This window comes from Brasilonema sp. UFV-L1 (assembly GCF_012912105.1).
Classification (GTDB): Bacteria; Cyanobacteriota; Cyanobacteriia; order Cyanobacteriales; family Nostocaceae; genus Brasilonema.
The window spans coordinates 1-50,717 of sequence record NZ_QMEA01000035.1 but is presented as its reverse complement, the minus strand read 5'-3'; the positions used below and the strand labels follow the sequence as shown (position 1 = coordinate 50,717).

Annotated in this window: 40 protein-coding genes and 3 pseudogenes; 28 read left to right on the top strand and 15 right to left on the bottom strand. The window is 43.0% G+C overall.

Translation table 11 applies throughout. From position 1 onward, the window contains the following. The coding region (locus DP117_RS12685) for a glycosyltransferase family 39 protein (RefSeq protein ID WP_169218664.1) at positions 1–1,177 on the bottom strand (1,177 nt) is incomplete at its 3' end. Positions 1,178–1,367: 190 nt separating this feature from the next. Continuing rightward, complete coding sequence (locus tag DP117_RS12680; protein ID WP_169218663.1) at positions 1,368–1,967, bottom strand: hypothetical protein; 600 nt, start codon at positions 1,965–1,967, stop codon at positions 1,368–1,370. Between the two features lie 566 nt (positions 1,968–2,533). Between DP117_RS12680 and DP117_RS12675 the strand changes: the two genes are divergently transcribed. Together DP117_RS12675 and DP117_RS12670 are read left to right on the top strand one after the other, a co-directional pair. Next, entirely contained in the window at positions 2,534–2,866 is a 333-nt protein-coding gene (locus DP117_RS12675) for a DUF565 domain-containing protein (RefSeq protein WP_169218662.1), read from the top strand. 181 nt (positions 2,867–3,047) lie between these two features. Continuing rightward, complete coding sequence (locus DP117_RS12670; protein ID WP_169218661.1) at positions 3,048–3,866, top strand: glycerate kinase; 819 nt, start codon at positions 3,048–3,050, stop codon at positions 3,864–3,866. Positions 3,867–3,875: 9 nt separating this feature from the next. On the opposite strand, the gene DP117_RS12665 is transcribed toward DP117_RS12670, so the two are convergent. After that, the gene (locus DP117_RS12665; protein ID WP_169218660.1) at positions 3,876–4,520 is read right to left on the bottom strand and encodes a hypothetical protein; all 645 of its coding nucleotides are present in this window, start codon (positions 4,518–4,520) and stop codon (positions 3,876–3,878) included. 425 nt (positions 4,521–4,945) lie between these two features. Here DP117_RS12665 and clpB point away from each other — a divergent pair, with 425 nt between their 5' ends. Next, positions 4,946–7,564: an ATP-dependent chaperone ClpB gene (clpB, locus tag DP117_RS12660; RefSeq protein WP_169218659.1), complete on the top strand. Its 2,619-nt coding sequence runs from the start codon at positions 4,946–4,948 to the stop codon at positions 7,562–7,564. A 105-nt stretch (positions 7,565–7,669) separates the two neighbouring features. Here the strand turns inward: clpB and DP117_RS12655 are convergent, their stop codons facing one another. Both DP117_RS12655 and DP117_RS12650 read right to left on the bottom strand, forming a co-directional pair. Then, on the bottom strand, positions 7,670–8,215 hold the full coding sequence (locus DP117_RS12655; RefSeq protein ID WP_169218658.1) for a DUF5818 domain-containing protein: 546 nt from the start codon (positions 8,213–8,215) through the stop codon (positions 7,670–7,672). 201 nt (positions 8,216–8,416) lie between these two features. Next, positions 8,417–8,854, bottom strand: a complete 438-nt coding sequence (locus tag DP117_RS12650; protein ID WP_169218657.1) for a peroxiredoxin — start codon at positions 8,852–8,854, stop codon at positions 8,417–8,419. Between the two features lie 338 nt (positions 8,855–9,192). Here DP117_RS12650 and DP117_RS12645 point away from each other — a divergent pair. The 8 genes and pseudogenes from DP117_RS12645 to DP117_RS12610 form a co-directional block, all read left to right on the top strand. Next, positions 9,193–9,774 (top strand): annotated as a pseudogene (locus DP117_RS12645) (FtsX-like permease family protein); the annotation flags it as partial. Between the two features lie 74 nt (positions 9,775–9,848). Beyond that, a complete protein-coding gene (locus tag DP117_RS12640; RefSeq protein ID WP_169218655.1) occupies positions 9,849–10,253 on the top strand; it encodes an Npun_F0494 family protein in 405 nt (134 codons plus the stop codon). A 96-nt stretch (positions 10,254–10,349) separates the two neighbouring features. Further along, complete coding sequence (locus DP117_RS12635) at positions 10,350–11,036, top strand: IS607 family transposase (protein WP_169218654.1); 687 nt, start codon at positions 10,350–10,352, stop codon at positions 11,034–11,036. Next, complete coding sequence (locus tag DP117_RS12630; RefSeq protein WP_339381219.1) at positions 10,921–12,099, top strand: transposase; 1,179 nt, start codon at positions 10,921–10,923, stop codon at positions 12,097–12,099. The genes DP117_RS12635 and DP117_RS12630 overlap by 116 nt, the downstream gene beginning before the upstream one ends. A gap of 209 nt (positions 12,100–12,308) precedes the next feature. After that, on the top strand, positions 12,309–13,787 hold the full coding sequence (gene cobQ, locus DP117_RS12625; RefSeq protein ID WP_169218653.1) for a cobyric acid synthase CobQ: 1,479 nt from the start codon (positions 12,309–12,311) through the stop codon (positions 13,785–13,787). A gap of 10 nt (positions 13,788–13,797) precedes the next feature. Next, positions 13,798–14,037, top strand: coding sequence for a 2Fe-2S iron-sulfur cluster-binding protein (locus DP117_RS12620; protein WP_169218652.1), 240 nt, complete (start codon positions 13,798–13,800; stop codon positions 14,035–14,037). Positions 14,038–14,254: 217 nt separating this feature from the next. Then, complete coding sequence (locus DP117_RS12615; protein ID WP_169218651.1) at positions 14,255–14,695, top strand: SufE family protein; 441 nt, start codon at positions 14,255–14,257, stop codon at positions 14,693–14,695. 253 nt (positions 14,696–14,948) lie between these two features. Continuing rightward, a complete protein-coding gene (locus tag DP117_RS12610; RefSeq protein ID WP_169218650.1) occupies positions 14,949–15,863 on the top strand; it encodes an alpha/beta hydrolase in 915 nt (304 codons plus the stop codon). 588 nt (positions 15,864–16,451) lie between these two features. Here the strand turns inward: DP117_RS12610 and DP117_RS12605 are convergent. The 3 genes from DP117_RS12605 to DP117_RS12595 all read right to left on the bottom strand — a co-directional run bounded on the left by DP117_RS12605 (position 16,452) and on the right by DP117_RS12595 (position 18,493). Continuing rightward, complete coding sequence (locus tag DP117_RS12605; protein WP_169218649.1) at positions 16,452–17,174, bottom strand: pyridoxamine 5'-phosphate oxidase family protein; 723 nt, start codon at positions 17,172–17,174, stop codon at positions 16,452–16,454. Between the two features lie 348 nt (positions 17,175–17,522). Beyond that, on the bottom strand, positions 17,523–18,014 hold the full coding sequence (locus DP117_RS12600) for a GNAT family N-acetyltransferase (RefSeq protein WP_169218648.1): 492 nt from the start codon (positions 18,012–18,014) through the stop codon (positions 17,523–17,525). Between the two features lie 2 nt (positions 18,015–18,016). Beyond that, positions 18,017–18,493, bottom strand: a complete 477-nt coding sequence (locus DP117_RS12595; RefSeq protein WP_169218647.1) for a GNAT family N-acetyltransferase — start codon at positions 18,491–18,493, stop codon at positions 18,017–18,019. Between the two features lie 108 nt (positions 18,494–18,601). On the opposite strand from DP117_RS12595, the pseudogene DP117_RS12590 reads away from it, so the two are divergent. From DP117_RS12590 to DP117_RS12565, 6 genes and pseudogenes are all read left to right on the top strand, one after another. Next, positions 18,602–20,110, top strand: a pseudogene (locus DP117_RS12590) (PLP-dependent aminotransferase family protein). Positions 20,111–20,201: 91 nt separating this feature from the next. Further along, positions 20,202–21,071, top strand: coding sequence for an oxidoreductase (locus DP117_RS12585; RefSeq protein WP_169218646.1), 870 nt, complete (start codon positions 20,202–20,204; stop codon positions 21,069–21,071). Between the two features lie 59 nt (positions 21,072–21,130). Further along, complete coding sequence (locus DP117_RS12580) at positions 21,131–22,027, top strand: NmrA family NAD(P)-binding protein (RefSeq protein ID WP_169218645.1); 897 nt, start codon at positions 21,131–21,133, stop codon at positions 22,025–22,027. Between the two features lie 34 nt (positions 22,028–22,061). Further along, positions 22,062–22,796 (top strand): SDR family oxidoreductase, encoded by a 735-nt coding sequence (locus DP117_RS12575; RefSeq protein ID WP_169218644.1) that lies wholly within the window; start codon positions 22,062–22,064, stop codon positions 22,794–22,796. Positions 22,797–22,853: 57 nt separating this feature from the next. Next, on the top strand, positions 22,854–23,873 hold the full coding sequence (locus tag DP117_RS12570) for a catalase family protein (RefSeq protein ID WP_169218643.1): 1,020 nt from the start codon (positions 22,854–22,856) through the stop codon (positions 23,871–23,873). 44 nt (positions 23,874–23,917) lie between these two features. Further along, positions 23,918–24,778: an oxidoreductase gene (locus DP117_RS12565; protein ID WP_169218642.1), complete on the top strand. Its 861-nt coding sequence runs from the start codon at positions 23,918–23,920 to the stop codon at positions 24,776–24,778. Between the two features lie 117 nt (positions 24,779–24,895). Here the strand turns inward: DP117_RS12565 and DP117_RS12560 are convergent, their stop codons facing one another. Both DP117_RS12560 and DP117_RS12555 read right to left on the bottom strand, forming a co-directional pair. Then, positions 24,896–26,497, bottom strand: coding sequence for a 2-isopropylmalate synthase (locus DP117_RS12560; protein ID WP_169218641.1), 1,602 nt, complete (start codon positions 26,495–26,497; stop codon positions 24,896–24,898). A gap of 83 nt (positions 26,498–26,580) precedes the next feature. Next, on the bottom strand, positions 26,581–27,111 hold the full coding sequence (locus DP117_RS12555; protein ID WP_169218640.1) for an NYN domain-containing protein: 531 nt from the start codon (positions 27,109–27,111) through the stop codon (positions 26,581–26,583). 1,523 nt (positions 27,112–28,634) lie between these two features. Here DP117_RS12555 and DP117_RS12550 point away from each other — a divergent pair. Together DP117_RS12550 and DP117_RS35385 are read left to right on the top strand one after the other, a co-directional pair. Continuing rightward, on the top strand, positions 28,635–31,103 hold the full coding sequence (locus tag DP117_RS12550; RefSeq protein WP_169218639.1) for a serine/threonine-protein kinase: 2,469 nt from the start codon (positions 28,635–28,637) through the stop codon (positions 31,101–31,103). Further along, positions 31,090–31,302 carry a hypothetical protein gene (locus DP117_RS35385; protein ID WP_211176073.1) on the top strand — a complete coding sequence of 71 codons (213 nt, stop codon included), beginning with the start codon at positions 31,090–31,092 and terminating at the stop codon, positions 31,300–31,302. Before DP117_RS12550 ends, DP117_RS35385 begins: the two co-directional genes overlap by 14 nt. Positions 31,303–31,434: 132 nt before the next feature. Here DP117_RS35385 and DP117_RS12545 read toward each other — a convergent pair whose 3' ends face one another. Continuing rightward, positions 31,435–31,857: a response regulator gene (locus DP117_RS12545; RefSeq protein ID WP_169218638.1), complete on the bottom strand. Its 423-nt coding sequence runs from the start codon at positions 31,855–31,857 to the stop codon at positions 31,435–31,437. Between the two features lie 69 nt (positions 31,858–31,926). Beyond that, on the bottom strand, positions 31,927–32,334 hold the full coding sequence (locus DP117_RS12540; RefSeq protein WP_169218637.1) for a hypothetical protein: 408 nt from the start codon (positions 32,332–32,334) through the stop codon (positions 31,927–31,929). Positions 32,335–32,520: 186 nt separating this feature from the next. On the opposite strand from DP117_RS12540, the gene DP117_RS12535 reads away from it, so the two are divergent. Continuing rightward, positions 32,521–33,222, top strand: coding sequence for a hypothetical protein (locus tag DP117_RS12535; RefSeq protein WP_169218636.1), 702 nt, complete (start codon positions 32,521–32,523; stop codon positions 33,220–33,222). Between the two features lie 210 nt (positions 33,223–33,432). On the opposite strand, the gene DP117_RS12530 is transcribed toward DP117_RS12535, so the two are convergent. Then, entirely contained in the window at positions 33,433–35,157 is a 1,725-nt protein-coding gene (locus DP117_RS12530) for an ABC transporter ATP-binding protein (protein ID WP_169218635.1), read from the bottom strand. A 544-nt stretch (positions 35,158–35,701) separates the two neighbouring features. Here DP117_RS12530 and DP117_RS12525 point away from each other — a divergent pair. The 3 genes from DP117_RS12525 to DP117_RS12515 all read left to right on the top strand — a co-directional run bounded on the left by DP117_RS12525 (position 35,702) and on the right by DP117_RS12515 (position 43,364). Next, positions 35,702–40,876: a PAS domain S-box protein gene (locus DP117_RS12525; protein ID WP_169218634.1), complete on the top strand. Its 5,175-nt coding sequence runs from the start codon at positions 35,702–35,704 to the stop codon at positions 40,874–40,876. Positions 40,877–41,085: 209 nt separating this feature from the next. After that, the gene (locus DP117_RS12520; RefSeq protein WP_211176072.1) at positions 41,086–42,528 is read left to right on the top strand and encodes an MFS transporter; all 1,443 of its coding nucleotides are present in this window, start codon (positions 41,086–41,088) and stop codon (positions 42,526–42,528) included. A 50-nt stretch (positions 42,529–42,578) separates the two neighbouring features. After that, positions 42,579–43,364: an ABC transporter permease gene (locus DP117_RS12515; RefSeq protein ID WP_169218633.1), complete on the top strand. Its 786-nt coding sequence runs from the start codon at positions 42,579–42,581 to the stop codon at positions 43,362–43,364. Between the two features lie 115 nt (positions 43,365–43,479). On the opposite strand, the gene DP117_RS12510 is transcribed toward DP117_RS12515, so the two are convergent. Then, complete coding sequence (locus tag DP117_RS12510) at positions 43,480–44,049, bottom strand: transposase (RefSeq protein ID WP_169218632.1); 570 nt, start codon at positions 44,047–44,049, stop codon at positions 43,480–43,482. A gap of 109 nt (positions 44,050–44,158) precedes the next feature. Next, a complete protein-coding gene (locus DP117_RS12505) occupies positions 44,159–44,791 on the bottom strand; it encodes a hypothetical protein (protein ID WP_169218631.1) in 633 nt (210 codons plus the stop codon). Between the two features lie 538 nt (positions 44,792–45,329). Here DP117_RS12505 and DP117_RS12500 point away from each other — a divergent pair. The 5 genes and pseudogenes from DP117_RS12500 to DP117_RS12480 all read left to right on the top strand — a co-directional run. Further along, complete coding sequence (locus DP117_RS12500) at positions 45,330–46,304, top strand: hypothetical protein (RefSeq protein WP_169218630.1); 975 nt, start codon at positions 45,330–45,332, stop codon at positions 46,302–46,304. Further along, the gene (locus tag DP117_RS12495; protein WP_169218629.1) at positions 46,289–47,227 is read left to right on the top strand and encodes a MoxR family ATPase; all 939 of its coding nucleotides are present in this window, start codon (positions 46,289–46,291) and stop codon (positions 47,225–47,227) included. The genes DP117_RS12500 and DP117_RS12495 overlap by 16 nt, the downstream gene beginning before the upstream one ends. 85 nt (positions 47,228–47,312) lie before the next feature. After that, entirely contained in the window at positions 47,313–48,674 is a 1,362-nt protein-coding gene (locus tag DP117_RS12490) for a hypothetical protein (RefSeq protein WP_169218628.1), read from the top strand. Positions 48,675–48,921: 247 nt separating this feature from the next. Beyond that, positions 48,922–50,046: a peptidoglycan-binding domain-containing protein gene (locus tag DP117_RS12485; RefSeq protein WP_169218627.1), complete on the top strand. Its 1,125-nt coding sequence runs from the start codon at positions 48,922–48,924 to the stop codon at positions 50,044–50,046. Between the two features lie 334 nt (positions 50,047–50,380). Further along, positions 50,381–50,635, top strand: a pseudogene (locus DP117_RS12480) (hypothetical protein); the annotation flags it as partial. Positions 50,636–50,717: the final 82 nt, after the last annotated feature.

The following is a 50,717-nucleotide window of genomic DNA, read 5'->3' as shown; positions in this document are numbered from 1 at the left end:
CTACAGCCCCCAACCCCAGAGGGGACCCCTTGCCCCCTACTCTCCTTAGTCTCGCTCCCTTGAGCAAGTCACCCCATAACAAAGCTACCAAAATAGCTGCTGCTGGCATTAAGGGCAATACGTAGCTAGGAAGTTTAGTGACAGCAATCGTGAAGAAGCCAAAAACACCAACAAACCAGACAAAGGCAAATAACCCAAGTTGACTAGAGCGTTCTTGCGATCGCCAGTAGTTTCGCTGCCAAAATTTCAGCTTTGCCATTGCCAAAGGCAAGTATACTGAGTATGGTGCAAAACCTAGTAACACAACTAAAAAATAAAAATACCAAGGTGCTGAGTGACGATTGACAACACTTGTAAAACGTTCAAGATTGTGATATCCAAAAAACGAATTAATATAATTTTCGCCATTGCGCCAAATAACTAATAAATACCAAGGTACCGATAAGCACAAGGTAATCAGCAAACCTGTAAGGGGACGCATTTCGCGTAAAACTGTTTTTGCATTTCCTAAATAAAGCAAAAATAGACCGATAATCAGCGCAGGTAAAACAATTCCCACTGGTCCTTTGGTTAAAATTGCACCCGCAATCAGAATATAAAAAGCTAAATACCACCGTGCTTTCACATCTGAGTCCGAAGGTTGGGCATAGCCGAGAAAAAAGCACAATAAAGCCGAGTCCATACAGCCCACGAGCAACATATCAGAAACGCCCGTTCTCCCCCAGACAATCATTTGTGGACTCAGTGCCATAATAGCGGCTCCTAAAGCAGCAGTTAACCAGCGTCGAGTCGGACGAATCCTTTGCTTTAGGTAATCTTCTCTTGCAAAATGCCACTGTATGGTGTAAAATGCCAAACTAATTAGACCCATAGCAGCAAGCGCCGAAGGTAAACGCACTGCCCATTCATTGACTCCAAAAATCCAGTAGGCGATCGCCTGACACCAATAAATTAAAGCCGGTTTATCAAAACGAGTTTCGCCGTTGAAAAACGGAGTAATCCAGTCACCTGTAACAAACATCTGGCGCGAGGCTTCAGCAAACAGAGGCTCTGTCTCATCAATCAAGCCAATACTGCCCAAATGCCAAAAAAACGCCACTCCACCAATCAAAACTAACCATAAAATCGACAGAGTGACAATGAGAAATGGACGTTTGCCTATATAGTCCTTAATCATTAGTGAGTACTAATAGAATCAAATAAATCAACAATAGTCTAAATGCGAAATTAATCAAGATGACTGTGGCTCAGCTTTTGGGTTCCAGATCATCAAGACTACACGCTCTGGGTTCGCTACTTGACGCCAGTCCACTTAAGTTGGGAGACAAGTCTCCCACAGTAGCTCACTCATGACTAAAGACTAAAGACTAAGGACTAAGAATAAGTTGCCATTCTTTGTTTTGGGAATTCCAACTTGGTAAAGAAGTTTCTCCAACAACATATGGACCCCAGTAGCGACGGGAACCATCCTGTGCAAAGGCAACTAAAATATCTCCCTTTTGCAGTTCTAACTGACCGTTAGGCAAAGCTAGAATCAGCCCTTTCTCATTACCTTCTTGTGGAGCAAAATCCCAGTGTGCTGGGACAGCATCTTTAGTTTGTCCAGAGGAAGAGCCTTTGTTTAGAGAACGCCGCGACAATAGAGCAAGGCGCACAGGTTGATTGGTTTGATTGCTCATCCTTAAAGTTCCTGGATTCGCTGCTTTCCCACTTGATCCTTGTTGAGATGTCATAACGTTACGGTTGATCTTCCTACTGCTGCTTTCGACTTGAGAACTTTTTACGGATACTGAGGAAGCTGGTGACGCTGTACTCTGTTCCTGTTGTGTCTGAATAGGCAGTAGAGAAGATGGTTCTGGTTCCGTTGACTCAAAGGATACACTCGTCTGACGGCATCCCATTGGTAGAAAGAGCACTCCTAATGGAAAACCTACCAGAACAGCGTAATGATACACTGGCGGCTTCATGGTGATATATTATATTAATAAGTATTTTTGTGTAGCGTTGACAAAGTTACAGCCTAGTTCTAACAGTACAAAGAGTCAGAATGGACCGGAGGCGGAGCGGCTGGTGGCTCCGCTGCGTCCCGCTCCGCGCTCCAGGAGCAAAGCCACGCTTACGCTCCGCCAAGGAGTCAGAATTCAGGAGAAAGAAATGATTTTCCCGCCCGGATTTTAACTTCTTTCTAATAGTTATTTCTGTTGTGCTGTACTGGGGGCAATCTCAAGAAAGTTGCCCACCTAAGGCTGTTTGGGAACTAGTGCGTGAAATATATCATGTAGCTTGTTTGAGCAAAACAGCAGTGCTGTTGCTCACAACGAAGAAAAGTATATATTTTGTATGGTTGCTGAAAATCCAAAAGATACCCACAATACTATTTAAGCAAGCATACGCTATGCCAGATATCCTCCATAGATAAATATGTCATGATTTCTTGACTATACCTTTAAAGCAGGTAGGAAAATGCCAAAATTCATAATGCCTCTTGCAGCACCACTTTCCCACAACTCCAGTTATTGCGGAAGTTCCATTCATGCAAAACACACGTCTAAACAACTTATTGAGTACGATCGCATTGCGCTTGAGGCTATGGTTTTTCAATCCTTGGCGACGGTTGTCAGTTCTGATCATTAGTTTTTTGTTCGGCTTTTTTCTGGGAAGCGCAGTAGCAACGACAGCTGGACAAACTGCTGAATGGGACATTGTGATTGCTGGGTTTCTAGTGGTCTTGACAGATATTAGTAGTAGAATATTTTATGGTCGTAGCATACGAGAGCGACAAGCGCTTTGGGTAGAATCTCTTAATATCCTTAAAATTGGTCTGACCTACAGTCTGTTTCTAGAAGCGTTCAAACTTGGCTCGTGAAGAGAGATGGGGAGACCTCCTGCGGAGGAATTCAAAATTCAAAATTCAAAATTCAAAAAAAGATTCTTTAATGCGTGAATTTTGAGATTGCTTCGCGTGGAAGAAGTATTTTCTCCCCTAACTCTCCCAACTCTGTGAGGTGACTTCTGACTTCTGATTTCTGACTCCTGACTTCTAATTCATGACTAATAATAATTTGTGCTTATCTTTAGCAAAAGAACTGGTATCTGATCGCCAACAGTTAGGGCGTCCTCTCATACAAGGTATTCTAGGAGGACAAGGAACGGGCAAAACGACAATGTGTAACCTTTTGTCCCAAACTCTCACACAATTGGGATATCGCACTCTGAGTCTATCTTTAGATGACTTGTACAAAACATATGATGAGCGATTAGCATTAAAACAGAAAGACCCGCGCTTAATTTGGCGTGGTCCTCCAGGAACACACGATGTAGAATTAGGTTTAAAAGTACTGCGCCAGATCCGCGAGTGCAAAACTCCTGTTACAGTCCCCCGCTTTGATAAATCTCTCCATTCGGGCGCTGGCGATCGAACAACTCCGGAAATCGTGGAGAATGTGGATATTGTCTTGTTTGAAGGTTGGTTTGTAGGTGTACGACCAATTGATCCTACTGTGTTTGATACCGCACCGCCGCCAATTCTTACAGATGAGGATAAAAGGTTTGCCCGTGAGATGAATAGCAAACTCGGCAACTACCTTCCACTATGGGAGCTGTTGGATAACCTGATTTTGCTGTATCCTAAAGATTATCGACTTTCTTTAGAGTGGCGCAAACAGGCAGAACGGCAAATGATTGCTGCTGAACAATCAGGAATGAGTGAACAAGAGGTGGAGCAATTTGTGTACTACTTTTGGCGTTCTCTCCACCCAGAACTGTTCATCAATCCGTTAGTGAAATCTCCGACTTTTGTTGATTTAGTGATTTCAGTCAATACTGACCATTCATTTGGTGAAGTTTATCGCCCAAAAAATGTTTAGATTCGATTTTTAATTTGCCACAGGCTTTTGATAAAAATGAAATGTATGCTTGTATTCTGTATTGGGTACTAGGTATTCAGCAGTGGATAAAGGTTCAAAAAAGTAGTCTTCAAATTTCTTTAAATTATCACACTCGGTAGTCACAGAAATAGGTCTATACTGAGGTACATTATTCCACCCAAAGACTAAAATACCTCCTTGACGAAGAGCATTAAAGCATTGATGAAATGACTCTTCAGTATCCTCTTTGGTGTTGATTCCGTGTCCAAAAACCCCATTATAAATGAGCACATCGAAATAACCACTTTCTATGTGACGACTCAAATTCAAGAAACTGTCAACAATATGTCTTTGCGAGCCGTATCTTTTCTTCCATTCCTCAATTTCTATTGTCCAGTATTCCTTGTTTTTAAATAACTTTCGATAAGGTTTGGTGTACCAATCGCACCCAATAAAAAGTATTTTGTGATATTCAGAACGGGAGACAAAGTAAGGAATAATCACATCTTCTAAAACGAGGCGATCTGGAGAATTGAGATACAAATCAAATCCACGAAACCGAGCAACTGAAAGTTGATAGAAAAAGTATCTGATTCTACCCGTAAGTTTACGAGCGAATACCGTTGGTTTCCAAATCGCTTCTGTTTGTGCCATTATCTTTAAACTTATATAAAGGATAAAAGCTCATCTTAAATATAATAAGAAAAAAGGATAGAGCTTTTGATTGTTTGACAAAGTGAGATTTGTCACTCAATACTATAAGTATTTTTATTGAAAAACAAGTGCTCTTATTTAAGAAATGTTTAACTCTTTTTTAACGTACTCCACAAAATTCAAGAGTTTGTCACTTCTACCCTCCTCTATCCTCCCGACTTGAGGTGTAACACAGAGACACGGAAATGTCTATATCTATCTATAGAAGATGAGGTTTTTGGCGGTAATACGACTCTAGAAAGACGTGAAGACCGATCCAGTGACTAGCTCCCCTCTTTTTACAATGGCGATATAGAAACAAACTATACACTTGTTCTATCCGCGCATGCGCGTGTACTTAGAGTCATTCACTCTTATGTAAGTCTATGCAACCAACTAATCCAAACCAATTTACAGAAAAAGCCTGGGAAGCGATCGCCCACACACCAGATATTGCTAAACAATATCAACATCAGCAGATTGAAAGTGAACACCTGATGAAAGCACTGTTGGAACAAGAAGGACTAGCCAATGGTACTTTTACTAAAGCAGGTGTGAATCTGCAAAAACTGCGCGAACGCGCTGAACAATTTATCCAAAATCAGCCCAAAGTTTCTGGTAGCAGCAGTTCTGTCTACTTAGGACGCAGCTTGGATACTCTTTTAGACCGCGCTGACGGTTATCGTAAAGAGTTGCAAGATGAGTATATATCTATTGAACATCTGTTGCTGGGTTACGCAAAAGATGATCGTTTTGGCAAAAAGTTGTACCAAGAATTTGGGTTAGACGAAAGTAAGCTTAAAAATATTATTAAACAAATTCGTGGGAGCCAAAAAGTGACCGACCAAAATCCAGAAGGTAAATACCAATCACTGGAGAAATATGGACGCGACCTGACAGAAGCTGCCCGTCAAGGTAAACTTGACCCAGTGATTGGACGTGATGATGAAATTCGCCGCACTATTCAAATTCTTTCGCGTCGTACCAAGAATAATCCTGTGCTGATTGGTGAACCAGGCGTTGGTAAAACTGCGATCGCCGAAGGACTCGCCCAACGTATTATAGCTGGAGATGTACCCCAGTCTCTCAAAGACCGCAAACTCATCGCTTTAGATATGGGTGCTTTGATTGCGGGAGCAAAATTCCGAGGTGAATTTGAAGAACGCCTAAAAGCAGTCTTAAAAGAAGTTACCGAGTCGAACGGTAGTATAGTTTTATTTATTGATGAAATTCATACCGTTGTCGGTGCTGGTGCGACTCAAGGCGCAATGGATGCTGGTAACTTGTTAAAGCCGATGTTGGCGCGGGGTGAACTGCGCTGTATTGGTGCGACAACTTTAGACGAGTACCGTAAGTATATTGAAAAAGACGCTGCTTTGGAAAGACGCTTCCAACAGGTTTATGTCGATCAACCCAGCGTGGAAGATACCATTTCCATTTTGCGCGGTTTGAAAGAACGGTATGAAGTTCATCACGGGGTGAAAATTTCTGATAGTTCTTTAGTTGCAGCTGCGACATTATCTAGTCGATATATTAGCGATCGCTTTTTACCAGACAAAGCAATTGACTTGGTAGACGAAGCTGCAGCTAGACTAAAAATGGAGATTACCTCCAAACCCGAAGAACTCGACGAAATTGACCGTAAGATTCTGCAACTAGAAATGGAAAAGCTGTCGCTGCAAAAAGAAAGCGATCCAGCATCCAGAGAACGTCTAGAAAGACTAGACAAGGAACTTGCAGATTTTAAAGAAGAACAAAGAGCACTGAGTGTTCAATGGCAGTCTGAAAAAGATATTATCACCAAAATTCAGTCTGTCAAAGAAGAGATTGACCGCGTGAACTTGGAAATTCAGCAAGCAGAACGCGATTATGACCTCAACCGTGCTGCTGAGTTAAAATACGGCAAGTTAACAAGTTTGCATCGCGATTTGGAAGCAGTGGAAACTGAACTTGCTCAAGCACAACGCACTGGAAAATCTTTATTACGTGAGGAAGTCACTGAAGCTGACATTGCGGAAGTCATTTCTAAGTGGACAGGGATTCCGATCAGCAAGCTGGTAGAATCAGAAAAAGAAAAACTACTGCACTTAGAAGATGAACTGCATCATCGCGTGATTGGACAACAAGAAGCAGTCACAGCTGTCGCAGATGCAATTCAGCGTTCTCGTGCTGGACTCGCTGATCCGAATCGTCCTACAGCAAGCTTTGTTTTCCTTGGTCCTACAGGTGTAGGTAAAACAGAACTTGGGAAAGCTTTAGCTGCGTATATGTTCGACACCGAAGAAGCACTGGTGCGGATAGATATGTCCGAGTACATGGAGAAACACGCCGTTTCCAGACTTATCGGTGCGCCTCCGGGATACGTGGGTTACGATGAAGGCGGACAACTGACTGAAGCAATTCGTCGTCGTCCTTACGCGGTGATTTTGTTCGACGAAATCGAAAAAGCCCATCCAGATGTCTTTAACATTTTCCTGCAAATTCTTGATGATGGTCGAGTCACTGATGCTCAAGGTCATACAGTAGACTTCAAGAATACTATCATCATCATGACCAGCAACATCGGTTCGCAATATATCTTAGATGTGTCAGGAGATGACTCACGCTATGATGAAATGCGTCATCGAGTGATGGAGGCGATGCGAAATAGCTTCCGTCCAGAGTTTCTCAATCGTATTGATGAAGTTATCATCTTCCACAGTTTGCAGAAACAACAATTGCGTCAGATTGTACTATTGCAATTGGATAGATTGCGGCAAAGATTGAGCGATCGCAAGATGTCTCTCAAACTTTCCGATGCTGCTCTTGACTTTTTGGTCGAAGTAGGGTATGATCCTGTGTTTGGGGCGCGTCCCCTAAAGCGAGCAATTCAACGTGAGTTAGAGACTCAAATTGCTAAAGCTATCTTGCGTGGGGAATTCAATGATGGGGATACCATCTTTGTGGATATTGAGAATGAGCGTCTTTCCTTCAAGCGCTTACCTGTGGAGATATTCACAAGCTAATTTGTAGAGATGATTTCGTGCAAATACGCAGAGGCGCAGAGTTTGAAAAGAGCGCCTTTGCGTTTTTTTTAACTTAAGAGCTTTTACATTTTGACTCTAGAGTCATCATACCTTCGGTGCGCTCTTACCTATCCAACTGACAGCGATGGTAATTCCTTGCTGACAGAAAGAAACTTCCGCAATCGTTCCAGACACGTAAACTTCATCACCCACTTGAAATCCCTTAAGATCACCAACGAGGGTATAAAGCTCATTCGCAGCAGTTCGTAAAGCTTGACACTCGACTCCCTCATCAGTCAGAACTCCCTTGACGCAAATGGTCTTGCTTCTATTGTCCAACAAAGCCACCTTGCTATTGGTAGAAGCATAGATTCTGACACCTCTTAAGTTGTCTGGTATACTTTGTAGGAGGTAATTAGCCTCTATCGATGTGATGACTTGTGCAACAATGTTTTCTGGTGGTTCAGCTATGAAATCGAAGTCGTAGATGCCATCAACAGGTGGTTGAATATAAATGTATGGAATCAGCTCAGCATTTTTCCAGCCTGGGGTGGTAACGGTTCCTTTTGCTGTAATATTCAACTTGGGTGGAAAGCTTTCTGCGATGGATAGCTGGACATCTTGCACTTCTAAGACTTTGTTTTGGACCATTGTTAGTTGTACTCCTTGTTGTAAGTTGAGTTTTGTTGAGCAAAAGGTAAAGCTTGCTTCACCTTCTACACTCCTAATAGGTGCAATTGAAATCAACTTACGCAGAGTCAAACAAACGAAGCCTGCTAAAGCAGGCTTCGTTTGTTTAGTTCCAGGCTGAAGGCTGTGAGGTTAACCGTAACCGTTTGCACTACAGACTTGTTATAACCCCAATACTGCTAAAACATCGCCAGCGTGGGTAGATGTATTAACACTGGAGTCAACGTGAGTGATTTTGCCGTTACCGTCAATGACGTAAGTAACGCGCTTAGCATATCCACCACCATCAACATCGTATGCTTTGATTAAAGTTTGATCAGTATCAGCCAGTAGTGGAAAATTGAGATTATATTTTTGAGTGAATGCTTGGTGGGAGGCTTCATCATCTGCGCTGACTCCCAGCACTACCACATCTTTATTTTTGTAGTCGTCACTAGCATCCCGAAAGCTACAGGCTTGTTTGGTACAGCCTGGAGTATCGTCTTTGGGGTAGAAATACAAAACCACTGTCTTACCTTTGAAATCAGACAACGAAACAGTGTTGCCGTTGGTGTCTTTGACGGTAAATGCAGGTGCATCGCTACCAACTGCTAAGGGCATAGTTTTCGTATCTCCACTATACAAGGTTAGCTTCAGGGCAAATTGTTTTTTATAACATGATTCTTTTTTCCCTGATGGTGGCTATTGTATCAAACTTTATATATTTTTTTGAAGTTATATCTACTGTAGAGATTCGATGACATTTGTAAAAAATTTGATTGTGATTAGCGATCGCCTGTATGTGCCCAGAAGGTTTCCTTCAGAAAATCTTCTCCCCAAATCGGAGATTTGGGGCACTCTACGGAACAGACTGGGGCGACTGTCTTCACCTACACCCCTACACCCCTATACCCCTATACCCGCCCCGTTGGCGCAGCCACCCTTTCAGGGCTAGGGGCTTGGTCAGTGACTCAACTTTCCTCAGAATATTTCTAAACAACCGGACTTCAGAAATGATAGATGTGGGTGCAATTACCCTCAAACTCGGTATCGAACTGCAAAATGTTTTAGAAAATATCCGAGCCAACTTAGATAATGATGTTCTCATCTTTACCAAACAAGAATTTGTAAATTTTGAGAAAAAATATTGGGCGACTAGAACCCCAATTGGGTTTATATTTAACCTCATGCTCACAATGGGTTTTGTTGTTGGTGTGGTTATTGTCTATCAAATTCTTTATAGTAATATATCTACTCAAATGACTGCCTATGCTACTTTGAAAGCTATAGGCTATGAAAATAATTATTTATTATATGTCGTATTTCAACAAGCTTTTATATTAGCAGTTATCGGTTATATACCAGGATTTGCTATTTCTTTAGGGATATATGATGATGCTATGAAAACTACTAAATTACCAATCATCATGAGCTTAAATAATATATTAATTATCTTGATATCAACAATTTTCATGTGTATGACTTCTGGGTTGCTGGCTATGAATAAACTCCGCTCTGCAGATCCGGCAGATATTTTCTAGCGTATTGGTCAAGTCATCGTATTAGAATAAACTTATTGAGAACTAAAGATAAATAAAGTCGTCAAACTTACACAATGCCTAATGTTGATTCCCAAAACCAGAAAACTTTTACCTATCCTCGCAACACCATAAAACGAGCCGAACGAGCCATAGTATGTTCTCCCTTCAATCCTTGCTTGTTTGAAACAATGCGCTCTCGTCGAGTGGCATTAAGTGAAATGACTGCTAACCTCGGTGTGAAAAATGGCTACACAAAACATCATATCTCAGAGTTAGCAGCAGATAATGCACTCGTGTGGCTGATCCAAGTGGGTGTTCTGCGGCGCGAAGTCGATGGTCAGGGAATTACAGACAGTTTCCGCCTCACTCCTCTTGGTCGTCAGATAGTAGAACAATTTCAAAAAAAATCTTGGCGGACTCCTACATGGAGTGATAACCTATACAATGCTGCTACTCGCTGGTTTAGGCTACCCTTTTAAAATCAAGGGTATAGAAAAGTTAAGAGTGGCAAACTAAAAGGTAGTTAACTAGTTCTTTATTTGCTACCATTTATTAGTAAAAGCTAGTAAATGTTCATGGCATACATACCACTCAGAAAGGCGGTCGAGTTTCTGGGTTTGAGTCCGAACACTTTGAGGAAGTACGCTGATGAAGGGAAAATCAAGAGCATCAAAAACGCGGCGGGGCAAAGACTCTACGACGTTGAATCGTATGTGCGAGGCGACTCAATTAGATCTGCACGCCACTCTCCTCAACGGGGGGAACCCTCCGCAGTCGCCACAACGGGGGGAACCCCCGCAAGGCGCTGCTCTGGGCACGGAGATGGCTCCACTATTTGTTACTGCCGAGTCTCATCCTCAAAACAGCGAGACGACCTCAATCGACAAGTTGTCTACATGCAATCTCTCTACCCAGAAGCAGAAATCATCAAAGACATCGGGTCGGGACTCAACTTTAAGCGCAAAGGATTGCGTACCATACTGGAACGGCTTTTGCGAGGAGATAAGTTCACGCTTATTGTTGCCTGTCGCGACAGATTGTGCAGGTTTGGGTTTGAACTTATACAATACATGGTCGAACAAAACGGTGGACAAATCGTGGTTCTCGACAAAACTGTATACTGCCCAAACTCAGAACTTACCCAAGATTTACTCTCCATCCTTCACGTCTTTTCATGCAGGATGCACGGACTCCGTAAATATAGTCAAAAAATCAAAGAAGATTTATCTAAAACTGAGTCCAGCACAGAAAACGATTCTTAAAAAATGGTTTGGTGTTTCCAGGTTTGTTTACAACGAAACTATTCGTTACTTGCAACAACCAAACACGAAAGCCAATTGGAAAGAAATCAAAACCGGTATTTTGCATTCTTTGCCTGATTGGTGTAGCGAAGTACCTTATCAAATCAAATCAATTGCGGTTAAAGATGCTTGCACCGCAGTCAAGAATGCAAAGAGAAAGTATAAAGATGGTGGCGGTATTAGTAGATGTAGATTTCGCTCCAGGAAAGACCCGGTTCAATCTTGTTACATCCCTAAATCTGCTGTAAAAGATGCGGGGATATATCACACCATTTTAGGTAAAGTCGTCTACAAAGAGGACTTGCCAACGAGCTTCGGGGATTGCAGATTGGTATTAGCTTACGGCGATTACTATTTGTCCGTCCCCGTGGAAAGTCCACGACGCGAAACCGAGAACCAAGGGCGCGTCGTGGCTTTAGACCCTGGAATTAGAACATTTTTAACCTTCTTTAGTGAGGATTCATTTGGCTGGTTGGGTGAAGCTGCTAATTTAAAAATCCAAAAGCTCTGCTTTAAATTGGATAAATTAATTGGCAAGATATCCAAAGCTAAATGTTCCCGGAAGAAAAGATTAAAAATGGCTGCAACTCGTCTGCGTGGAAAAATAAAATCCCTCGTAGATGAATTGCACAAAAAAGTAGCGAAGTTTTTGATTGATAGCTTTGACGTGATTCTACTTCCTACTTTTGAAACATCCAACATGTCTAGGAAAGCAAAAAGAAGAATACGTTCCAAGTCTGTTCGCCAAATGCTGACATTAAGTCATTATCAGTTCAAGTTATTCATTAAACATAAAGCGTTTGAGAATAACAAGATAGTGCTTGATGTATCGGAAGCATATACGTCCAAAACAGTGAGTTGGACAGGTGAAGTAATCAAGAATTTAGGCGGGTCTGAAACAATTAAATCTCCATCCACCTTGTTGAAGATGGACAGAGATTTAAATGGTGCGCGGGGAATATTTCTCCGTGCATTGGTTGATACGCCTTGGTTAAGAGAGAATCTTAACTTTTGTATTTGTTAGTATTTGTTAGCAAAAAAGTATCGGAACAATCAATACGAAAGTTTCAACTCAGTTTATGAAGTCCTAATCATAGTGATGTGATTTAATGGGTGAAATCTTGATTTTTTAGTCCTAGTCAGGAGTTCATGGTCCGAAAACTCATGACTCATTTCGCCATTTGAATGAACAGACCCAAGCTGGAAAAACAAATATTTGATTATGAAAGCCTTATGAAAGCAATTATGATAGTGGGAACAACATCCCACGCAGGGAAATCACTATTAACCGCAGCTATTTGTCGTATCTTGTCGCGACGTGGCTGGCGAGTGGCTCCCTTCAAAGGTCAAAATATGGCTTTAAATGCTTATGTGACTGCTAATGGTGGAGAAATTGGCTACGCCCAAGCAGTACAAGCTTGGGCTGCGGGAGTTGTTCCTTGGGTAGAAATGAACCCGATTTTACTCAAACCACAAGGAGATATGACCTCTCAAGTCATTATCAAGGGAAAACCTGTGGGTAAAGTCGGCGCAGCAGAGTACTATGAACAATATTTTGAACTAGGGTGGCGGGCGATTGAAGAATCTCTACAGCATTTGAGTACAGAATTTGATATGCTGGTTTGCGAAGGTGCTGGTAGTCCTGCTGAGATTAACATTAAGCACCGAGATTTAACTAACATGCGGGTGGCAAAATACTTAAATGCATCAACTCTATTGGTTGTTGATATTGACAGAGGTGGTGCTTTTGCCCATGTCATAGGAACTCTGGAGTTACTGGAGCCAGATGAACGTGCTTTGATTCGCGGTATAGTGATTAACAAATTCCGTGGACAGCGATCGCTCTTAGAATCAGGAATAAGATGGTTGGAAGAACGCACTGGTATTCCAGTTATTGGTGTTATCCCTTACTTGGAACAGATATTCCCTGCAGAAGATTCCCTTGACCTTTTGGAACGTGGAACACAAAAATTACAAACTGAACTCAACATCAGTGTCATCCGTTTACCCAGAATTTCCAACTTTACCGACTTTGACCCACTAGAATCAGAACCGACAATTTCGGTAAAATACATAAGCCCTAAGCAAGAATTGGGACATCCTGACGCACTGATTATTCCTGGTACAAAAACGACAATTCCTGATTTGATAATGCTGCAAAAAAGCGGTATGGCAGAAGCAATTCAACACTACGCAGCAGCAGGTGGTACAGTATTGGGGATTTGTGGTGGCTATCAAATATTAGGTCAGATGATAGCCGATCCAGAGGGGATTGAAGGACAAGCTGGTAGATATCAAGGACTAGGGTTGTTACCCATAAAAACCGTGATCACAGGACAGAAAATCGCTCGTCAGCGCCAAGTGACCTCACATTATCCACAAACAGGCTTACCCGTCATCGGATTTGAAATCCACCAAGGGCGATCGCGTATAGAAATTCCTCCAACAGAGACCGAAAACTACCATACTCTGTTTGATGATGCTAATTTAGGTTTAGTGGATCGTTGCTTATCAGTTTGGGGTAGTTATCTCCACGGTATTTTCGACAACGGTCCTTGGAGACGCGCTTGGTTAAATCGCCTACGTCAACAGCGGGGTTTAAAATCTTTACCTACAGGCGTTGCCAATTACCGCGAACAAAGAGAGCATATTTTAGACTCTGTTGCCACTGAAGTTGAACATCATTTAGACTTAACATCCTTTTTGTCTTGAGGTCGTTTTCATGACTGTTCACGTCCGCTTCTTACCAGATGATGTTACAGTTGATGCCAAAGTGGGAGAACCACTGCTGGACGTGGCAGATCGAGCTGGGGTGTTTATTCCCACCGGTTGTCTTATGGGGTCGTGTCACGCTTGCAGTGTGGAAGTTGAGGATGGAAACACCATCCGCGCTTGCATTACAGCAGTACCACCAGGATGTCAGGAATTGACTATTAACTTGTTTGGCGATCCAACTTGGTAATACTGATTGTTGGTTAGTAATGGTTAAGCACTACCATCTATAGCAATCCTACTAAATGATTCGTCAGATAAAGAAACCTGGTATCTGGAAGATACCGGGTTTCTAAAACTCAGTATTTTCTGACTAATGATTCCGGATTGCTATATCTTCAAATGCAAGACTTCTGCGCAAAGAGGTACACTCAAGATGATGTGGATTCATAGTTCCTACCTCTGTTATGACCTCTACCATTGATTCCTTGCCACCAAATTTAGCTAAAATCGTTCAACGCTTTCAACGGTCTTCTGACCCAAAGAGACGTTACGAACAGCTGATCTGGTACGGTCAGCGACTCAAGGAGTTTCCAGAAGCTGACAAATTACCAGAAAACAAAGTTTCTGGCTGTGTTTCTCAAGTTTATATCACAGCAACTTTGGAAGACGGTAAAGTCATCTTCCAAGGTGACTCAGATTCTCAATTAACTAAAGGATTAGTAGGGCTTTTAGTCGAAGGGTTAAATGGACTAACCCCCAGTGAAATAGTGCAATTGACCCCAGATTTTATTCAAGAGACTGGTTTAAATGTCAGCCTCACACCTTCGCGAGCTAATGGGTTTTACAATATTTTTAAAACAATGCAAAAGAAAGCTTTGGAATTTCAGTTAATTGCTAATGACTAACATAAAATAGCAGAATCATCTGTCAGAATCTTTCCTCCAGGCATAAGGCGACGCGAACAAAAGTAAAAAAGTGTTACCATACTAGGCTTTGAGACTGAAGTTTTGCATTTCACTCGTCCGCAAATCGCGCTTAGTTAATAGTCAGTAGTCGATAGTCGAGAGGAAAAAACGATGAATTTTCAGACTATGGACTCTAGACTGTTGACTAATAAGAGAACTGAAATAGCCAAATCTAATAAGAAAATATATTACTATGTCAACCAACTTATTATCTGCATCTTCCAAGAGTGAGATTGGTGGAGTGATTCAAGAATATTTCTGGAAGTACGAAAACCAGCAATTACGTATTGTCTATGAAACTCTTGGAAAAGGTCCACAACTTTTGCTACTTCCAGCTTTTAGTACCGTTTCCATGCGTTCAGAAATGGGTGAAATAGGTAAGTTGCTTTCTCCTCATTTTCAAGTTGTAGCAGTCGATTGGCCTGGTTTTGGGCAATCTTCACGCTTACCAGTAAACTACGGTCCAGCTTTGTATCAGCAATTTCTGAAAGATTTTGTCACATCTGTATTAAAAACACCAGTAGCAGTGGTTGCGGCTGGTCATAGTGCAGCTTACGTTCTACAACTGGCGAATCAACTTCCAACAGTATTTTCACGTATAGTCTTGGTAGCTCCTACCTGGCGTGGTCCTCTGCGTGTCATGGGGGTAAATCCGCAAATCAGAGGCATGTTTCGAGAGTTAGTGCGATCGCCTTTTATTGGTCAAATTCTTTACAAACTAAATACTTTACCTTCTTTTCTCAAGCTTATGTATCGTCGCCATGTCTATGCTGATGCGGCTATACTCACCCCCGACTTCATCGAGTATAAATGGCGCAATACTCAACAAAGTGGGGCAAGATATGCTCCCGCTGCGTTTGTCACTGGTACCCTTGATGCTGTAGATAACCAAGCTGATTTTCTAGCACTTGTTCAAGGTTTATCTGTACCATTGAAAGTCGTGATTGGAGAGTCCAGTCCTTCCAAATCCCGTGCAGAAATGGATGCTTTGACAGCTTTAAGCAAAGTACAAAAAGTCGTTCTTCCTGGTTCATTGGGAATGCATGAGGAATATCCAACAGCTATTGTCGAGGCGGTTCAGGACTTTTTGTTGTCTAGTACTGTCTGAAAGACTGATTTTGAGGGCTTCCCGCAGGGAAATATTCTTATGCGATTGCGCAAAGCGCAGACGCTAAAAGCGTATCGCCATCCATAATGTATTAGAGCGCAACCTATTCCCCATCGCCGACTTTGACTCATGCCTGTTCGGCTGTTACGAAACAGCGTACCAAGCACTGAATGCCGGAGTTGAGGAAGCAGCATCTGACTTTGGCGAAAACATAAAATAATTAGGGAAATTCTTCACAGAAGAAATCTGATCATCGTAAGCGCTGGTTTATCCAGAACGCCTGTTATTCTCTCGCTTGATAAGACGCCAGATTATCGATACCCAGATGTCTGTTGTCCGATTGGACATGAACGACTGGTGACAAATTAATACGCGCGTTGCGTTCAAAGAGATAATTTCATAAACGAACCACGTTAGCGCAGCGTGTCCGTTCGCTCTTAGCGTGCCGCAGGCATAGGACATAGACGCGCTCTTCGTAGCGTGCGCCCTTGGCGCTAAGAGCGCTAAGGAAGAAAAAAGAAGATTACCTGTATGAATGCAACTTGGTATAAGCAAAACAAGCCTTATTTTCGCCTACAGTATTGACTGCTACTCAGACTCCACAGGAAGACGTGTATAATTTTGTATATAATGTGGTTGAGTAATTCCTGTATGCAGGCGTGGATCGGCGATAGCGAAGCGCTGCTGCGAAGCGCAGATCGCATCACCAGCAATCACTTGCAAAGGCAAAACACCCGCCCACACTGGCAAGCTATAATCTTCCTCATCATCTAGTGGTGGACCTGTCCGCACTTTAGCAGATGCTTCTGTAATCGGAAGGGAAAGTACTAAAGTTCCCTGTAATTCCTGACGATTGGGTGGACGTACCTCAGCCCATCGTTCTGGTACAATATGCTCAGTAAAAGCTCGCAGTGCTTCTAGCTTTTCGTCAGCGTCTTGCACGAAGCTAGCTGTACCAAATATCACAACAGAACGGTAGTTCATAGAGTGGTGAAACGCTGACCGCGCCAGTACTAAACCATCTAGTAAAGTGACTGTTACACAAACTTCGATACCAGTAAGCAGAGAACGTAACATTCGGCTTGCAGGAGAACCGTGAATATAGAGTTTGTCTTCCACACGACCGTAAGCAGTTGGAATCACGAACGGTTGGTTGTCTACAACAAATCCCACATGACAAATCAACCCTTCATCTAAAATCTCATAGATAAGCTGACGCTCATAATGACCGCGCTGAGAAACTCGCTTAATTGAGGTGCGTTGTGTGGGAGTGAACTGTTCCTGGTTGATTTGATTATTTAAGGTACTCATAGTTTTGTACTCCAATTGCGATTCTTTTATGGGATGGACATCTTGCCTGTGCGCCTCGATTCTTGCTACAAAGAAGTATTACTACCTTCGGTGCTTTTAATTACATCTACTCTCTGTTTCCTCCTCTGCGTACTCTGCAACGGACACATTGCTCAACGGGAGCCAGCGCTGCAGGAGGAGCCAGTACTTGATGAGGGGAGCCAGTGCGTTGCGGGGGTTCCCCCCGTTGTAGCACCTGGCGTTCTCCCTCCGTAGGTATCTGGCGTTGGTTTCCCGACAGAGACGTCTGGCGTTGGAGAACCCCCGCACACAAGTGTCCTCGCCTCTGCGGTTTTTTAAAACGCTAATTTACGGTATAAAAGCAGTATCAATTAAGTCCAATTGCATAGCATTACCACTGAAAAAACCAAGACTTTCATAAACTGGTTTACCCATTGCAGAGGCGTCAAGACGTACTCGCGTACAACCAATTTCTTTCAAATAGTTAACCGTCGTGCTAATTAATTGCTTGGCAATGCCTTGCCTGCGGTAAGATGGTTCGACATAAACGCCCCAAATGTAACCAGTTTTGCGAAATTGTTTCTTGAGAATATTTGGGTAAAGACCTTTGACTGTATAGAGTTGACAACTTGCAGAACCAACAATTGCACCATCAACCTCTGCCACAAATGCTTTGTAAAATAAATTCTGACGAGCCTGCTCTATAAACTGAAGGATAATATCAACCCAATCAGAGTTAATAGCATCATCAGGAACACCAATATCTTTCGACATATGATAAAAGTGCTTTGCAATAAGTGAGTCTTCCTGTTGAGTCGCTTCTCTAATAGCAATTTTCATCTTCACAAATCCAACTGCATGCCATTACCACTGAAAAAACCAAGACTTTCATAGACTGGTTTACCTAATGGAGAGGCATTGAGACGTATTTGTGTACAACCCACTGCTTTCAAATGGTTAACCGTCATGCTAGTGAGTTGCTTGGCAATTCCTTGTCTACGATAAGCTGGCTCAACGTAAACGCCCCAAATATATCCATATTTACGGTAATGTGGCATGAGAACATTAGGGTATAAACCTGCGTAGAGTTGACAACTTGCACAACCAACAACTGCACCATCAACTTCTGCCACAAAGGCTTTGTAAAACAAATCCCGACGCGCCTGTTCTATATACTGGAGAGTTATCTCAAGCCAGTTAGGATTGATAGCATTATCAGGAACACCCATATCTTGCCACATATGGCAAAAGTGCTTTGCAATCAGTGAGTCTTCTTGTGAAGTAGCTTCTCTGATAGTGATTTGTTGTTCTATCAGCATTTTTGGGGACTTTGAATTTCAACAACATTAGCGTAATTCTTCAAAGTGGTCTTCTACAAGAGCCACTTTTATGATTTGATATAAGTCCACTTTGAAAGCTCAGCAAGTATGGATTTTGCGATAACGCTGGATAGCAATTCGCCTTCACCACTTCATCAACAGCTTTACGAAGAACTCCGCTACTGCATTCTTGGCGGAAGATTATCGCCAGGAAGACGCATTCCTTCCACACGTCAGCTTGCCAAATCTTTAGGGATTTCTCGCACGACTGTGACTCAAACTTATGATCAACTTTTGAGTGAGGGCTACATAGAAACTGTTGTCGGTTCTGGTACTTTTGTTTGCACTCAACTTCCTGATGATTTACTACGTTCAACACCTATTCCATCAACTGGGAAAATAGCTCGTCCACCAATCAAGTTGTCTCAGTATGGTGATTCTTTAATTAAGACAGAAGATGTCCCTAGAATTGCTGAACCGGAAATGCCAATTAACTTCCGCTACGGACGACCAGCGTTAGACGAGTTTCCTCTCAACCTGTGGCGTAAGCTACTTTCTCATTACTGTTGCTCTGATTTGCAATGGCTTGATTACTCAAGGGATATTCTAGGATACAAACCTTTGCGGGAAGCTATTTCTCGATATCTCTCTCGTTCCCGCGCTGTTAAATGTGAAGCAGACCAAGTGCTAATTGTCAATGGTATGCAGCAAGCACTTGATTTAATTGTGCGCTTGTTCATTGAACCTAATAATGTTATCGGTTTAGAAGACCCAGGTTACTTAAGCGCACGGCTTATCTTTCAGACTCAGGGTGCTAAACTCTTACCTATTGCTGTGGATGAGTCTGGTTTAGTTGTGAAAGACTTAGCTCACTATTCCAATGAACAAATCCGGCTTGTTTATGTGACACCTTCTCACCAGTTCCCCACAGGTGCAATACTTTCTCTACCTCGACGGTTAGAATTACTCACTTGGGCACGACAAACAGGAGCTTTCATCATCGAAGACGACTATGATAGTGAATATCGCTATGGTGACAGACCTATTCCAGCTTTGCAAGGATTGGATCGCAGTGATTCTGTACTTTATATTGGTACGTTTTCCAAAGTGCTGTTTCCTTCGCTGCGGATTGGTTATTTGGTTCTGCCAAAAAGTTTGGTTTCTGTTTTTGCTCGTGGTAAATGGTTGAGCGATGTCTGACGACAAGCCGCTTCGCGTCTACGCCACTTACCAATACTAGAACAACAAGTTCTTACAGACTTTCTCAACCAAGGGCATTTAGAACGTCATATTAGAAAAATGCGATCGCTTTACGATCGGCGTCGTCAAGCCCTTGTGAAGGCATTAAATGTTCATTTTGGGGAAAAAGCAACGATTTTAGGCGAAAAAGCCGGAATCCATGTCATGGTGCGACTACACACCCCTTTTAGCGATGAAGAGATTATAAGGCGTGCTGCTTTGCATGGTATCTGCATGATGTCTGCTGCACCTCATGATCTCAGACCGCATTCTCAAGGTGAGTTTATCTTTGGTTACGGTGAACTAACAGAGCAACAGCTTGAAGAGAGCATTTGTAGAATAGCTCAAATTTTGAACACCAAAGAAACTCAAATGTGAACAAGAATGGAATAGATTTCGCAAGAATGTGCAAGATTACAGTTGCTGAGATTCCGTAGAATACTTACGCTTTTAAAAATAGAGAATTTTTATGGCAAGTTCTTCTCATCGGGTATGGTTTATTACTGGTAGCTCAACTGGTTTTGGTCGGACGTTAGCAGAAGCAGTACTGGACAAGGGTGAGACAGTGGTACTCACCGCACGTAAACCGGAGCAGGTAGAAGATTTAACAGCCAAGTTTCCAAATCGTGCCTTAGCGGTGCGGTTGGATGTGACGAAACCTGAGGAGGTGAGGGAGGCGGTGAAGCAGGCGATCGCCACCTTTGGACGCATTGATGTTTTAGTCAACAATGCCGGATACGGAACGATGGGCGCAATTGAAGAACTGAGTGATGAAGTCGTTCGCCGCCAATTTGAAACTAACGTTTTCGGCGCACTGGATGTCACACGGGCAGTATTACCTCATCTGCGACAGCAACGCAGTGGACACATCCTCAATTTCTCCTCAGTAGGTGGCTTTGTGTCCTTTCCTGGAGCAGGAATTTATTGTAGTACTAAATTTGCACTCGAAGGAATTTCCGAGGCATTAGCTCAGGAAGTTGCACACCTTGGCATCAAAGTTACAATTGTTGAGCCAGGAGCATTTCGTACAGATTTTAACGGTCGTTCTCTTGTCCTATCTGACACTCAAATTGCAGACTATGAACCAGTCATTAGTAGTTTCCGCCAGTGGCTACAGGATAATGATGGCAAGCAACCAGGCGACCCGAAAAAAGCTGCTCTGGCGATGATTCAAGCTGTTGAAAGCGATAACCCACCATTGAGATTGACACTTGGGGCAGATGCGGTTAGCGCGATTGATGCCAAGCTTGAGTCAGTGAAAGCCGAATTATATGCATGGAAAGAAGTTGCTGTTAATACTGCATTTGAGGGAGCTGAGGTAGGTGCAATAGGAGGATAAATGCTGAGGTGGGTACTGTCGTCCCACCTACAACACAAAAGAACTGAGGAAAACATTCCATGAGTCAATCTCAACCTGTTGCCTTGATTCTCGGTGCTACTGGCAGAACAGGTTCTCACTTAGTTAACTTGTTGGAAAAAGATAACGGTCCAGACAACCTTGAGATTCGGGTTGCAATTCGCAAACCTGAACAAGCTGAAACTTTCACAAAACGTGGTATTTCGACTGTACATCTTGATCTTGATGACCTCTCAACTTATGAAAGCGCACTGCAAGGTGTACAGCGCCTGTTTATGATTACTGGTTACACCGTGGATATGCTTAGCCAGGGCAAAAACCTGACTGATGCTGCTAAAAACGCGGGCGTTGAATATATCGTTCACGTTGGCACCTTCCACCAACCAAATCGTCCACAAACGAAACTCATTCGCCATTATATCTGGCATCAACTGATAGAAACGTACATCGAAGCAAGTGGTATCGCTTGGACTCACTTGCATCCCAACGCATTCATGCAAAACTTTTTTGGTGCAGTGCAAGATGGTAAACTTCGTATGTTCTTTGGTCATGAACGTGTAGGATTGGTGGATTGTTATGACCTTGCTCGTGTTGCTGCAGCCGCGCTACGTAACCCGCAAAAGCACGCGGGAGGGCGATATTTCTTGAGTGTGGAAGCGCTGACTATGACGGAAGCTGCACAAATTCTTTCAGAAGAACTCGGCAAACTCATCACCTACGAACCACTACCCGCCTCGGATTTGCGAAAGCTACCCCTCACTCAAGCAATGGAACCTGCTTATTTTGAGTGCATTGTTCGTCAGATGGAACTGTTTCAAGCGGGACAACTTCCTGACTTTGCCGATGTTTATGACAATATCCCGCAAATTATCGGAGAAAAACCAATAATGTTTCGTGAATTTGTGAGAAATAATCGAGATTTGTTTGAGGCTGCATAAGTTCAATATCTGAACAGAAAATGAGGAGAAAACTATGTCAGGAAATAACAAAAAAATTGCTCTAGTGACCGGTGCAAACAAAGGACTTGGTTTTGAAATCAGCCGCCAACTTGCAAAACAAGAAATTACTGTCCTAATAGGTGCCCGTGATGAATCTAAAGGTGCTGAAGCTGCAGAGAAATTACAAGCTGAAGGGCTTGATGTGCAATCCATCAAACTTGATGTAACAGATATCTCTTCTATCGCCACTGCTGCCAAAAAGATTGAGGAAAATTTTGGTAAACTCGACATTTTAGTCAACAATGCAGGCATTATACTTGATTCGGGTGTGAATCCGAGCGACCTTGATATCAATGTTTTAAAACAGACATTTGAGACAAATTTCTTCGGTGCTTTTGCAGTTCTACAAGCAACGCTACCTTTGATTCGCAAAAGCAATGCTGGTCGCGTTGTGAATATGTCGAGTACTCTTGGTTCCCTGACTGACACCCTTGACCCGAACTCACACTATTTTGGGTTTAAAGGGCTAGCTTATCAAGCAACTAAAGCAGCACTCAATGAAATCACAGTTCAGTTTTCTAAAGAATTGGCTGATACACCAATCAAGGTAAATTCTGCTTGCCCCGGTTGGGTGCAGACAGACATGGGTAGTGCAGATGCACCAGGAACAATAGAGGAAGGTGCTGACACTCCTGTATGGCTTGCTACGCTTCCAGAAGATGGTCCAACAGGTGGTTTCTTTAATTCGCGCAAACCAATTCCTTGGTAATTTTTTATGTAGGTGGGTAGTGCCCACCTTTTTTATTAAGTAAAAGAGGATAAAACTATGACCATTTCAAAATTATCTGCTTCTGAGCAAGAGACAATTACTGATGAAGTCTTAGCAGCTAATCTAAAAACTCAGCAAGAAAAGGGACCAGATTTACGCCAGGTACACCCGAAAAGTCACGGTTTAGTTTGGGGAGAATTTATAGTTGAGAATAACATTCCTGATGCACTAAAAGTTGGTGTATTTTCTGCACCTCAAACCTATCCCATCTGGGTTCGTTTTTCCAATGGTGGAGAAGCAGAAAAACGGGGTCAATTCAAACCAGATAAAGAACCTGATGTTCGCGGCTTGGCAATAAAATTGCTGAACGTTGAGGGCGAAAAAGTTCTTGAGGATGAAGAGAAAACCCAGGATTTTATTCTCATCAATCATCCAGTCTTTTTCCTACGAGATGTTAAAGGTTATGTTGACCTTGCCAAAGTAGCAAGTGGACAAGCTGACCCAGAATTAGCACAAGCCATGCAGCCTTCTTTTGCAATACTCCAGAAAATGACCAGTAAAAAAATCAGTAATCCGCTTTTTATCCAATATTGGAGTACAACACCTTACAAATTAGGCTCCCAAGCTATCAAACTCTCTGTCAAACCTCAACAAATAGAAGCGGTTCCCGACTCAGTACCCGACTCTGATAATTATCTACGTGAAGCAGTGGTCAAATCTCTGACTGATGAAGGTAAAGAAGCCATTTTTGATTTTCTCGTTCAGCTTTATGTAGATGAAGAAAAAACTTCAATTGAAGATCCAATGCAGGAGTGGAGAGAAGAAGATTCACCTTTTATCAAAGTGGCTACTATCAGGATTCCTAGCCAAAAGTTTGATTTTGAAGAGCGAAAGCGATTGGATGAAGGTCTATCTTTCAATCCTTGGCATACTTTACCTGAACACGAACCGATTGGTAGCGTAAATTTAGCTCGGAAGAAAATTTACCAAGAACTTGCTAAATATCGACGCGAACAAATCGAAAAGCGTTTAAGAGAACCTCAACCTTTCTCTTTTGTTCAGGATGAACCTCGTTAAATAAATCATCACAAATACAAAGAACACAGAGAAATAGATTTACAATGTCTAATAACAACAAAAAAGTTTGGTTGATTACAGGTAGTTCAACTGGGTTCGGACGTTCTCTAGCAGAAGCTGTACTTGCGCATGGTGATTCCCTTGTCGCCACAGCCCGAAAGCCAGAACAATTGAATGAACTTATCAACAAATACCCGGAAAGTGCTAAAGCCGTTCGCTTGGACGTTACTAACCAATTGGAAGTTAAAGCAGCCGTGGATGACACCCTGGAAGCTTTTGGACGCATTGATGTTCTTGTCAACAATGCTGGCTACGGTTTGATTGGTGCCCTTGAGGAAGTCAGTGATGAGCAAATCCGGCGTAACTTTGAGACTAACCTTTTTGGTGCAATTAATACGATACGGGCTGTCCTACCAATCATGCGACAGCAAAAATCAGGACATATTCTCAATATGTCTGCAATTGCGGGTTTTTCTAATGAACTCGGCTTTTCTATCTACGGTGGTGCGAAATTCGCTTTAGAAGGAGTTTCGGAAGCAGTATATGGTGAAGTCGCGCCTCTTGGTATAAAAGTAACAATTGTTGAGCCTGGTCCTTTCCGTACTGATTTTATCGGGCGTTCCCTTGACCGAGCCGAAACAAGTATAGATGACTACCAAAAAACCGTAGGCAAGTTTCTCCAGTTTCTTGACAAGATAGAGGGAAGCCAGCCTGGTGATCCAGACAAAGCTGCACAAGCCCTGATCCAAGTTGTGAATTCTAAAAATCCACCACTACGCTTGGTGCTTGGAAAGTACGCTTATAATAAGTTTCGCAAGAAAATTAAGTCTTTAACTGCTGAGTTAGATGTTTGGGAGCAAATCGCAGCAAATACTGATTTTGAGACCGCCAAAGCTAATTCATAATTGATAGTTATAGCAATACACAACTGTAGAGACTGTACTGTACGGTCTCTACATTAGTCATAGTCATTCGTAATTACTGATTCAAATAGTAATTACGAATTACTAATAACTAATTATTTACTTATTTACAGCAACTTGCTGTTGCTGTTGTTTATTTTGCAAAGATGCATACAGCCTATTCAGTGCATTTACGTAGGCTTGAGCGGATGCTACGATGATATCTGTGTTTGCTGCATGACCAGAAAACACTCTACCTTCATGCTTGAGACGGATAGTCACTTCACCAATGGCATCAATACCTGCTGTCACTGACTGTACAGAAAACTCAATTAACTGATTGGGTACGTTGACAACACGGTTGATGGCTTTGTAAACTGCATCCACTGGTCCTGTACCAATAGCTGCATCGATTAATTCTTCGCCTTCTGGAGTCCGGAGTGTAACCGTTGCAGTGGGACGAGCATTGCTACCGCAGGAAACTTGCACTAATTCTACACGGAATAAATCGGGGGCTTGTTGGATTTCATCAATAACAATTGCTTCTAAGTCCCAATCAGAAATTTCTTTCTTTTTATCCGCGACTTCTTTGAACTTAACGAACGCTTTATTTAATTCAGTTTCTGTTAGTTCATATCCCAATTCTCTCAAACGAGTACGAAAAGCATTTCTTCCTGAATGTTTGCCCAAGACAATTTGATTTTCTGTCAATCCAACGAGTTGGGCATCCATAATTTCATAGGTGAGCTTATTTTTTAGCACACCATCTTGATGAATTCCAGACTCATGAGCAAATGCGTTCGCACCCACAATTGCTTTATTTGGTTGAACAAGCATTCCTGTTAAGTTAGAAACAAGACGAGATGTTTTGTAAATTTGTCTTGTGTCAATTTGTGTTAAAGGTTCTTCTGAATCAATTGCACGTCCTAAAAAGGGGTTGAAATATTGCCGTCGGACATGCAAAGCCATCACTAATTCTTCTAATGCTGCATTTCCTGCACGTTCACCAATACCGTTGATAGTACATTCTAACTGTCTTGCACCATTTTTCACAGCTTCTAAGAAGTTAGCGACTGCCAAGCCTAAATCGTTATGTCCATGAACAGAAATAATCGCTTTATCAATGTTCGGAACGTTTTCTTTAATCCCTTTAATGAGCGCCCCAAATTCACCAGGTGTGGTATAGCCTACAGTATCAGGAATATTAACTGTGGTTGCTCCGGCTGCGATCGCTCGCTCTAAAACTTGATAAAGAAATTCTGGCTCAGAGCGTCCTGCATCTTCTGGAGAAAATTCTACATCATTCGTAAAACTTTTGGCATAACCCACCATTTCTTCAGCAATTGCCAAGACTTCTGATTTTGTCTTTTTCAGTTTGTACTTGAGGTGAATATCGCTTGTTGCAATAAAAGTATGAATTCTCCCTTTTGCAGCTGGCTTGATTGCTTGGGCTGCAGCTTGAATATCTTCTTGTCGCGCTCTTGCCAAACTACAAATAACAGGACCATCTTCTGTCCCCACAAGTTGGGCAATCTTAGTCACAGCCTCAAAATCTCCAGGACTGGCAAAGGCAAAGCCTGCTTCAATTATATCCACACCCAGACGCGCCAGTTGCTTCGCAATAGTCAGTTTTTCATCTATATTCAGTGTTGCTCCCGGACATTGCTCACCGTCTCGAAGTGTTGTGTCAAAGATGATGATTCTCTGTTGTGTCGTGTTCATTTGCGGCTTGGTTGTTGAGTTTTGACTTGTGACTAAAAATACCTTCTACCTGAGTTTTTTGCGATTCCTTTTGTAAATATTTGTTAAGGCATTTGAGAATCTACTTTCTCTATTTGATCTCGAATATCATTTAAATCTATATACCTATCAGTAGCATTACGTAGTTCCCTGGCTATCATTCCTTCTGTTGATACTACTGTTATATGAGTATTTTTTCCCCGTAACAGTTCTATTGCTCTTTCAAAATCTCCATCTCCGCTAAATAAAACAACTCGGTCGTACTGATCGACTGTATTAAACATATCTACAACAATTTCTATATCTAAATTAGCTTTTTGTGAGTAACGACCGGACGAATCATCATAATATTCTTTTAAAATTTTCGTCCTTACCGTATAACCTAAACTAATTAAAGCATCTCGAAATCCTCTCTGGTCCTGCAGGTCTTTTAAGCCAGTGTACCAAAAAGCATTGATCAATGTTGTATCTGATTGTTCGTGTCTGAAATATTCTAAAACTCTTCGTGGATCAAAAAACCAGCCATTTTTTTGTTGAGCATAGAACATATTGTTTCCGTCTACAAAAATAGACAGACGATTCATCGTAGAACCCATAAGTAAGTTACACCTAATAATATATAAAGAATTTAGATTTAACAATAGATGATAGCAGCAATTATAAAATATTAATTTTGCTAGTATCTTATAAATTATATATTGTCATATATAGCTTTTATCTCACCTGTGTTATCTGCCGAATATCCACTCAAGCATATGAGTAGCTCTCCTCGTGTTTACTAGTGTTAACTTCTTTGTTCAGGGACCGTAAAAATAAAATCCCTGCCGTGTTTTATGTGCTTCGCTTTGGTGAGGCATTGTCCACGCACTTGTCCCCTAGAAAATGAAGCAGCCGACTAGCCTAACGGCAGGCTAGCCTCAAAAGGGGCGCTGCACTAACGCTGAATGTTTTGTTGATTAGTGTTCCGTCGCACTTGGGACAAGAAAAAGGTCAAGCCAATGTGAGGGTTGATTCGTGAGGGCAGACAGATATTCGTAGTAATAAGGCTTGACCTTTTTCCCGAGAGTACACCCGTAAAGACGAGTACCCCTTCTAAGGGGGCTGCCAGATTTTTTACGTACATGACCCCGTGACGAAGGAGCTAGATTTGACGGTTGGGATTTTATTTCAAGACAAGTGCCTTAGCTAGTCTATTATCCCTGTGATCACAATTTACCAATCAAACAGGTCAAATAACACCATTTTTAAGTCCATATCAGTTCAGTTTACTTCTAAAGAGGTATGGAAGAGTTTAATATGGAGTTGCTCTCAAAGATGTTAAAAAGAGCAACAGTACCTCAGTGTGCCTCAAATCGAAAATTTGGGGAGACGGTTTCGCCAAAGTTACCCTCAAAGCAGCAAGAGCTTTGGCAGTTATGCTTAAGGGAAAACAATGAGTCAGTCCCTTAACTTACGGTCATAAAGTCGTAAAAAAATCTATACCACTTTTTGCCTCCCTTAAAAAAGCAGGGGATCAAGTGTTATCCGAACTGTATTGACTCCACTCAACCCTGCTTTGGCAGAAGTCAGTCTTTTTTCAAGCAGCATATCACTTAGGTACACTAAAAGCACATTAGTAGTGGTAGAATTTACTAGATACAACCTGTTTATCTGTCAAAAAATAACTATGATAAGTTAAGTCACACAAAGAAATTCTATGACAAGACGCTTTCTAAATGATATTGATATTTTTTTATCTGTAGCAAATTTTTCATTTAGTTTACAGTCAACAAGAAGTCATTCTTGGCTACTATGAACTCTCACTTAAGAGGAGCCGTCTTCAGAAGACCTACCACAACAATGACCACACAAAGTAGCTGCTTATTTAACAAAAATTTGGAGAGCAACACAGAATAGTTTACAAATATACAAGTAGGACCGTACAAATAAAGTCAACTCATCAAGGTCGTCATTAGTCAGAGTTTCAAATGTTTTTACATTTCTTAACGTAGCTCTGTTTTTTTTCTATCTACTTAAGATTTTGATTTCAGTTTAATTTAAAGTGTGTTGCACTTTAAAAGTGCATCAAGAAATTCTACACGAATGCGCTATAACGAAAGTCTGTTTAGGGAATTTTAAAATGGCAGAAGAACTTACTACATTAACCAAAAAAAACGTCTCTGCTGCCAATCGACCGTTAAAAAATTCTACAAAAGCAACTATAACGGGATCGGCACGTCGGTCAAAGCTATTGGCTCGTTTAGGTCATCTACTTGCTGCAGTTTCAGCAGTGAGTGCAGCAATATTGGCAAGTTCTAATATGCACTTGGCTAAATTCATGGAAAGCCAAGCTCAAAGTACATTTTATCTACTACGAGGACCAGAAACTCCTCCAAAAGATATCGTGATTTTAGCAATAGATGAACAGTCCATATCAGTTGGCCAGCAGTACTACAAAACAGATCCACAAAAGTACAGCTTCTTTGAACCACTACAAGCTTTCCCCTTTAAACGTGCAGCATATGCCCAGGTGATTGAAAAATTGATCCAGGCAGGAGCACGTTCTGTCGCTGTGGATGTTATTTTTGATAGACCAAGTAGTTATGGAATTGAAGATGATAAAAAGTTGCAACAATCATTGCAACGCTATGGAAGCCAAGTGACTCTGGCTGCAGTGTACGAATATTCAGAGACACACCAAGGAACTTTTATGCAATTGACACAGCCCCAGCAGATGTTTCGCACTGGTTCTGTAGCAATTGGTTCTGTTAACTTTCCTTTAGAGGTAGATGGTAGAATTCATAAACTGGCGAGTGAATTTTCCAAGGTTATCAATCAAGAAGACACTTTGACAGTGAAGATGCCCTCTTTTGATGAAGCAGCTTTAAGAGCAGCCCAAGTGGATTATCCTCCACCCAAGGACGATGCTCTAGGGGAACTGCCTCAAGGAGGTGCTCGTATATATTTTTATGGCCCAGCAGGGACATTTAAGCAAATACCGTTTTTTTACGTACTCGACCCGGAAAACTGGAACACTTATTTACAGCAGGGCAAGTATTTTAAAGACAAAATTGTGCTGATTGGAGCAACAGCCAAGTTTACCCAAGGAGACGACTATCATTCTGTCCCGGCTATTAACAGTTGGTTGTATCCAGAGCGAATGTCAGGAGTAGAGGTTCACGCCAACGCGATCGCAACTTTAATGCAAGATAAAGCAATCACGCAAGCAATTGTGAGTCCATTGCGGCGCAGTGTGTTTGTGTTTTGCTTAGTGGGTGGATGTGGCGTTATTATTGCCTCAAGAAAAAGAGGTCTAACAAGATTTTTTGTCAGCATCGTCTTTGCCATAACTTGGGGAGGTATCAGCTATCTCACCTTTGTCTACAATTTACTCATCTTGCCGACTGCTGTACCAGTGGTTCTGATCGCCATGATTGGATTGTGTTACTTAGGAATTGAAATAGCAAGAGAAATCATTAGAAGAAGCCAATTACTCGATATTTTTCAAAAATATTCTTCTGATCGTGTTGTTCAAGAGATTCTCAGCCAGCAAGATGATTTAAAAGACTTAATACAAAAAAGGGAGATGGCAATATCAGGAAAAATTCTGGATGGACGCTACAAAATCGTCAAAGTTCTTGGTTCGGGTGGATTTAGCGAAACTTACATTGCCGAAGATATGAAACTTCCGGATAACCCTTTGTGTGTTGTCAAGCAGCTCAAACCAGCTAATAGTAAACCAGATCAGTTAGCAGTCGCCAGACGTTTATTTAACTCAGAAGCTCAAACGCTGCAAAAACTCGGAACTCACAAACAAATACCACAACTTTTAGCTTATTTTGAAGAAGAAGAAGAATTTTACTTAATTCAAGAATATATCATTGGTCATCCTCTGAGTCAGGAAATGTCATCAGGTCAAAAGCTTCAAGAAACAGCAGTCATTGAAATTTTACGAGATTTATTGGAAACATTGACATTTGTTCATAACAATAACGTCATTCACCGGGACATTAAACCTAGTAATATTATGCGACGAGAGTCAGACGGTAAACTGGTTCTCATTGACTTTGGTGCTGTTAAAGAAGTCACAACACAAATCCTTGAAAATTCAGAGCAAACTGCCTTCACCATTGGAATTGGGACTCGGGGTTATGCACCAAGTGAACAGTGCTACGGACGTCCACTATATAGTAGTGACATCTATGCAGTCGGCATGATTGGCATCAAAGCCTTGACTGGTATGGCTCCCCACGAGATAGAAAGAGATGCCCTAGGAGAGTTGAAATGGGTTGACAAGGCATACGTCAGCCACTCTTTATCAAGCTTTCTTAGTAAAATGGTGCGAGAAGACTTCCAACAACGTTATCAATCCGCATCCCAGGCTTTAGAGGCGCTGCAAAACTTAGCTGGTTCACACAAGTCACAAAGTTTGCCCCAAGATGACTCACTCAATACTCCATATTTAAAACAAGAGCTGGACATTCCCACGACACCTTGGACAGAAACATCCCTAGACACTTCACAATCCAATGCTTCCAAATCTCTACTGCCAAGTCGTCATGGAAATTCGATAAAAGACTGTCAGGATTTTCCTTGTGATACACCTTGACCAATCAATTGTCAATTATGAATTATCAGTTATCAGTTATCAGTTACCAGTTATCAGTTTGAAGAAGAATTCAGAATACAGAATTCAGTATTCAGAAGGAAGAAATAAAGAATTGCGACTCCTGACGACTGACGTCACGACTCCTGAACGCCAGGTGCTTTATGCCGGGGGACCCGTCCACCGCACTGGCTCCTCCTGACTCCTGAACGCCAGGTGCTTTATGCCGGGGGACCCGTCCACCGCACTGGCTCCTCCTGACTCCTTCACTGTGTACTGTTCATTGTTCATTGATGTTGATATTCTCCGCTTAACCCAAGCTACAATTTTCACTTTATACTTGATTTGGACCATGGTGTACTTGGTTTTCGCTGAAAATTTTGCTGATTTTTGCTAATAATAAGTCAAAGTTAATAGGCTTACGAATAAAATCAGTTATTGCTATTTTTAATCCATCTACTCCATCAAGATCCACAATCCTCTCGTCATCACAAGCCGTGATGAACAAAATGGGAAGACTCGATAATTTGTCATTGTGGCGAATACATTGCATCAATTCTATGCCGTTCATTCCTGGCATCATGACATCCAGCAGCAGTAAATCTGGTGGTGAAGCTCTAATATAACCTAAGGCTAAATCACCATCACAAGCAGTATCAACGTCATATCCTTCAGTTTCTAAAAAAGTTTGAAGCAAAAATAAATTGTCTTCTACATCATCCACAACCAAGATTCGACGATGCTTAAAACTTACCATAAAATTAGAACTTTCTCAGTTTAGTGATGTACATTTATACTCCAGAAATATTGTTCATAGATTGTTAACTCACCAAATTAAGATTGGTCGGAGTCCATATTTTATGGGACTATTATTCCATCCATCTAAAAGCCTCAAATCTATACGGATAAGACACTTTTTCGGGTCGGTAAAAGGGTTGGTAAATATTTCCACATCAGTCACCCCTGTCGCATCTCGAAAAACTGCCCATTGCTCAGAAAAAGCTTGGATTTCGTCTCTTAAGCGTTCTCCTAGATCCTCGTAGCAGACAATCGCACTAACCCACCTTCCGGCACCTTCTTCCATGACTTGCATCTCGGACTCAAGCAACATCGCCTGAATCCCTGCATCTTGAAACAGGTTGACAAACTCCCTTAATACAAAATGCTTTGGTAGAGTGTCAGCCCTGTGTTTATCCGCTTTTAATTGGCGTTGAAGTCCCGAATTTTCTTCCATAGAAGGTTACTTTCTCAATAGCGCGATAGTTAGACCAGCATCGCTTAAAAGCGAGAAATATTTTAACAATTCTTAGCTTACACTTAACTTGTTACAGGTTTTTGAAACTTGTTACAAGTTTTGCTGAAATTATATATTTGTCCTATAGAAGTTTGCAATAATTAAAATATTTATACTGATAAACCGATGTCAGATAGTTCTCGACGTGGTAAGCGAGGTCCAGCCCCCTCATGGAAACTTGGTAGAACCAGTGTGATTAGAGTACCGATAATCTTAGCTGATACTTTACTCAATTTGGCTAGGCGAATAGACAACGATGAAGTGACTGTTGTTAATACGTACTTAACTGAGTCGGATAAACAGGTTTCCCAAGTTCACACGAGTCACAACAATATAGAAGAGTTTTTGCATCAGTTGATGGAAAATCAAAACCAATATCTGCATCATAACAAACAGGAACTGCAAGAGATAGAGCAAGAATTGACGGCGACAACCCATCAGTTACATACCATATTCTCTAAGGAGTGTTTGCCACGTCTAACACTTTCTGAGGCTAAGGAACAAGCGTCTATAATTTTGAAGGATGAAAAATCCCTAACTGAGTCTTTAGCAGAACTACTGGGTGCTATCTACAGCGTTCCTGTCAAGCTGGAGGAATTGAAAGAAATAGAAGAGTTAAGTATGAGAAGAAATGATTTGGCAACAACTGTTGATCATGAAATTATTGCTAAATCCAAGAAACTTAGAACTCATTCAAAACAGCTTCACGCTCAGTATAACGAGCTTGGTTGTCGTTTAGTAGCACTAAAAGCAAGTTTAATTAAATTTCGAGAACAATGGACGCAATTTAGAAAAATTCAAGAACAGAATAAGCACAATGGAATGTAATTTGTGTTCTTCAAAATTTGCAATTTGCAATCCCGTCAATTCATGACCGAAACAATTCAAAATTTCAAGTATGCCTGCGGCACGCTGCCCTATCAAAGGAGGGCTACGCCCCGCTGCGCTAACAAAATTAAAGAATCTTTTTTTTGAATTTTGTTAGCGCAGCGGGACGCAGTCCATTTTGAATTTTGAATTCTCGCAAAGCGAGTGACTTCAACTAAACTGCTGCGCGTAGAATCTAGCATAGCGACGCCCAAGCGTTAACAATTCTTCATGAGTTCCCGATTCGACAATTTGTCCACGTTCTAAAACTAAAATGCGATCGCACCGTCTGACTGTACTCAAACGATGAGCAATAATAAACACAGTTCGCCCCTCCATAAGTCTTTCGAGTGCTTGTTGTACCAAAGCTTCCGACTCTGAATCCAATGCAGATGTCGCTTCATCTAGGATGAGAATTCTAGGGTTTAACAAAACAGCACGCGCAATAGCAATTCTTTGTCGTTGTCCACCAGATAAATTTACCCCTCTTTCTCCCACCCACGTGTCATAACCATCGCTTAGTTGAGTGATAAACTGGTGAGCATTGGCAATTTTCGCAGCTTTCTTGACTGCTTCCATATCAAAAGACTCTTGTCCGAAAGCAATATTTTGGGCAATTGTCCCAGAAAACATGATGGTTTCTTGGGGAACAATTCCAATTTGTCGCCGCAAGCTGTGAAGTGTGACATCGCGAATATCAATACCATCAATGAAGATTTCACCAGCACTTGCGTCATAAAAGCGGGGAAGAAGATTGACAAAAGTGGTTTTTCCTGCGCCTGAAGCACCGACAAGGGCGATCGCCTCTCCTGGTTGTGCTAACAAACTGATATCTTTTAAAACAGGTTCACCTGGTTTGTAAGCAAAAGACACACGACTATATTCCACCTTACCAGTCACAGGAGGAAGCGAACGAGCATCTGGTTTTTCTACCACAGTTGGCGCAATTGCCAATAATTCAAAAACTCGATCAACAGACGCTTCACCTTGTTTAAACTCATTGTAGTTGTTTGTCACGTGACCAATCGGGTCAATTAACAACGCTGCTGCGGTCAGGTAGCTGAAAAACTCTGGTACCGTTAAGTTACGATTCGCAATTTGCCAAGCGCCAACGAACAATAGTGTTAAAGCACTCACAGCTTCTAAGAATCCCACAATGGGAATTTGAATTGCCTTGAGTCGTTCGACTGAGTATTTCGCTTTTAAAGTGCGTTCGGCTTCCCGGCTAAATCTGGCAGTTTCGTAGTTTTCTGCAGCAAAGGCTTGTACTATGCGGATACCACTAACAACTTCTGTGAGTATTGCTGATAAATCTGAGATGCGATTTTGACTTTTCAAAGAGAACTGGCGTAACCGTTCACCAAACCAACCAATTAAAATACCCATCAGCGGTGCAACAATGACTGTAGCGAGTGTCAGTTGCCAATTCAGAAAAATCATATAAATAGGAATTGCGACTAGCTGTAGAACGCAGGGGATGAAGTCGTGAAAGACTTTGTGTACAACTTCCCCAACACGGTCGATATCTTCAGTGAGACGGTAAGATAAATCACCAGCTTTTGCAGTTTCAAAATAGCTGAGATTGAGCTTTTGCAAGTGTGAGTAAACGTGTTTACGGAGATGAAAAGCAACCCGCAGTGCTGCTTTTGCCATGTAGATATCTTGGACGGATTGAAAGAAGCCTCGTGCGAGAAAGACTGCTGCGATGATACCAAGTTGTAGGGCGATCGCCTTCAAATCGCCTCCACCAAAGACAGTTGCAAATTGACGCACATATCTTAGAAGTGACAAAGTTGCCAGGACATATCCTAAAATGCCAATGAACCCCTTAACGATAGTTTGCCACTGGGGTCGAATATACGGTAGAAGCTGCCAATAGTTAGAGCGGGTTTTCAAGCTGTCACATCCACAAAAAGATTCTTCTTTGTTTGACGCTATCAGCTTTTGTGTAGTTTCTGAAGACTTACTGATGGTTTTGGCGAATTACTAAGATGAGTCATGATTTGTATATTGTGTTACAATAGGATAATTATGATCGCTCCTTTGGAAAAAAACTTTTCGATTTACTGTCTTTAGCTCGTTACCTTTAATTTAGGGCTGAAAGTTCGCTCTACAGGTAGATTCTCTGCTCTATTGAATGGCAGAAGATCATCAGGGAGGTAGCATACAGCATTTTACCCTATGTCGGCTTCCTTGGATTGGCTACGTGTGGAAAAACGCTAGCTCTGGATCAACCGATGGTTAGCATCTTGATTCGGGATCTGTAACTGTAACCCATTCGATGAACTCTAAAATCAAGATCTCTGAAAATTTTTTTATCCGCGAAGCCATCTTGCGATGGCGGTACTCATGCATCCTCTGTGAATCTGCTTTGCTGCACCCACGATTGGTTGCAAATGCCGCTCGGGCTGAGCGAATATCTATCTAGGGGAACAGGAAAATGACCGATAGGAGGATATCGTTGAGCGTTGGGAAAAAAATCACTAGGAGTAACCGACTGTTTTCCTACGGCGTAGCGTTGCTCTGTGTTGCCCTGGCACTGGGAATCAGTTTGCCCCTTGGACCGTTGATCACACTAACACCGACTTCACTGTTCTTTATGGCGGTCATGGTGAGTGCCTGGTATGGCGGCTTGGGTCCGGGCTTGGTAGCGACTGTTTTGTCTACGCTGGTAATTAACTATTGCTTTATTGTGCCATACTATTCCCTGAACATTGTTGAACCGGGAAGCATACTCCGCTTGAGTGTGTTTGTGATGGCGGCAATGTTGATCAGTGGGTTGAATGAGTCACGCCGGATTGCCATAGGTCGAGAGCAGACGTTGCGGGCTGTCAGCGAAGCAGCACAAAGTGAAGCACAGGCTGCGAAAGAACGCCTGGAAACGTTACTTTCTAGCATCAATGATGCGTTTTTTGTCCTCGATCGCGACTGGCGCTTTACCTACGTTAACGATCGCCTTTGCCAAATGCTTGGGATGCAGCCAGAAGAGCTACTCGGTCGTAACAATTGGGAGTTGTTTCCGGATACAGTTGACACCGACGTTCACATTCAATTCCAGCAGGCGCTGAGCAAGCAAACGCCCGTGCAGTTTGAGTATTTTTATTCTACCTGGAATCGCTGGTATGAGAACAAGGTTTATCCCTCGCCCACAGGTCTGACGGTTTTAGTGACTGATATCACTGAACGCAAACAAGCCGAAGTGCAACTACAAGAAAGCCAGCATTTTGTTCAACAAATCGCTGAAACCATCCCCGGAATTTTGTACGTCTACGACTTGATTTCGCAGCGCAATCGTTACGTCAACCAACAAGTCACTAAGCTGCTCGGTTACACCGCAGAACAGGTGCAAGCGATGGGGGCGAACCTCCTGCCCACCCTGATCCACCCGGAGGATTTCGCGCGTGTGCCCGCCCACATCGCCCAGTTCCAGTCTGCTCAGGATAGTGAGATTTTTGAAATAGAGTACCGGATGCAGCATGCCAATGGCGAATGGCGATGGTTTTATGGTCGTGAAGTCGTCTTCAGTAGAACAGCGGATGGAGCACCGCAGCGGATTTTGGGGATCTGTCAAGATATTACCAAACGCAAACAGGTAGAGCAAGCACTTTGGCAGAGCGAAGAACAGCTTCGATTGGCTTCGGAAGGAGCAAATTTAGGGCTATGGCATTGGGATGTTCAAACTGACACATTGACCTGGACCGATCAATGTAAAGCGTTGTTTGGTCTGCCAATCGATACCGAAATGTCCTATCAGGTATTTTTAGACACTCTACATCCAGAAGATCGTCAGCGAATACACGAAATGCAACCCCTGCTAGAGGGCGGGCAACTGGGGCGTCATGAAATCGAGTATCGGGTAGTTTGGCCTGATGGTACAGTGCGTTGGATTGCTGCTAGGGGAAATGCTACCTATGACGCTGACGGAAAGCCAATCTCCAGCATGGGCGTTACATTCGACATTACTGATCGCAAGCAGGCCGAGATCGCATTACGTGAGAGTGAACAACGACTGCGACTGGCGATGGAAGGAGCACAGATGGCAACCTGGGATGTGGATCTGATCACTGGCAAAGCGACTTGGTCAGAACTGCATTTTACCATGCTGGGCTATGAACCTGCACCGACAGGCGAAGCCACCGAAGCCATGTGGAGCAGTCGGATTCATCCGGATGATATGGAACGGGTTATCCAGGAATGGCAGCAGTCTCGTCAAGAGCGCAGGCTTTATCGGTCAGAATACCGGGTGGTTCGGGTAGATAATCAGCAGATCGCCTGGCTGGCAGCCCTGGGAAGCTTTATTTATAACCCGAAGGGTGAGGCAATTCGCTCGATTGGTGTCCTCTTTGACATCACCGATCGCAAGCAGGCAGAAGAAGCGCTGCGGCAGCGGGAAACCGAACTGCGCTTAGTCACCAATGCCGTTCCCGCCTTAATCTCCTTCGTAGACTCAGACCAACGCTACCGATTCAACAACCGTGCCTATGAAGAATGGTTTGGTCATCCAGCGGCAGCGATTTATGGCAAAACCCTGTGGGAGGTGTTAGGTGAACCAGCCTATGAAGCCATTCGACCTTACGTTGAGCAAGTTCTGGCAGGAGAGCAAGTCACCTATGAAAGCCAGGTACCTTACAAAAACGCTGGCAACTATTATATCAGTGCAACCTACATTCCTCGTTTTGATGCTCAGGGTCAGGTGGAAGGGTTTGTCGCCCTGGTCTGTGACATGAGTGAGCGCAAACAGGCCCAAGAGGCATTGCGAGACAGTGAGGAAAGGTTAAATATTGCTATCCAGGGAGCAGATTTGGGCACCTGGGACTACGACTTAATCAGCGGTAGCTTGATCTGGTCAGATCGCTGTAAGGCAATATTTGGACTGTCACCAGAGACCGAGCTGAGCTATACTGTATTTCTCAACGCAGTCCATCCCGAAGACCGACAACAAATCGACCAGGCGGTGTCGCAAGCGATCGCCCAGCAACAAGACTACGATGTTGAAATGCGAACGCTGGAGTTAAATGGAACGGTGCGATGGGTGCGTTCCATTGGCAAGGTTTCCCGAAACCTCCAGGGCACTCCTATCCGTATGGCCGGTGTAGCCCTTGATATTAGCGATCTCAAACAAACCGAAAAGGCTCTGTCTGTCGCGATAGAACGGTTTGAGTTGGCTGCAAACGCTGTCAACTGTCTGGTTTATGAATGGAATATTGAGCAAAATACAGTGGAACGAACCGAGGGCTTAAGTCGTATTCTGGGCTATTCCCTTGATGAAGCAGATCTCAGTGCTGACTGGTGGTTTGATCTGTACCATCCAGAAGACAAGCAGCGAATCCGGGATGAAATAGCAAGCGCTTGGGCAACCAGCGATCGCTTTAGCCTGGAATACCGACTGCGCCACAAAAACGGTCATTATGTCCATGTGCTCGATCAAGCAATCGTGGTGCAACGAGATGCCAATGGCAAGCCCATCCGTCAGATTGGCAGCACAATCGATGTCAGCGAACGCAAGCAGGCAGAAATGGCACTGCGAGACAGTGAGGAACAGTTCCGCAACATGGCAGATCATGCCCCCTTTATGGTATGGGTAACAGATTCCACAGGCTACTGTACTTACCTCAGCCAAAGCTGGTACGACTTTACAGGTCAAACCCCAGAAACAGGATTGGGATTGAGGTGGTTGAATGCGGTTCATCCAGACAATCAGGAATATGCCAGAAATACTTTTCTAGCTGCTAACGAACGCCACGAAGCATTTCGCTTAGAATACCGCTTGCGTCGTAAAGACGATGAGTATATTTGGGTGATCGATGCCGCTACTCCTTGGTTTGGGGGAGATGGTCAGTACAAAGGATATGTCGGCTCCGTCATTGACATAAGCGATCGCAAACAAGCCGAACTCGAACGCGAACACCTGCTGACCCGTGAACGCTACTACGTCAAACAATTGCAGGGATTGACCACAGCAGCACTGGCAATCAATTCTGCCCTTTCTGTTGAACAAGTGCTGCAAGTGATTACCGACCAGGCAGCATCAATCATAGGTGCTCACCAGTCTGTTACTATCATAACTATTAACCACAACTGGACACAAGCAATTACCACTGTTTATCTGTCTGATAAATATGCTCAGTGGCGGGATTACCATGAAAAGCCAGATGGATCTGGAATCTATGCCTGTGTGTGTCATCTGAATCGCCCGATGCGGATGACGCAAGCCGAACTAGAGGCACATCCCCGTTGGCGAGGTTTTGGCAAAGAAGCACAAAACCATCCTCCCATGCGAGGCTGGCTCGCCGCCCCCCTCATGGAACGAGACGGAAAAAACATTGGGTTGATTCAGCTTTCAGACAAATATGAGGGTGAGTTTACTGAAGCTGACGAAGCCATCCTGGTGCAGTTAGCGCAAATGGCTTCGGTCGCCATTGAAAATGCCCGGTTATACGAAGCCGAACAGCAAGCACGGTCGGCAGCAGAAGCGTCACGGGAAGAAGCCCACGCCGCTAACCGAGTCAAAGACGAGTTTTTGGCAGTGCTGTCCCACGAGTTGCGATCGCCCCTCAACCCGATTCTCGGTTGGTCAAAACTCTTGCTCAACGGTAAACTAGACGAGGTAAGGACAAAGCAAGCCCTGGCAACCATTGAGCGCAATGCCAAGCTGCAAGCTGAACTCATTGAAGATTTGCTCGATGTTTCCCGGATTCTACGAGGTAAGCTTAGTCTCACAGTTAACCCGATTAATCTCGCATCAACGATTAAAGCGGCGATCGAAACCGTGCGACTCGCAGCAGAAGCTAAGTCCATTCGGATAGAAGTCATGCTTGATCCTGAAGTGGGAAAGGTTTCGGGCGACTCAACCCGCTTGCAGCAGGTGGTGTGGAACTTGCTCTCCAATGCTGTTAAATTTACACCAGCAGGTGGACAGGTTGAGATACGATTGGAACAGGTTGACCATCAAGCTCAAATCACCGTTAGCGACACCGGGAAAGGCATTTCTCCCAACTTCCTTCCTCACGTGTTTGACTACTTCCGCCAAGCGGATAGCACTACCACTCGTAAGTTTGGCGGACTGGGGCTGGGACTGGCGATCGTGCGTCACTTAGTCGAGCTGCACGGTGGTACCGTTGAGGCGAACAGCCAGGGCGAAGGAATGGGAGCCACATTCACGGTTAAGATTCCACTTATGCCTACTCAGCCAAGTGTAAATCAAGATTCTCAATTGTCGGAACCATCCCTTGATTTGAATGGTATCCAAATTTTAGTGGTCGATGATGATACCGATACCCGCGACTTTGTTGCTTTTCTATTGGAACAAGCTGGCGCGAGAGTCACAGCAGTCACAACCGCAGGGGAAGCGTTTGCAGCGTTGACGCGATCACAACCCGATGTGTTACTGAGCGACATTGGAATGCCCCAAATGGATGGGTATATGCTCATTCGCCAGGTGCGAGCGTTACCACCTGAGCAAGGTGGCCAGGTGAAGGCGATCGCCCTGACTGCCTACGCTGGAGACTTCAACCAACAACAAGCATTGCAAGCTGGATTTCAGCGGCACATCGCAAAACCGATCAAACCTCAGGAGTTAATCAAGGCGATCGCTTCGCTGCTACGCTTTGCGTAGATCGCAACACTGATTACATGAGGCTTACACGATCATACCAGCGGATTGTAAGTACATAGATATATTGACAACAAAATATTAGAAAGCTAGTAGTTAGACAGCCAGAAAAAGAAAAACCATGAAATTTTCTGACTGTAGCTATGCAGATGCGTGCAACTTCGGTTCTAGCAGAACTACCTTAAGCTGATTTAGATACAAACAATTAAAACATGAATCGCAACTCAAACCAATTGCATCTACCCAAGCCCGCATCTGGAAAGTGGTGGGCAATGTTAGGCGTAGGACTCGGTGTACTTATGTTTACTATTGACACCAGTATTGTCAACATTGCTCTTCCCACGCTGGTGCAAGTATTCCATACGAGCTTTGTCACGATACAGTGGGTAGTGTTGAGCTACCTACTTGTGATCACTGCCTTGGTATTGGGCGCGGCTCGTTTGGGCGATATGTTTGGAAAGAAACAGCTGTATCTCGGAGGATTAATACTGTTTACCTTTAGCTCGCTCCTATGTGGACTTGCACCAGGAGACTATTGGCTGATTGGGTTTCGCGCCTTGCAAGGACTGGGAGCCGTAATGATTTCAGCGTTGGGAGCAGCAATTATTACCGAGGTTTTTCCAACTTCAGAGCGTGGGCGGGCGTTGGGTATTATTGGTGCAGTTGTCTCTTTAGGTATTGCCCTTGGTCCTACAGTCGGGGGATTGCTGATAGCATTCTCTGACTGGCGCAGTATCTTTTTAGTCAACGTCCCAATAGGAATATTCGCCAGCTTTGTCGTAGTCCGTAGTGTTCCTGAGAGTAAGAGAAACCCCAGCAAACAAAAGTTTGATTGGTTAGGAGCACTGATTATGACTGTGATTTTAATTTGCTTCGCTCTAGGTATGACTCATGGACAAAATTATGGCTTTGGTAGTCGCACGACATTAGCACTGCTTTTTGTGACGTTCATTGGTTTAATCGGTTTTTTGTGGCTTGAAACCCGGATAAAACAGCCAATGTTGGACTTACAGTTGTTTCGCAATCTGAGTTTTAGCCTCAGCTTGTTGTCAGCATTGCTCGTGTTTATCGTCATTGCAGGAGTGATTTTTATTGCTCCTTTCTTCCTTGAGTTAGTTCTCCACTATTCCACCCAACAAGTCGGGTTATTACTGGCGGTATCGCCTGTATTGGGTGGTATCGTCGCCCCCTTTTCTGGAAATCTATCAGATAGATTTGGAACGCGTATTATCAGCTTGATTGGTTTACTGCTGATGACGCTTGGGTGTCTTGCAATCAGTACCTTCAGTGCTCAGTTGACAGAACTAGGTTATATTGTGCGGGTTGCACCCTTTGGTATTGGGTTGGGAATGTTTCAGTCACCTAATAATAGCGCTATTTTGGGCGAGGTTCCGCCAGAACGTCTCGGTATTGCTTCTGGGTTACTGTCTTTGTCCCGGACTTTAGGACAAACCACAGGATTATCAGTCATGGGTGCTTTGTTTGCAGTGTTAACTCTTTCCAATTCCTCCGCTGCTGATGTCACATCTGCGCCTCCTGAAGCACTGGTATTTGCAGTTCAGGGAACTTTTCGAGTCGCAGCAGGAGTTTTGTTTGTTGCAGTACTACTGGTTGCTTTCTTGTGGAGAATAGGTAAGCGTGAGCAAAAAGTTTGATGCAGATGAGATAATAAGTGCAATATATTTTGCCCTTATAGTTCTTGAGCTTGAAAAACAGATACCTAAAAGTACTAACATTATTTTGGAGCGCTGCCATAGAAGCTGAGTTGGAGTATCGTATCAACTTCCTCTTAGCAACCTTGAGCAGTTTGGGTAATCTTGCAGGCAGTCTGTTTGGACTATTCTTGTTTTATGGTAACGGCTACACCTTTACTGGGTGGACATGGGAAGCAGCTTTGATTGTCTTAGGAATTTTTACACTGCTGCAAGGTTTTTCTGCAACTTTCCTTGCTCCAAATTTGAATAGCATTGTCCGTCATGTACAAGAAGGGACATTAGACTTTGTGCTACTCAAACCCATCCGTAGCCAGTTTTGGCTTTCTACCCGTAGCATATCACCTTGGGGATTTCCAGATATCGTTTTTGGCAGCATCATCATTGGCTACGCAGGTGCAAAACTTGGTTTAGGAATAGACGATTACCTCATTAGCGTTATTCCCCTGTGTTTTGGGTTGGTGATTCTTTACAGTTTGTGGTTTATGCTAGGAGCCACTAGCATTTGGTTTGTCAAAGTATTCAACGTTACCGAAGTGCTGCGAGGTTTGTTGGAAGCTGGAAGATATCCGATGGTTGCGTATCCTACAGCATATCGCTTTTTCTTCACTTTTGTTGTACCAGTTGCTTTTTTAACGACTGTACCAGCAGAAGCGATGCTAGGTCGAACTCAAGTGAGTTGGATAGTCGGCGCGGGAGTGTTGGCGTTGGTGCTGTTTTTTGTTTCTACCAGATTTTGGCAGTTTGCGTTACGATTTTATACAAGTGCTTCGAGTTAGAATAGACAGCCTTTGTTTGAGCAAGTTTTAAAAGAGCGATCGCCCGTAGGGTGGGCATTGCTTACCAAAATCCTGCAATTTTTTCTAAAAGATGAACAGCAATGCCCACCTACCCTCATTCACCAAAGACGATTTCAGCAAAATCTGGAACTTGGGGCTTCTGACCACAGCAGCTACAAGCCCAATCAGCCTGATATGCGCCTGTTTTTACCCATCTGTGAAAACTGGAATACTCCCACATGTGCGGACAGGATACTAACCCATGCTTAACCGGATTATAGTGGATATAATCCAAATGCCTTGCCAGGTCTGCTTCATCACGAATAGTGTGTTCCCAAAACCGACGTTGCCAGACATTACTTTCTCGATGTTTGCGACGGGAAGTTGAAACATTTTGAGGTAATGATTTTTTACCCCGTAGCAATCTTGTAAACAGCACTTTTAACCGGGAGACTCGTTGCGAGTAATCACAATCATCAGATGGTAACGTCCAAAGGAAATGAATATGGTTGGGTAAGATGACTGCTGCAGTAATTTCAAAGGGTTTTTCTGTCCGTGTCTTGGCGACAGCCGCACGCAAGCGAGAGATGTTTTCCGGGTCCGAAAATAGAGGTGTGCGGTAGTAAGTCACCAGAGTTAGGAAAAAAGTTCCACCTGGCACATAGGAGCGACGATATTGGGACATATTGGGTAATATTAAGAATTTTGGTGGGCATTGCCCTATGAGATTACTTTTATAAAATATACTTTTAAAAGGGCAATGCCCACCCTACCTCTACTTCCGCATCGCCCCCCTAACCCTCCATCAAAATCCCTACTAAAATCTGCATCAACACTTCCAAATCTGTAGGAACTCGATACAGCATTAAATGCTGAGTCACTACCCGTGAAGAACGATGAAAACTCCCAAACTGCCAAATATCCCCTGTTGTCACAGCACCATAAAGAATCGAATCTTCCGACTCCACCCAACTATCGAGAGCAATCAACTCAGCTGCTAATTGAGTAAATCCCCGTGTTAAATCTGCCTGCTTTGCTTCCACAACCAGCACATTGTGTTTTGATTGTATATAGTAGTCCAACTCTCCTCTGAGAAACTGATCCACCTCAATTGGATACTCAATATTTACTCTAGCCTCTGTGATGTGCGCTACTTCCAGAACAATAGGTGCAATCAGGACTTCACGTCGCGCCGCCTCACTGGTTAAGCTAACACGAGCTATTCCTTCTTCTAACCGCTGGCGCAAGTCTGGAAGTCTGGTAAATTGACTAGAGGAAACCATTGGTAAATTGATTGTCTCCCGAATCAAACTTACTCCTAACTCCTGCAGAATATCCGCTGGCGCAAACTTCATCAGAAAGTAACTGCGGAAAGTGTACGTTTCATTGGGTTTGAGGATAGGGGGACGTGGCGCTCTCTGAGTCATGACATATGCTTCCCATATATATATTGATGGTAGCTATCACTTCTGAGTGTGGTGCGATTGGTGAGGTGCTTTGCTTTTAAGAATGCTAAACTCTTCATCAAAGTTATATTCTATACTCTATATTAAAAAGTAAATTTGTGAAAACTGACAGCATTTTCTATCCTCTATTTCAAGAATTTTCAAGCATCATCTGTAGCAGCATCTTTTAGTGTTGTAGTCAAAAGAAGTTGACTCAAATTTTGCATCATAATTTTCGTCTGCCAAGAAAGAAATTTCTTGGCTCAAAGTTCCAGTCCATTAAAACTGATAACTTGCTCCATTCTCAATAATCGGGAGGCTCAGCCTCCCAATCCTCGTTCCCAGGCTGCAGCCTGGGAACGAGATATCGAGGCGGAGCCTCATTGTTGATATTAGTGCAAGATGTCAACCTTGAACTGAAGTTCAAAGCGTATCCAGGCGAAGTGCAAAATCTAAGTTGAGTAGCCACTGCAAGCGCCCAAAAAAAGCAATTGAGTTATGCTCTCTGTTCAATTTATACATGAATCAACGTGAAGAACTACAAAAACTGTACGATCTGCTAGACGAGAAAATTCTCTGCTTGCGGAAAGCGAGAGTGATTGAGACAGACACTTTAGTCCGGTTCAAGTTGGATAAGCAGATTGAGCTGGAAGAAGAAGAACACCGTAAAATCGCACAGCAGATTGACAATCTAGAGTCAGTCGCTTGTAGTGAAGAATTATACCGTGCATTGTTGAAATTAGGTTACCGGGAGCAAGTGCGCTCATTCCTGAAATTTCTGAAAGCACAGTCAATAGGGGCTTTTCTCATTCACGGATTGCTAGATTATGGACAACGTTGGTTACTGAATCGATTAGTCACACAGCATATTCGCTTCGGTACAATGGGTAAGATGGTGCGAATAGAACTTGACCGTATCGGACGCAGAAGAGATATTTCTGCTTTATGGCGCGAACTTGCTGGTTGCGTTGGCTTGGGAAGACAACACTCACGTACAGAAATTACTGAACGAGTTTTTCAATGGTGGAAGACACAAAATGTCATCCTTGTCTTTCATTATGTAGATTGTATGCCAGAAGGGTACTTGCAAGAACTACTGCGCGATTTTTGGTTACCGTTAGCAACTCAAGCACGAGAGGTTGTCTCTCAAACGAAATTTCAATTATTGATGTTTTTGGTGGATTATGAAGGTTGTGTAGGTTGTCAGGACACCATGTTTGTGGAACAAGTAGAGCCAACTTGGGAGCCGAGAGTTCCGATTAAACTGCCAACTATTAATCCGTTTTGCGATCGCACTCTCACTGACTGGATGGAAATGGTTGAGACTGAGTTCCACACATTACCTCTTGTTGAAGTCATCTATCAAATGGAAGATTTAGTAAAAGAAATTTTGGAAAATAGTGATAACGGGGTTCCAGAATTAGCATTTTCAGAAATTTGTGATTTGTGCGGCTGTAACTGGTATGAAGAAAGGGAAAGATGGTTAAAAATATAACTCAAAAACCACTTGAATACACTGGCAAGGTGCAGCCGCAGTTGGGAGAACGAGATGCAAGTGGACATTTGTTGTATCCTTATTTGCCAAACGAGGAATTAATAGAAGCTGTTAACCTAACAATTTACCTCGAACGACCACTTTTGCTCAAAGGGGAACCGGGATGCGGGAAGACAAGATTAGCGCGTGCTGTTGCTTATGAACTTGGTTTACCGTTAGAAGCTTGGTACATCAAATCTACCACTCGCGCCAAAGATGGTCTTTATAGTTATGATGCAGTCACTCGCTTACGAGATGCTCAACTAGCAGCCACAGGTCGTATCATCAAAGATGAGGATATCCCACGGATTAGCGATCCAGCTACTTATGTGAAATGGGGACCATTAGGACGCGCTTTTCAAAATGAACAGCGGACGGTGGTATTGATTGACGAAATCGATAAAGCTGACATTGATTTTCCCAACGACTTGTTATTAGAACTCGATGAGCAACGGTTTATTGTAGAAGAAACAGGACAAGAAGTCCAAGCAAAAGCACCGCCCATTGTCTTTATCACAAGCAACGATGAGAAAGATTTACCAGATGCTTTCTTGCGACGCTGTTTGTTTCACTACGTGGAATTTCCAAGCCCCGAAAGATTGGTAGAAATTGTGAATAACCACTTTCCTGATTCACCAAAAGCATTGGTAAATAAAGCTGTCGTTCGCTTCTTAATGCTGCGGGAGGAAATGCGCAAAGATAAAGGGGAAGGTGGGAAGAAAGTGAGTACGAGTGAATTGATTGACTGGTTTAAGGTGCTGCGTCGCTTTCCTCAAGATGAGGTTCTGGCAAAATTGGATGGTAAGCTTCCATTTGCTGGGGTGTTACTGAAAAGTTGGGATGATCATATTCGTCATTTGAGGGAAAGCCGTGGACGTGAATGATACTAAGTTGCCTTCAAAAACCTCACCCCGCCCTCCGGGCACCCCTCTCCTTGGTAAGGAGAGGGGCAGGGGTGAGGTGATACCTATGAACGCAACTCGGTATGAATTACCACTTCAAGAACTTTTCACTCGTCTACGGGAAGCTGGCTTACCACTTGGGATTGATGAGTATCAGTTGGTTTTGCGATCGATGCAAGCTGGTTTTGGGATGAGTGACAAAGGGGCTTTGAAACGGCTGTGTCAGACTTTGTGGGTTAAATCTGCTGAGGAAAAGCGGTTATTTGAGTATCAGTTTGAGCAAGTGATGAGCAGTGAGGCTGTTTTGCCAACATTAAAACCTTTAGCTCATCAGCGTAAGATTTCTTGGATGACTCGCTATGTGAGTTTGGGAATTTTAGGCGTTGGAATAGTCTTGAGTGTTGGACTCATTTTTAAACAGCTAACCCAAACAAAAAACTTGAACTCGACAGCACCTCTTGCTGCAACAGCAGAGCCAACCCCGACACAAACGCCAAATATAAACAGAAACCTACCAGATTGGATTTTATGGACTTTGCTATTAGTTATGGGCTTGGGCGCTGGGTATCCAATTGTTCTGTCTGTAGCTAAGTCGATTGCGAAACAGCGTATTAATCAAAGTACCTCCCTTCCTAAATCAATTTCAACTACGGCTTATTCTGTTCTACCTTCAAAATTGACACAGACTATTAAAGATGAGGTACAAGTCGCTCAAGCAGTGCTGCAATCCACTAGTAAAAATGAGGAAATTCTTGAAAGTCGCTTCATACTAACCACCGAGTATTTTCCTGTAACCGAGCGGCAAATGAAACAAATTTGGCGCTACTTGCGGCGTCCAGTACGCGAAGGACAACCAACTGAGTTAGATATGGAAGCAACGGTTAACCAGATTGGACGCCAAGGTATACTGCTTGCACCTGTGTTAGTTCCACGTCGGGTAAATCAAGCGGATTTGCTGTTACTGATTGATCAAGATGGCTCAATGGTACCTTTTCACACTTTATCACGTCGGCTAGCAGAAACGGCTTTGCGTGGAGGTCGTTTAGGTAAAGCTGGCATTTACTACTTTCACAATTGCCCGATTGAATATCTCTACCATGACCCGAATCATCTCCAAGCAGAGTTGGTTAGTCATGTTGTTACCAATGTTTGTTCTGAGCGGACGGCTGTGTTAATCTTAAGTGATGCTGGCGCAGCTCGTGGTGGCAATAGCGAAGAGCGTTACAAACTCACACAAGAATTTCTTGACAAGTTGAAACAACAGGTACGTTACATCGCTTGGCTTAACCCAATGCCGAAAAAGCGTTGGAATCAAACAACAGCTGGCAGAATTGCACGTGTGGTACCAATGTTTGAAGTTAGCCGTCCAGGTTTGCAGGATGCGATCGCTGTGTTGTGCGGACGCCCGATATTAGGTTCGGTTAATTAGTTATGATTTCCGCTTTGCGAAGAACCCCACCCCCCGTAAAGCTACGCTTCACTTCCCCTCCCCTTGGTAAGGGGAGGGGCGGTTTTGGCGCAAGACAAAACCGCACTTCCCCTCCCCTTGGTAAGGGGAGGGGACGTGCGGNAAGGGGAGGGGCGGTTTTGGCGCAAGACAAAACCGGGGTGGGGTTCTTCGGGATTCATAAGCAATTAAGCGAACTTAATATGACTCACTTTGAGGGGCGGAAAACATGAGCAAGATAAAACCTGAAGTTGCTAAACGACGGATTGAGTCTTTTGAAAAACGCTTTGGAGAAGCGCATCTGTATTTGGCGTCTCATGCTGCTTTTCCTTTGTCACTCACACCAGATTTGTTATATCGTCTATGGGCGAACTTCCAGCGGGATATTCACGGTGAAGTGTTAGGCATTCCTTGGATAGCTGTAGCGGATTTGCTGCTTTCTAGTTTATGCAATGAAGTGGGACATGAACTTTATGAGATGGATTTAACAGTGCGAAATCTGCTGCTGAGTCGATTGCAGGAAGATGAAAAATTCGGTGAACAGCGGATTATTGAACTTTCTGACTTCCTGCTCGATTATGTACAAAAGCAACTTCACAGCGACGACTCTGACATTAGGGATTTTGCTCAAGTTCAGCGGTGGATAGCTTTAGCATACACTCAACCCAATGAAGCAGCTTTTGAGGTGGGGTTAGTATTCTCGAAATTGCATGAGAAGGATACAGCAGAACTAGTGCGAATGGCTTCATTGACAGAAACATTTGCAGAACCATTGGCACAATTCGAGCCGCTACTAATTTACGCTCGTGGAATGGGAAACTATGCTCGTGGTAATTTGGAGGTTGCAAAAGCTGAACTTAGCGAAGTGCTTGACGAAGACAACCAGATACAAATTGCTGAAATCAGTTTGCCTATTCCTGAAGAAATTTTAGAAGCGGTTCAATATTCTAAAAAAGATGCAGGGTCAAAAAAGACTTTCGTTATCAATACTACTACTGTCCTATCTTACATAAACTTCCGACTACTAATTGGAGTACTTATTGCCACTGTTCCAGCTTTTATACCCTCCTATTTTCTGCCAACACCACAGCCCACGATCACACCTTTGCCAAATTGTTCAGTTATGGGTGATATCTGTTTGAATCTGGGTGACAGTGGTGTAGCAGTCAGAAAATTACAGCAGCGGTTACGATATTTAGGATTCTATAACCTTAATCCAAATGGCTATTATGGTCCAACAACTCAGGAAGCTGTGGCTCGATTTCAGCAAAACTATGGACTCGCTGCCACTGGAGGTGTCAATTATCAAACTTGGCAAGCATTAGGGTTAAGTTATCCTGGCAGGATTGAGTAATCCTGCAATTTTATAAGAAAGCTTAGACATAGTAAATATTAAACATTAAACATTATCGTGAGTTAAAGTTGAGTGTAGAAGAGTTGCAGCTGGTAGCACAACAGCAGTCTCTCAATCAAGGTGGTAGTTAAACAAGATTGACTAATAACTAATTCTTAGACTCCATCAAAATCCCAACTAAAATCTGCATCAACACTTCCAAATCCTTAGGAACTCGATACAGCATCAAATGCTGAGTCACTACCCTAATTAACTCATCGCTGAGTATCAAACACTGGTCATGGAGTATCAAACCTATTATATAATTCTACTAATTTCATTTTAGGTATAATTAGTGGCTTTTGATAACATTTGTAAAATATTAGCAGAAAAATATCCAATTGATTTTGCACATTGGTTGCTACCTGATGAACCACAAAAAGTTAAATTATTAAAAACTGAATTGAGTATCGAACCAATTCGAGCAGATTCTATAACATTTTTACAAACAGAGAATCGTATTTTACATCTGGAATTTCAGACAACAGCAAAATCTGAAACTCCTATTCCCTTACGAATGTTGGATTACTTTGTCAGGTTAGTGCGAAAATAAGTACTAATGAAAAAGGCGTTGCTGAATTTCAGGGTTAGCGCGTCTCAAACCCTATTGACAAGGGGACTTGATTGAATTA

Excerpts from the sequence above, each read along its gene's own strand:
- DP117_RS12665 (WP_169218660.1), bottom strand. The coding sequence starts at position 4,520 with ATGGCACAAACAGAAGCGATTTGGAAACCAACGGTATTCGCTCGTAAA.
- DP117_RS12680 (WP_169218663.1), bottom strand. The coding sequence starts at position 1,967 with ATGAAGCCGCCAGTGTATCATTACGCTGTTCTGGTAGGTTTTCCATTA.
- DP117_RS12565 (WP_169218642.1), top strand. The coding sequence starts at position 23,918 with ATGTCTAATAACAACAAAAAAGTTTGGTTGATTACAGGTAGTTCAACT.
- cobQ (WP_169218653.1), top strand. The coding sequence starts at position 12,309 with ATGAAAGCAATTATGATAGTGGGAACAACATCCCACGCAGGGAAATCA.
- DP117_RS12560 (WP_169218641.1), bottom strand. The coding sequence starts at position 26,497 with ATGAACACGACACAACAGAGAATCATCATCTTTGACACAACACTTCGA.
- DP117_RS12575 (WP_169218644.1), top strand. The coding sequence starts at position 22,062 with ATGTCAGGAAATAACAAAAAAATTGCTCTAGTGACCGGTGCAAACAAA.
- DP117_RS12585 (WP_169218646.1), top strand. The coding sequence starts at position 20,202 with ATGGCAAGTTCTTCTCATCGGGTATGGTTTATTACTGGTAGCTCAACT.
- DP117_RS12550 (WP_169218639.1), top strand. The coding sequence starts at position 28,635 with ATGGCAGAAGAACTTACTACATTAACCAAAAAAAACGTCTCTGCTGCC.
- DP117_RS12675 (WP_169218662.1), top strand. The coding sequence starts at position 2,534 with ATGCAAAACACACGTCTAAACAACTTATTGAGTACGATCGCATTGCGC.
- DP117_RS12635 (WP_169218654.1), top strand. The coding sequence starts at position 10,350 with ATGGCATACATACCACTCAGAAAGGCGGTCGAGTTTCTGGGTTTGAGT.
- DP117_RS12510 (WP_169218632.1), bottom strand. The coding sequence starts at position 44,049 with ATGTCCCAATATCGTCGCTCCTATGTGCCAGGTGGAACTTTTTTCCTA.
- DP117_RS12595 (WP_169218647.1), bottom strand. The coding sequence starts at position 18,493 with ATGCTGATAGAACAACAAATCACTATCAGAGAAGCTACTTCACAAGAA.
- DP117_RS12600 (WP_169218648.1), bottom strand. The coding sequence starts at position 18,014 with ATGAAAATTGCTATTAGAGAAGCGACTCAACAGGAAGACTCACTTATT.
- DP117_RS12535 (WP_169218636.1), top strand. The coding sequence starts at position 32,521 with ATGTCAGATAGTTCTCGACGTGGTAAGCGAGGTCCAGCCCCCTCATGG.
- DP117_RS12670 (WP_169218661.1), top strand. The coding sequence starts at position 3,048 with ATGACTAATAATAATTTGTGCTTATCTTTAGCAAAAGAACTGGTATCT.
- DP117_RS12650 (WP_169218657.1), bottom strand. The coding sequence starts at position 8,854 with ATGCCCTTAGCAGTTGGTAGCGATGCACCTGCATTTACCGTCAAAGAC.
- DP117_RS12485 (WP_169218627.1), top strand. The coding sequence starts at position 48,922 with ATGAGCAAGATAAAACCTGAAGTTGCTAAACGACGGATTGAGTCTTTT.
- DP117_RS12580 (WP_169218645.1), top strand. The coding sequence starts at position 21,131 with ATGAGTCAATCTCAACCTGTTGCCTTGATTCTCGGTGCTACTGGCAGA.
- DP117_RS12545 (WP_169218638.1), bottom strand. The coding sequence starts at position 31,857 with ATGGTAAGTTTTAAGCATCGTCGAATCTTGGTTGTGGATGATGTAGAA.
- DP117_RS12610 (WP_169218650.1), top strand. The coding sequence starts at position 14,949 with ATGTCAACCAACTTATTATCTGCATCTTCCAAGAGTGAGATTGGTGGA.
- DP117_RS12505 (WP_169218631.1), bottom strand. The coding sequence starts at position 44,791 with ATGACTCAGAGAGCGCCACGTCCCCCTATCCTCAAACCCAATGAAACG.
- DP117_RS12520 (WP_211176072.1), top strand. The coding sequence starts at position 41,086 with ATGAATCGCAACTCAAACCAATTGCATCTACCCAAGCCCGCATCTGGA.
- DP117_RS12490 (WP_169218628.1), top strand. The coding sequence starts at position 47,313 with ATGAACGCAACTCGGTATGAATTACCACTTCAAGAACTTTTCACTCGT.
- DP117_RS12540 (WP_169218637.1), bottom strand. The coding sequence starts at position 32,334 with ATGGAAGAAAATTCGGGACTTCAACGCCAATTAAAAGCGGATAAACAC.
- DP117_RS12555 (WP_169218640.1), bottom strand. The coding sequence starts at position 27,111 with ATGGGTTCTACGATGAATCGTCTGTCTATTTTTGTAGACGGAAACAAT.
- DP117_RS12605 (WP_169218649.1), bottom strand. The coding sequence starts at position 17,174 with ATGAGTACCTTAAATAATCAAATCAACCAGGAACAGTTCACTCCCACA.
- DP117_RS12655 (WP_169218658.1), bottom strand. The coding sequence starts at position 8,215 with ATGGTCCAAAACAAAGTCTTAGAAGTGCAAGATGTCCAGCTATCCATC.
- DP117_RS12640 (WP_169218655.1), top strand. The coding sequence starts at position 9,849 with ATGCCTAATGTTGATTCCCAAAACCAGAAAACTTTTACCTATCCTCGC.
- DP117_RS12620 (WP_169218652.1), top strand. The coding sequence starts at position 13,798 with ATGACTGTTCACGTCCGCTTCTTACCAGATGATGTTACAGTTGATGCC.
- DP117_RS12495 (WP_169218629.1), top strand. The coding sequence starts at position 46,289 with ATGGTTAAAAATATAACTCAAAAACCACTTGAATACACTGGCAAGGTG.
- DP117_RS12570 (WP_169218643.1), top strand. The coding sequence starts at position 22,854 with ATGACCATTTCAAAATTATCTGCTTCTGAGCAAGAGACAATTACTGAT.
- clpB (WP_169218659.1), top strand. The coding sequence starts at position 4,946 with ATGCAACCAACTAATCCAAACCAATTTACAGAAAAAGCCTGGGAAGCG.
- DP117_RS12615 (WP_169218651.1), top strand. The coding sequence starts at position 14,255 with ATGACCTCTACCATTGATTCCTTGCCACCAAATTTAGCTAAAATCGTT.
- DP117_RS12525 (WP_169218634.1), top strand. The coding sequence starts at position 35,702 with ATGACCGATAGGAGGATATCGTTGAGCGTTGGGAAAAAAATCACTAGG.
- DP117_RS12500 (WP_169218630.1), top strand. The coding sequence starts at position 45,330 with ATGAATCAACGTGAAGAACTACAAAAACTGTACGATCTGCTAGACGAG.